Annotated in this window: 52 protein-coding genes and 1 tRNA gene (2 of these 53 only partly in view); 16 read left to right on the top strand and 37 right to left on the bottom strand. The window is 71.2% G+C overall.

The genetic code is table 11. From position 1 onward, the window contains the following. A protein-coding gene (locus tag ACIRB4_RS05430; RefSeq protein ID WP_403288572.1) for a MarR family winged helix-turn-helix transcriptional regulator crosses the window boundary here: on the top strand, positions 1-377 show its 3' portion. 100 nt of this gene lie to the left of the window's left edge; 377 of the gene's 477 nt are visible here — the last part of the coding sequence; its start codon lies off the left edge, out of view; the stop codon is at positions 375-377. A 63-nt stretch (positions 378-440) separates the two neighbouring features. On the opposite strand, the gene ACIRB4_RS05425 is transcribed toward ACIRB4_RS05430, so the two are convergent. Both ACIRB4_RS05425 and ACIRB4_RS05420 read right to left on the bottom strand, forming a co-directional pair. Continuing rightward, entirely contained in the window at positions 441-1,859 is a 1,419-nt protein-coding gene (locus tag ACIRB4_RS05425) for an ATP-binding protein (protein ID WP_403288571.1), read from the bottom strand. Further along, entirely contained in the window at positions 1,856-2,521 is a 666-nt protein-coding gene (locus ACIRB4_RS05420) for a response regulator transcription factor (RefSeq protein WP_403288570.1), read from the bottom strand. The genes ACIRB4_RS05425 and ACIRB4_RS05420 overlap by 4 nt, the downstream gene beginning before the upstream one ends. A 119-nt stretch (positions 2,522-2,640) precedes the next feature. Between ACIRB4_RS05420 and ACIRB4_RS05415 the strand changes: the two genes are divergently transcribed. After that, positions 2,641-3,177, top strand: a complete 537-nt coding sequence (locus ACIRB4_RS05415) for a PepSY domain-containing protein (RefSeq protein ID WP_403288569.1) — start codon at positions 2,641-2,643, stop codon at positions 3,175-3,177. Positions 3,178-3,252: 75 nt separating this feature from the next. Here the strand turns inward: ACIRB4_RS05415 and meaB are convergent, their stop codons facing one another. Together meaB and ACIRB4_RS05405 are read right to left on the bottom strand one after the other, a co-directional pair. Further along, positions 3,253-4,209, bottom strand: a complete 957-nt coding sequence (gene meaB / locus ACIRB4_RS05410; protein WP_403288567.1) for a methylmalonyl Co-A mutase-associated GTPase MeaB — start codon at positions 4,207-4,209, stop codon at positions 3,253-3,255. A gap of 25 nt (positions 4,210-4,234) precedes the next feature. Next, positions 4,235-5,443: an acetyl-CoA C-acetyltransferase gene (locus ACIRB4_RS05405; RefSeq protein WP_403288566.1), complete on the bottom strand. Its 1,209-nt coding sequence runs from the start codon at positions 5,441-5,443 to the stop codon at positions 4,235-4,237. Positions 5,444-5,580: 137 nt separating this feature from the next. Between ACIRB4_RS05405 and mce the strand changes: the two genes are divergently transcribed. The 7 genes from mce to ACIRB4_RS05370 all read left to right on the top strand — a co-directional run bounded on the left by mce (position 5,581) and on the right by ACIRB4_RS05370 (position 15,475). Then, positions 5,581-6,021, top strand: a complete 441-nt coding sequence (mce, locus tag ACIRB4_RS05400; protein ID WP_356891400.1) for a methylmalonyl-CoA epimerase — start codon at positions 5,581-5,583, stop codon at positions 6,019-6,021. 223 nt (positions 6,022-6,244) lie between these two features. After that, entirely contained in the window at positions 6,245-10,534 is a 4,290-nt protein-coding gene (gene scy, locus ACIRB4_RS05395) for a polarized growth protein Scy (RefSeq protein ID WP_403288564.1), read from the top strand. A 114-nt stretch (positions 10,535-10,648) separates the two neighbouring features. Next, positions 10,649-11,587, top strand: a complete 939-nt coding sequence (locus ACIRB4_RS05390) for a cellulose-binding protein (RefSeq protein WP_158990544.1) — start codon at positions 10,649-10,651, stop codon at positions 11,585-11,587. A 99-nt stretch (positions 11,588-11,686) separates the two neighbouring features. Continuing rightward, positions 11,687-12,652 carry an ABC transporter ATP-binding protein gene (locus tag ACIRB4_RS05385; protein ID WP_403288562.1) on the top strand — a complete coding sequence of 322 codons (966 nt, stop codon included), beginning with the start codon at positions 11,687-11,689 and terminating at the stop codon, positions 12,650-12,652. Between the two features lie 3 nt (positions 12,653-12,655). Further along, entirely contained in the window at positions 12,656-13,435 is a 780-nt protein-coding gene (locus ACIRB4_RS05380; RefSeq protein ID WP_403288561.1) for an ABC transporter permease, read from the top strand. 127 nt (positions 13,436-13,562) lie between these two features. Continuing rightward, positions 13,563-14,660 carry an ATP-binding cassette domain-containing protein gene (locus tag ACIRB4_RS05375; protein WP_403288559.1) on the top strand — a complete coding sequence of 366 codons (1,098 nt, stop codon included), beginning with the start codon at positions 13,563-13,565 and terminating at the stop codon, positions 14,658-14,660. Next, a complete protein-coding gene (locus tag ACIRB4_RS05370) occupies positions 14,657-15,475 on the top strand; it encodes an ABC transporter permease subunit (RefSeq protein ID WP_403288558.1) in 819 nt (272 codons plus the stop codon). The genes ACIRB4_RS05375 and ACIRB4_RS05370 overlap by 4 nt, the downstream gene beginning before the upstream one ends. Positions 15,476-15,524: 49 nt before the next feature. Here ACIRB4_RS05370 and ACIRB4_RS05365 read toward each other — a convergent pair whose 3' ends face one another. After that, complete coding sequence (locus ACIRB4_RS05365) at positions 15,525-15,851, bottom strand: ATP/GTP-binding protein (protein ID WP_403288557.1); 327 nt, start codon at positions 15,849-15,851, stop codon at positions 15,525-15,527. A 200-nt stretch (positions 15,852-16,051) separates the two neighbouring features. Between ACIRB4_RS05365 and ACIRB4_RS05360 the strand changes: the two genes are divergently transcribed. Continuing rightward, complete coding sequence (locus ACIRB4_RS05360; RefSeq protein ID WP_403288556.1) at positions 16,052-17,086, top strand: LLM class flavin-dependent oxidoreductase; 1,035 nt, start codon at positions 16,052-16,054, stop codon at positions 17,084-17,086. 141 nt (positions 17,087-17,227) lie between these two features. On the opposite strand, the gene ACIRB4_RS05355 is transcribed toward ACIRB4_RS05360, so the two are convergent. Then, positions 17,228-17,620: an SCO5389 family protein gene (locus ACIRB4_RS05355; protein ID WP_017236120.1), complete on the bottom strand. Its 393-nt coding sequence runs from the start codon at positions 17,618-17,620 to the stop codon at positions 17,228-17,230. Positions 17,621-17,849: 229 nt separating this feature from the next. Here ACIRB4_RS05355 and nucS point away from each other — a divergent pair, with 229 nt between their 5' ends. Continuing rightward, complete coding sequence (gene nucS, locus ACIRB4_RS05350) at positions 17,850-18,530, top strand: endonuclease NucS (protein WP_403288555.1); 681 nt, start codon at positions 17,850-17,852, stop codon at positions 18,528-18,530. Positions 18,531-18,606: 76 nt separating this feature from the next. Here the strand turns inward: nucS and ACIRB4_RS05345 are convergent, their stop codons facing one another. The 3 genes from ACIRB4_RS05345 to ACIRB4_RS05335 all read right to left on the bottom strand — a co-directional run bounded on the left by ACIRB4_RS05345 (position 18,607) and on the right by ACIRB4_RS05335 (position 22,769). Then, positions 18,607-21,186 (bottom strand): ATP-binding protein, encoded by a 2,580-nt coding sequence (locus tag ACIRB4_RS05345; RefSeq protein WP_403288554.1) that lies wholly within the window; start codon positions 21,184-21,186, stop codon positions 18,607-18,609. 272 nt (positions 21,187-21,458) lie between these two features. After that, a complete protein-coding gene (locus ACIRB4_RS05340) occupies positions 21,459-21,782 on the bottom strand; it encodes an STAS domain-containing protein (RefSeq protein ID WP_019889522.1) in 324 nt (107 codons plus the stop codon). Positions 21,783-21,920: 138 nt separating this feature from the next. Continuing rightward, complete coding sequence (locus tag ACIRB4_RS05335; protein ID WP_403288552.1) at positions 21,921-22,769, bottom strand: 3-hydroxyacyl-CoA dehydrogenase family protein; 849 nt, start codon at positions 22,767-22,769, stop codon at positions 21,921-21,923. Between the two features lie 190 nt (positions 22,770-22,959). Here ACIRB4_RS05335 and ACIRB4_RS05330 point away from each other — a divergent pair, with 190 nt between their 5' ends. After that, complete coding sequence (locus tag ACIRB4_RS05330) at positions 22,960-23,532, top strand: cob(I)yrinic acid a,c-diamide adenosyltransferase (RefSeq protein WP_403288551.1); 573 nt, start codon at positions 22,960-22,962, stop codon at positions 23,530-23,532. Here ACIRB4_RS05330 and ACIRB4_RS05325 read toward each other — a convergent pair. Continuing rightward, positions 23,452-24,084, bottom strand: coding sequence for a hypothetical protein (locus ACIRB4_RS05325; RefSeq protein ID WP_403288550.1), 633 nt, complete (start codon positions 24,082-24,084; stop codon positions 23,452-23,454). The two genes, ACIRB4_RS05330 and ACIRB4_RS05325, sit on opposite strands and share 81 nt — an antisense overlap. Positions 24,085-24,234: 150 nt before the next feature. Between ACIRB4_RS05325 and ACIRB4_RS05320 the strand changes: the two genes are divergently transcribed. From ACIRB4_RS05320 to ACIRB4_RS05310, 3 genes are all read left to right on the top strand, one after another. Further along, the gene (locus ACIRB4_RS05320) at positions 24,235-25,440 is read left to right on the top strand and encodes a sensor histidine kinase (protein ID WP_403288549.1); all 1,206 of its coding nucleotides are present in this window, start codon (positions 24,235-24,237) and stop codon (positions 25,438-25,440) included. Continuing rightward, on the top strand, positions 25,437-26,108 hold the full coding sequence (locus ACIRB4_RS05315; protein WP_403288548.1) for a response regulator: 672 nt from the start codon (positions 25,437-25,439) through the stop codon (positions 26,106-26,108). Before ACIRB4_RS05320 ends, ACIRB4_RS05315 begins: the two co-directional genes overlap by 4 nt. Positions 26,109-26,248: 140 nt before the next feature. Beyond that, positions 26,249-28,108, top strand: coding sequence for a glycosyl hydrolase family 18 protein (locus tag ACIRB4_RS05310; protein WP_403288546.1), 1,860 nt, complete (start codon positions 26,249-26,251; stop codon positions 28,106-28,108). Between the two features lie 229 nt (positions 28,109-28,337). Here ACIRB4_RS05310 and ACIRB4_RS05305 read toward each other — a convergent pair whose 3' ends face one another. The 25 genes from ACIRB4_RS05305 to ACIRB4_RS05185 form a co-directional block, all read right to left on the bottom strand. After that, positions 28,338-28,784, bottom strand: a complete 447-nt coding sequence (locus ACIRB4_RS05305; RefSeq protein WP_403288544.1) for a DUF2550 domain-containing protein — start codon at positions 28,782-28,784, stop codon at positions 28,338-28,340. A 127-nt stretch (positions 28,785-28,911) separates the two neighbouring features. Beyond that, positions 28,912-29,286 (bottom strand): F0F1 ATP synthase subunit epsilon, encoded by a 375-nt coding sequence (locus ACIRB4_RS05300; protein ID WP_356891436.1) that lies wholly within the window; start codon positions 29,284-29,286, stop codon positions 28,912-28,914. A 110-nt stretch (positions 29,287-29,396) separates the two neighbouring features. Next, a complete protein-coding gene (atpD, locus tag ACIRB4_RS05295; RefSeq protein WP_403288542.1) occupies positions 29,397-30,839 on the bottom strand; it encodes a F0F1 ATP synthase subunit beta in 1,443 nt (480 codons plus the stop codon). Further along, positions 30,839-31,756 carry a F0F1 ATP synthase subunit gamma gene (locus tag ACIRB4_RS05290; protein ID WP_403288540.1) on the bottom strand — a complete coding sequence of 306 codons (918 nt, stop codon included), beginning with the start codon at positions 31,754-31,756 and terminating at the stop codon, positions 30,839-30,841. Before ACIRB4_RS05290 ends, atpD begins: the two co-directional genes overlap by 1 nt. Before the next feature lie 20 nt (positions 31,757-31,776). Next, on the bottom strand, positions 31,777-33,375 hold the full coding sequence (atpA, locus tag ACIRB4_RS05285) for a F0F1 ATP synthase subunit alpha (protein WP_356891442.1): 1,599 nt from the start codon (positions 33,373-33,375) through the stop codon (positions 31,777-31,779). A 133-nt stretch (positions 33,376-33,508) separates the two neighbouring features. Then, positions 33,509-34,324 carry a F0F1 ATP synthase subunit delta gene (locus ACIRB4_RS05280; protein ID WP_403288538.1) on the bottom strand — a complete coding sequence of 272 codons (816 nt, stop codon included), beginning with the start codon at positions 34,322-34,324 and terminating at the stop codon, positions 33,509-33,511. After that, on the bottom strand, positions 34,321-34,863 hold the full coding sequence (locus tag ACIRB4_RS05275) for a F0F1 ATP synthase subunit B (protein ID WP_403288536.1): 543 nt from the start codon (positions 34,861-34,863) through the stop codon (positions 34,321-34,323). Before ACIRB4_RS05275 ends, ACIRB4_RS05280 begins: the two co-directional genes overlap by 4 nt. Before the next feature lie 42 nt (positions 34,864-34,905). Further along, complete coding sequence (gene atpE / locus ACIRB4_RS05270; protein ID WP_137993321.1) at positions 34,906-35,136, bottom strand: ATP synthase F0 subunit C; 231 nt, start codon at positions 35,134-35,136, stop codon at positions 34,906-34,908. Between the two features lie 89 nt (positions 35,137-35,225). After that, positions 35,226-36,035: a F0F1 ATP synthase subunit A gene (gene atpB, locus ACIRB4_RS05265; protein WP_403288533.1), complete on the bottom strand. Its 810-nt coding sequence runs from the start codon at positions 36,033-36,035 to the stop codon at positions 35,226-35,228. A 225-nt stretch (positions 36,036-36,260) separates the two neighbouring features. Then, positions 36,261-36,677 carry a hypothetical protein gene (locus tag ACIRB4_RS05260; protein ID WP_403288531.1) on the bottom strand — a complete coding sequence of 139 codons (417 nt, stop codon included), beginning with the start codon at positions 36,675-36,677 and terminating at the stop codon, positions 36,261-36,263. Positions 36,678-36,941: 264 nt separating this feature from the next. Continuing rightward, positions 36,942-38,270 carry an MraY family glycosyltransferase gene (locus tag ACIRB4_RS05255; protein ID WP_403288528.1) on the bottom strand — a complete coding sequence of 443 codons (1,329 nt, stop codon included), beginning with the start codon at positions 38,268-38,270 and terminating at the stop codon, positions 36,942-36,944. Between the two features lie 107 nt (positions 38,271-38,377). Beyond that, complete coding sequence (glyA, locus tag ACIRB4_RS05250; protein ID WP_403288526.1) at positions 38,378-39,625, bottom strand: serine hydroxymethyltransferase; 1,248 nt, start codon at positions 39,623-39,625, stop codon at positions 38,378-38,380. Between the two features lie 134 nt (positions 39,626-39,759). Beyond that, on the bottom strand, positions 39,760-40,404 hold the full coding sequence (locus tag ACIRB4_RS05245) for a protein-tyrosine-phosphatase (protein WP_403288524.1): 645 nt from the start codon (positions 40,402-40,404) through the stop codon (positions 39,760-39,762). Beyond that, positions 40,401-41,048: an L-threonylcarbamoyladenylate synthase gene (locus tag ACIRB4_RS05240; RefSeq protein WP_403288522.1), complete on the bottom strand. Its 648-nt coding sequence runs from the start codon at positions 41,046-41,048 to the stop codon at positions 40,401-40,403. Before ACIRB4_RS05240 ends, ACIRB4_RS05245 begins: the two co-directional genes overlap by 4 nt. Before the next feature lie 73 nt (positions 41,049-41,121). Further along, on the bottom strand, positions 41,122-41,967 hold the full coding sequence (gene prmC, locus ACIRB4_RS05235) for a peptide chain release factor N(5)-glutamine methyltransferase (RefSeq protein WP_403288519.1): 846 nt from the start codon (positions 41,965-41,967) through the stop codon (positions 41,122-41,124). 37 nt (positions 41,968-42,004) lie between these two features. Further along, positions 42,005-43,081, bottom strand: coding sequence for a peptide chain release factor 1 (prfA, locus tag ACIRB4_RS05230; RefSeq protein ID WP_403288517.1), 1,077 nt, complete (start codon positions 43,079-43,081; stop codon positions 42,005-42,007). A gap of 105 nt (positions 43,082-43,186) precedes the next feature. Then, positions 43,187-43,405, bottom strand: coding sequence for a 50S ribosomal protein L31 (rpmE, locus tag ACIRB4_RS05225; RefSeq protein WP_329115882.1), 219 nt, complete (start codon positions 43,403-43,405; stop codon positions 43,187-43,189). A gap of 174 nt (positions 43,406-43,579) precedes the next feature. Next, the gene (locus tag ACIRB4_RS05220) at positions 43,580-44,671 is read right to left on the bottom strand and encodes an LCP family protein (protein WP_403288515.1); all 1,092 of its coding nucleotides are present in this window, start codon (positions 44,669-44,671) and stop codon (positions 43,580-43,582) included. Positions 44,672-44,886: 215 nt separating this feature from the next. Then, positions 44,887-46,929 (bottom strand): transcription termination factor Rho, encoded by a 2,043-nt coding sequence (rho, locus tag ACIRB4_RS05215; protein WP_403288513.1) that lies wholly within the window; start codon positions 46,927-46,929, stop codon positions 44,887-44,889. A gap of 401 nt (positions 46,930-47,330) precedes the next feature. Then, positions 47,331-48,248: a homoserine kinase gene (gene thrB, locus ACIRB4_RS05210; RefSeq protein ID WP_403288512.1), complete on the bottom strand. Its 918-nt coding sequence runs from the start codon at positions 48,246-48,248 to the stop codon at positions 47,331-47,333. Between the two features lie 315 nt (positions 48,249-48,563). After that, positions 48,564-49,634, bottom strand: coding sequence for a threonine synthase (thrC, locus tag ACIRB4_RS05205; protein ID WP_403288511.1), 1,071 nt, complete (start codon positions 49,632-49,634; stop codon positions 48,564-48,566). A gap of 6 nt (positions 49,635-49,640) precedes the next feature. After that, a complete protein-coding gene (locus ACIRB4_RS05200; RefSeq protein ID WP_403288510.1) occupies positions 49,641-50,933 on the bottom strand; it encodes a homoserine dehydrogenase in 1,293 nt (430 codons plus the stop codon). Positions 50,934-51,037: 104 nt separating this feature from the next. Next, positions 51,038-52,429 carry a diaminopimelate decarboxylase gene (lysA, locus tag ACIRB4_RS05195; RefSeq protein ID WP_403288509.1) on the bottom strand — a complete coding sequence of 464 codons (1,392 nt, stop codon included), beginning with the start codon at positions 52,427-52,429 and terminating at the stop codon, positions 51,038-51,040. Between the two features lie 11 nt (positions 52,430-52,440). Continuing rightward, the gene (nrtL, locus tag ACIRB4_RS05190; protein ID WP_403288508.1) at positions 52,441-53,535 is read right to left on the bottom strand and encodes an ArgS-related anticodon-binding protein NrtL; all 1,095 of its coding nucleotides are present in this window, start codon (positions 53,533-53,535) and stop codon (positions 52,441-52,443) included. Between the two features lie 169 nt (positions 53,536-53,704). Then, positions 53,705-54,247 (bottom strand): response regulator, encoded by a 543-nt coding sequence (locus ACIRB4_RS05185; RefSeq protein WP_403288507.1) that lies wholly within the window; start codon positions 54,245-54,247, stop codon positions 53,705-53,707. A gap of 111 nt (positions 54,248-54,358) precedes the next feature. Between ACIRB4_RS05185 and ACIRB4_RS05180 the strand changes: the two genes are divergently transcribed. After that, positions 54,359-54,430 (top strand) — tRNA-Arg (locus ACIRB4_RS05180). Between the two features lie 148 nt (positions 54,431-54,578). Here the strand turns inward: ACIRB4_RS05180 and ACIRB4_RS05175 are convergent. Together ACIRB4_RS05175 and ACIRB4_RS05170 are read right to left on the bottom strand one after the other, a co-directional pair. Next, positions 54,579-55,259, bottom strand: a complete 681-nt coding sequence (locus ACIRB4_RS05175; protein ID WP_403288505.1) for a hypothetical protein — start codon at positions 55,257-55,259, stop codon at positions 54,579-54,581. Between the two features lie 132 nt (positions 55,260-55,391). After that, positions 55,392-56,427, bottom strand: partial view of a tyrosine-type recombinase/integrase gene (locus ACIRB4_RS05170; RefSeq protein WP_403288503.1) — the 3' portion only. It continues 338 nt past the right edge of the window; 1,036 of the gene's 1,374 nt are visible here — the last part of the coding sequence; its start codon lies off the right edge, out of view — the gene reads right to left on this strand; its stop codon occupies positions 55,392-55,394.

The following is a 56,427-nucleotide window of genomic DNA, read 5'->3' as shown; positions in this document are numbered from 1 at the left end:
AGGACCTGCAGCCCTTCGGCCTGACCATCAACGACTACGAGATCCTGGTCAATCTCTCGGAGTCGGCCGAACGTCGGCTGCGGATGAGCGACCTCGCGGCGGCGACGCTGCAGTCCAAGAGCCGGCTCTCGCACCAGATCACCCGGATGGAGAACGCCGGCCTCGTCCGCCGGCAGAACTGCGAGTCGGACCGGCGCGGCCTGTACGCGGTCCTGACCGAGCAGGGCATGGACACGATGAAGAAGGTGGCGCCGCATCACGTCGAGTCGGTGCGCAAGCACTTCATCGACCAGCTGAGCCCCGAGGCGCTCGGCGACCTCCACGAGTCCCTGAAGCCGGTCGCCGACCAGCTCAGAGGCCGTCGGGGCAAGCCGTAGGCCCGAGGGTCGTTCGTTTGGGTCCGGCCTGATCCAGACGAGAAGCCCGAGGCCCGCCCGCGGTCACCCGGCGGTCGGCAGCCGCAGGGCGAAGCGCGCGCCCCCTGACGGCCCGGCGGTCACGGTCAGGTCCCCGCCGTGGCGGCGCGCCACGTCCCGGGCGATCGCCAGACCGAGGCCCGCACCGCCCTCGTCGCGCGTGCGGGCGTCGTCGAGACGGACGAACCGCTCGAAGACGCGCTCGCGTTCGGCGGCGGGAACCCCCTCGCCGTCGTCCGTGACCGCCACCACCGCCCACGCGCCCTCCTTGTGGACCGTCACCGTGATCCGGCGGCGGGCGTGGCGCTGGGCGTTGTCCAGGAGGTTGGCGAGCACCCGGGCCAGCTGCCCCCGCGACCCCGGCGCCTCGACACCCTCCTCGGCCTCCACCCGGACGGCGATCCGGTCCCCCGTACGCCGCGCCACCTCGGCCCGCACCAGCTCCCCGAGGTCCAGCCGCGTCAGCCCCGCCCGCTCCCCCGCGTCCAGACGGGCGAGCAGCAGCAGATCGGCGGCGAGCCGCTGGAGCCTGACCGTGTCCTCGACGGCGCCGGGGACGTCGAGGAGACCCGGATGCGCGGCGCCCACCTCCAACTGCGTACGCAGGCTGGCGATCGGGCTGCGCAGTTCGTGCGAGGCGTCCGCGACGAACCGGCGCTGCCGCTCCACGGACGCCTCCAGGGCGGACAGCGTCTCGTTCGTGGTCCGGGCGAGCCGGGCGACCTCGTCACCCGTCGGAGGTTCGGGCACGCGGCGGCTCAGGTCCTCCGAGGCCGTGATGGCGGCCATCTCGCGGCGGATGGCCTCGACGGGCCGCAGGGCGCGCCGGGTCACCAGCCAGGTCACGCCGCCCACCACGCCCAGCAGCACGGGCAGCCCGACCAGCATGGCGACGGACGCGGTACGCACCGCGTCCTGCTGCGCCGCAAGGGGCGCGCCCGCGTACACCCGGACCGTCTCGTCCCCGGCGTCCGCGACCTCCACCTCGGCGAACCGGTAGGCGGCGCTCCTGCCGTCCACGGTGGCCCGGCCCTCGCCGTGCCAGGTGACGGTGCCGGACTCACCGGCCCCGGGCCCGTCGTCGTCATCGTCGTCCTCCCGGCCTGCCCCTGGACTCGCCACCGGGCTGACACCGGGCACGCCGGTGCCGCTGATCGCCGTCAGGCCCTCGCTCACCGCGAGGACCCGGCCGTCCCGGTCGACGACCTGCACCGGATGGTCCTCCCCGTCCGGCAGGTCCAGGGCGGTGTACGGAGCGCCGGCCGCGATCTGCGCCGCCACCCGCCCGGCGGCACTGTCCGCCTCGGCGTCCGCCCGGCCGGCGAGGTTGGTGCGCAGCGACAGCAGTACGGCGATCCCGGCGGCGATCAGGGCCAGGGCGACCACCAGGGTCGCCCCGAGGGTGGCCCTCGCCCGTACCGAGGCGAACGGCCGGCCGCTCACCGCGCCTCCAGCCGGTATCCGGCGCCGCGCACCGTCCCGATCAGCGCGGCGCCGAGCTTGCGGCGGAGCGCGCTGACGTACACCTCGACGATGTTCGGGTCGCCGTCGTAGGCGAAGTCCCAGACGTGCTCCAGGATCTCGGCCTTGGACACCACCGTGCCGGGCCGCACCGCCAACTGCTCCAGGACCGCGAACTCCTTGGCTGTCAGGGGGATCTCCTCCTCGCCGCGGTGCACCCGGCGGGCGCCGGTGTCCACCCGCAGCTCGCCGAGGACCAGCACGGGCGAGACCCCGGCCCCGGAGCGCCGGCGCCGCAGCAGGGCCTTGATCCGGGCCACCAGGACCACGTACGAGAACGGCTTGGTCAGGTAGTCGTCGGCGCCCGTGTCCAGGCCCTCGGCCTCGTCGTACTCGCCGTCCTTGGCGGTCAGCATCAGGATCGGCACGTCGTGGCCGGCGGCGCGCAGCGCGGCGCAGACCCGGTAGCCGTTCATGCCGGGCAGCATGATGTCGAGCACGACCAGGTCGTACGCCGCCTCGCTCGCCCGGTGCAGGCCCTCCAGGCCGTCGTGGACGACGTCCACGACATAGCCCTCCGCCGTCAGGCCCCTGGCCAGGGACAGGGCGAGCCGCTTCTCGTCCTCCACGATCAACAACCGCATGCGCCCAGGTTCGCAAATCCCACCTGAAGACGGCTTCAGGTTGCTTCAGCGTGGCTTCAGGTCCGTGTCCGCACAGTGGTGTCCGTCGAAGCGAACAACCCCACCGTTCGGAGGACCTCATGAAGCGCAACATCGTCATCGCCACCGTCGCGGCGGCCGCCGTGGTCTGCGGCGGAACCGCCGCCGCCTTCGCGGCCGACGACGGCCGGCAGGAGCCGGCACCGACCCAGGTGCGGGCCGCCGGCGCGCAGCACGCGGACGACGACGAGCGCGCCGCGGCGCGTACCGCGAAGGTGACCGCCGCCCAGGCGATCGACGCCGCCCTGAAGGCGAAGCCCGGCACGGTCGTCTCCGTCGACCTCGACACCGATGACGACGGCGGGAAGGACCACCGCGGCTGGGAGGTCGACATCCTCGGCCAGGGCACCACCTCGTACACCGTCCACGTGGACCCGGCCACGGGCAAGGTCGTCGGCACCGAGACCGACGAGGACGACGCCGAGGAGGCCGACGCGGACGACGACGCCGAGGAGGCCACCGGTACCGGCACCGAGGCGCGTCAGGACGACGCCGCGGACGACACCGACGACGGGCAGGACGACGACGCCAAGGACGGCGCCGCCAAGGACGACACGGCCGACGGCGCCGACGACTGACACGCCGAGGGGCCCGGTGCGCGAGAAGCGCACCGGGCCCCTGTCCGTCGGCCCGTGTCCGGCCGTGCCGGGCCGTCAGTTGCCCGTCAGGCTCGCGATCAGTTCGTCGGACGCCGCGTACGGGTCCAGCTCGCCCGCCACGATGCGCTCCGCGAGCGCGTCCAGGCGCCGGTCGCCGTGCAGGTCCCCGATCCGCTCGCGCAGCGCCGTGACCGCGATCGTCTCGACCTCGCGGGCCGAGCGCGAGCGGCGGCGCTCCGCCAGGACCCCGTGCTCCTCCATCCAGGCGCGGTGCTTCTCCAGGGCCTCCACCACCTCGTTGACGCCCTCGCCCCGCGCCGCGACCGTCTTGACGATCGGCGGCCGCCAGTCGCCCGGACCGCGCGCCTCACCGAGGCCGAGCATGTGGTTCAGCTCGCGGGCCGTCGCATCAGCGCCGTCCCGGTCCGCCTTGTTCACCACGTACACGTCGCCGATCTCCAGGATGCCCGCCTTCGCGGCCTGGATCCCGTCGCCCATGCCGGGCGCGAGCAGCACCACCGAGGTGTCGGCCTGGGAGGCGATCTCCACCTCCGACTGGCCCACGCCCACCGTCTCGACGAGGATCACCTCGCAGCCGGCCGCGTCCAGGACGCGGATCGCCTGCGGCGCCGCCCAGGCGAGCCCGCCCAGGTGGCCCCGGGTCGCCATCGAGCGGATGTACACACCCGGGTCGGAGGCGTGCTCCGACATCCGGACCCGGTCGCCGAGCAGCGCTCCCCCGCTGAACGGGGACGAGGGGTCGACGGCCAGGACGCCGACCCGCTTCCCGGCCCGCCGGTAGGCGGCGACCAGGGCGGACGTCGACGTGGACTTGCCCACGCCCGGCGAGCCCGTCAGGCCCACCACGTACGCACCGCCGGTCAGCGGCGCGAGCGCCGCCATCACCTCGCGCAGCTGCGGGGACGCCCCCTCCACCAGTGAGATCAGCCGGGCCACGGCGCGCGGCCGGCCCTCCCGTGCCTGGGCGACGAGTTCGGGGACGTCCACCATGTGCCGATGCTCCTTAGGTACGGAACTACTTGCCGTTGCCGGGTACGCGAACGATCAGAGCGTCACCCTGACCGCCACCGCCGCACAGCGCCGCCGCGCCGACACCGCCGCCGCGCCGCTTGAGCTCCAGGGCGAGGTGCAGCACCACACGGGCGCCGGACATGCCGATGGGGTGGCCGAGGGCGATCGCGCCACCGTTGACGTTCACCTTTTCCGGGGTCACGCCCAGGTCCTTCATCGACTGGACGGCGACCGCCGCGAACGCCTCGTTGATCTCGATCAGGTCGAGGTCCTCGACGCCCAGGCCCTCCTTCTTCAGGGCGTGCCGGATGGCGTTGGACGGCTGCGACTGCAGCGAGTTGTCCGGGCCCGCCACGTTGCCGTGGGCGCCGATCTCGGCGATCCACTCCAGGCCCAGCTCCTGCGCCTTGGCCTTGCTCATCACGACCACGGCGGCGGCGCCGTCCGAGATCTGCGAGGAGGTGCCGGCCGTGATGGTGCCGTCCTTGGCGAAGGCCGGGCGCAGCTTGCCGAGCGACTCGACGGTCGTCTCGCCGCGGATGCCCTCGTCCTTGGCGAAGACGACCGGGTCGCCCTTGCGCTGCGGGATCTCGACCGGGGTGATCTCGGCCTCGAAGACGCCGTTCTTCTGCGCGGCGGCGGCGCGCTGGTGGGACAGGGCGGCGATCTCGTCCTGCTCCGGGCGGGCGATGCCGAGGCGCGTGTTGTGCTTCTCGGTGGACTCGCCCATGGCGATGTTCTCGAAGGCGTCGGTCAGGCCGTCGTAGGCCATGGCGTCGAGCATCTCGATCGCGCCGTACTTGTAGCCGTCGCGGGACTTCGGCAGCAGGTGCGGGGCGTTGGTCATCGACTCCTGGCCGCCTGCCACGACCACGTCGAACTCGCCGGCGCGGATCAGCTGGTCGGCGAGGGCGATGGCGTCGAGTCCGGAGAGACACACCTTGTTGACGGTGAGGGCGGGGACGTTCATCGGGATGCCGGCCTTGACGGCGGCCTGGCGGGCGGGGATCTGGCCGGCGCCCGCCTGGAGCACCTGCCCCATGATCACGTACTCGACCTGGTCGCCGCCGATGCCGGCCCGGTCGAGCGCGGCCTTGATGGCGAAGCCGCCCAGCTCCGCGCCGGAGAAGGACTTGAGGGAGCCGAGCAGCCGTCCCATGGGCGTGCGGGCGCCCGCGACGATCACTGAAGTGGTACCGGTCGTTCCAGACATGAGGCACAGCCCCTTGAGATGAGGAGTGAACGAGGGTTTACCGCCAATGTACTGAGCGGTACCGCTCAGGGTCACCGGGCAGCCGGTGTGACGGCGCGCACGTTGCGTAACCACCTCCCTGGCGTTGCACTGGGACCATGCTGACGCGAATCGACCACATCGGGATCGCCTGTTTCGACCTCGACAAGACTGTCGAGTTCTACCGTGCGACCTACGGTTTCGAGGTGTTCCACTCCGAGGTGAACGAGGAGCAGGGCGTCCGCGAGGCCATGCTCAAGATCAACGACACCTCCGACGGCGGCGCCTCCTACCTCCAGCTCCTGGAGCCCACCCGGGAGGACTCCGCGGTGGGCAAGTGGCTGGCGAAGAACGGCGAGGGGGTCCACCACATCGCCTTCGGGACCGCCGACGTCGACGGTGACGCCGCCGACATCCGTAGCAAGGGTGTCCGAGTCCTCTACGACGAGCCCCGGATCGGCTCCATGGGCTCCCGCATCACCTTCCTCCACCCCAAGGACTGCCACGGCGTGCTGACCGAACTGGTCACCTCCGCCGAGCCGTCGGCGGACCACTCCTGAGTCCGCTCCTCCGTCCACTCCCGCGTCCACTCCTCGGTGGAGCACTGACCTCCGGATTCCTGGCCCGGTAGAGTGGGCGGCTCCGGGCCGGGGCCGGTCGGTGCCGCATGCCATGCGGCGTCGAAGTCGGGGTATCCGATCTGTCACCATTCCCCGGGGGGCCCGTTCGCCGGGAACGGATCTCATTGGAGTGTTGCGACCAGGGGACGGATGGGACCGCGCAGTGCGGGGCTACGAACGCCAGGAGAGCCACCGAGCTGAAGACGACCATCTTTCGCGGTTCGAAGCCGAGATGGACCGGCTGAAGACCGAGCGGGAGAAGGCCGTCCAGCACGCCGAGGACCTCGGTTACCAGGTCGAGGTCTTGCGCGCCAAGCTCCACGAGGCGCGCCGCACGATCGCATCCCGGCCGGCCTACGACAGCGCGGACATCGGCTATCAGGCCGAGCAGTTGCTCCGTAACGCGCAGATCCAGGCCGACCAGCTGCGCCAGGACGCCGAGCGCGAGCTGCGCGAGGCCCGCGCCCAGACCCAGCGCATCCTCCAGGAGCACGCCGAGCACCAGGCGCGGCTCCAGGCCGAGCTGCACAACGAGGCGGTCCAGCGCCGTCAGCGTCTGGACCAGGAGCTGGCCGAGCGCCGCCAGACCGTCGAGGCGCACGTCAACGAGAACGTCGCCTGGGCGGAGCAGCTGCGCGCCCGTACGGAGTCCCAGGCCCGCCGTCTGATGGAGGAGTCCCGCGCCGAGGCCGAGCAGGCGCTCGCCGCCGCGCGGGCCGAGGCCACCCGGTTGGCCGAGGAGACCCGGCAGCGCGTCGGCTCGCAGGCGGAGGCCGCCCGCGCCGAGGCGGAAGCGATTCTGCTGCGCGCCCGCAAGGACGCCGAGCGGCTTCTGAACGCCGCCTCGACACAGGCGCAGGAAGCCACCAGCCATGCCGAGCAGCTCCGTTCGGCCACCACCGCCGAGACCGACCAGGCCCGCCGCCAGGCGACCGAGCTGTCCCGCGCCGCCGAGCAGCGGATTCAGGAGGCCGAGGACCGGCTCCGCGAGGCCCGCGCGGAGGCCGAGAAGGCGCTGGCGGAGGCCAAGGAGGCCGCCGCCAAGCAGCTGTCGTCGGCGGAGTCGGTCAACGAGCAGCGCACGCGTACGGCCAAGGCGGAGATCGCCCGGCTCGTCGGCGAGGCCACGAAGGAGGCCGAGGCGCTCAAGGCGGAGGCCGAGGAGAAGCTCCGCGAGGCGAGCGCCGAGGCCGAGAAGCTGGTCTCGGAGGCCGCCGAGAAGGCCCGTACGGTCGCGGCGGAGGACTCCGCCGCCGCCCTCGCCAAGGCCGCCCGTACGGCCGAGGAGGTGCTCACCAAGGCGTCCGAGGCCGCCCAGGAGACCACCCGTAAGGCGTCCGAGGAGGCGGAGCGGATCCGCCGCGAGGCCGAGGCCGAGGCCGACCGGCTGCGCACCCACGCCGAGGAGCAGGCCGACGAGCTGCTCGGCTCGGCGAAGGACGACACCAAGGAGTACCGCGCCAAGACGGTCGAGCTGCAGGAGGAGGCGCGCCGGCTGCGCGGCGAGGCCGAGCAGTTGCGCGCCGAGGCGATCGCCGAGGGCGAGCGCATCCGCGGCGAGGCCCGGCGCGAGGCCGTCCAGCAGATCGAGGAGGCGGCAAGGACCGCCGAGGAGCTGCTGACCAAGGCCCGTACGGACGCCGACGAGCTGCGCGCGAGCGCGGGCGCCGAGAGCGACCGGGTCCGCTCCGAGGCCATGGAACGCGCGCAGACGCTGCGGACGCAGGCCGAGGAGACCCTGGAGCGCACCCGGGCCGAGGCCGAGCGGATGCGGGCCGAGGCGGAGGAGCAGGCCGAGGCGGTCAAGGAGGCGGCCGAGCGGGCCGCGACCGCGCTGCGCGAGGAGGCCGAGCGGGCCGCCGCGGCACGGCAGGCCGAGGCCGCCGAGGAGCTGGCCCGGCTGCACGCCGAGGCCGAGTCGCGGGTCGAGAACGCCGGGCGCGAGCTGTCAGATGCCCGGGCCGAGAGCGAACGGATCCGGCGCGAGACCGCCGAGGAGACCGAGCGGCTGCGTACCGAGGCCGCCGAGCGGATCCGTACGCTCCAGGCGCAGGCCGAGCAGGAGGCGGAGCGGCTGCGCACGGAGGCCGCGTCGGACGCGTCCACCGCGCGCGCCGAGGGCGAGGCCGTGGCCGTACGGCTGCGCACGGAGGCGTCGACGGAGGCCGAGCGGCTGAAGTCGGAGGCGCAGGAGACCGCCGACCGGGTGCGGGCGGAGGCCGCGGCCGCCGCCGAGCGGGTCGCGGCCGAGGCCGCCGAGGCGCTGGCCGCCGCGCAGGAGGAGGCCAACCGGCGCCGCCGGGAGGCCGAGGAGACGCTGGAGTCGGCCCGTTCCGAGGCCGGCCGGGAGCGCGAGCACGCCCGCGAGCAGTCCGAGGAGCTGCTCGCCTCCGCCCGCAAGCGGGTGGAGGAGGCGCAGACCGAGGCGCAGCGGCTGGTCGAGGAGGCGGACCGCCGGGCCACGGAGATGGTGTCCGCCGCCGAGCAGACGGCCCGGGAGGTACGCGACTCCGTCGCCGGTCTGCAGGAGCAGGCCGAGGAGGAGATCGCCGGGCTGCGCAGCGCGGCCGAGCACGCGGCGGAGCGCACCAGGGCAGAGGCGCAGGAGGAGGCGGACCGGGTCCGCGCCGACGCGTACGAGGAGCGGGAGCGGGCCACCGAGGACGCGAACCGGGTGCGGACCCGCGCCCAGGAGGAGTCCGAGGCCGCGAAGGCGCTGGCCGAGCGGACGGTCACGGACGCGATCGCCGAGGCGGAGAAGCTGCGCGCGGACACCGCGGAGTACGCGCAGCGGGTACGGACCGAGGCGACGGACTCGCTGGCCTCGGCCGAGCAGGACGCGGCCCGCACCCGTGCGGACGCCCGGGAGGACGCCAACCGGATCCGTTCCGAGGCGGCGGCCCAGGCGTCGACGCTGGTCGGCGAGGCGACGTCGGAGGCGGAGCGGCTCACCGCCGAGGCCGAACGGCTGCGTGCCGAGGCCGAGCGGGTCAAGGCGGACGGCGAGGCGGAGGCCGAGGCCCTGCGGGCGGCCGCGCGCGCGGACGGCGAGCAGGTCCTGGACGAGGCCCGCAAGGCCGCCGACAAGCGGCGCGCCGACGCCGCCGCCCAGGCCGACCAGCTCATCGGCGAGGCCACGAGCGAGGCCGAGCGGATCACCGCCGAGGCGGCGGAGCTCCTGGAGACGACCGAGCGCGACGCGCTGCGGCTGCGGAGCGAGGCGGAGCAGGTCAAGAAGGACGGCGAGGCCCACGCGGAGGCGCTGCGGGCGGCCGCGCTGGCCGACAGCGAGCAGGTGCTCGACGAGGCGCGGAAGGCGGCCGACAAGCGCCGCTCGGACGCGGCCGAGCAGGCCGACCAGCTCATCGGCGAGGCGACGCGGGAGGCCGAGCGGATCACGGCGGAGGCCGGCGAGCTCGCGGAGTCGCTGACGTCCGACGCGACGCGGCAGGCCGAAGTCACCGTCTCCCGGGCGTCGGACGAGGCGGAGCGGATGCGGGCCGAGGCCGCCGAGACGGTCGGCGCGGCCCAGCAGGCCGCCGAGCGGATCCGGGCGGAGGCCGAACGGGTCCGCGCGGACGCCGAGTCGGCGGCGGAACAGATGCGTTCCGAGGCACGTGCGGAGGCGGACCGTACGCTCGACGAGGCGCGCGAGGCCGGCGCCAAGCGCCGTTCGGACGCGGCGGAGCAGGCGGACCAGCTCATGGCCAAGGCCCAGGAGGAGGCGCTGCGCGCCACCACCGAGGCCGAGTCGCAGGCGGACACGATGGTCGGCGCGGCCCGCAAGGAGGCCGAGCGGATCGTCGCCGAGGCGACCGTCGAGGGCAACTCGCTGGTGGAGAAGGCGCGTACGGACGCGGACGAGCTGCTGGTCGGGGCGCGCAGCGACGCGACGGCCATAAGGGAGCGGGCCGAGGAGCTCCGGGCGCGGATCGAGGGGGAGATCGAGGAGCTGCACGAGCGGGCGCGGCGCGAGACGGCCGAGCAGATGAAGACGGCCGGCGAGCGCGTCGACAAGCTGGTGAAGGCCGCCGAGGAGCAGCGGGCCGAGGCCGAGGAGAAGGCCAGGGAGCTGGTCTCCGAGGCGAACTCGGAGGCGAGCAAGGTCCGGATCGCCGCGGTGAAGAAGGCCGAGGCGCTCCTGAAGGAGGCCGAGCAGAAGAAGTCGTCCCTCGTCGCGGAGGCGGAGCGGATCAAGGCGGAGGCGGAGCGCGAGGCCGAGACGATGATCTCGGAGGGCCGGCGCGAGCTGGATGTGCTGGTGCGCCGTCGCGAGGACATCAATGCCGAGATCTCCCGTGTCCAGGACGTCCTGGAGGCGTTGGAGTCTTTCGAGGCCCCGTCCAACGGTACGAAGTCGGACGGGGCGAAGTCCGCTGGTACGAGGGACGGCGCCAAGGCGGGGGCCTCGGTGGGGGTTACACGTTCGAGTGGCAAGTCTTCCGGGGGCTAGCCACTCAAAAGGCTGGACATTCTCCAGATCAAACGGGCATACGCTCGATGACACGCCGCTTCGGCCCCTAGGATTCCCTCTAACACCTCACCGGTCTCATTCGACAGGAACCCCATGAGCGACACTTCCTCCCCCTTCGGCTTCGAGCTCGTGCGGCGTGGTTACGACCGCGGTCAGGTGGACGACCGCATTACCAAGCTCGTCGCCGACCGTGACAGTGCTCTGGCCCGAATCACCTCTCTGGAAAAGCGCATCGAGGAACTCCACCTCGAGACCCAGAACGCCCAGGCCCAGGTGACCGACGCCGAGCCGTCGTACGCCGGTCTCGGCGCTCGCGTCGAGAAGATCCTCCGCCTCGCCGAGGAGGAGGCGAAGGACCTGCGCGAGGAGGCCCGTCGCGCCGCCGAGCAGCACCGCGAGCTGGCCGAGTCGGCCGCCCAGCAGGTGCGCAACGACGCCGAGTCGTTCGCCGCGGAGCGCAAGGCGAAGGCCGAGGACGAGGGCGTTCGGATCGTCGAGAAGGCGCAGGGCGAGGCCAACTCGCTGCGTGCCGAGGCGCAGAAGGACGCGCAGTCCAAGCGCGAGGAGGCGGACGCCCTCTTCGAGGAGACCCGCGCCAAGGCCGCCCAGGCCGCCGCGGACTTCGAGACCAACCTGGCCAAGCGCCGGGAGCAGTCGGAGCGCGACCTGGCCTCGCGTCAGGCGAAGGCGGAGAAGCGTCTCGCCGAGATCGAGCACCGCGCGGAGCAGCTGCGGCTCGAGGCCGAGAAGCTGCGTACGGACGCGGAGCGCCGGGCGCGCCAGACGGTGGAGACGGCGCAGCGCCAGGCCGAGGACATCGTGGCCGACGCGAACGCCAAGGCCGACCGGATCCGCTCGGAATCGGAGCGCGAGCTGGCGGCGCTGACGAACCGCCGCGACTCGATCAACGCCCAGCTGACCAACGTCCGCGAGATGCTGGCCACGCTGACCGGTGCCGCGGTGGCGGCGGCCGGCTCCCCGATCGACGACGAGCCGGCCACCCGCGGCGTCCCGGCCCAGCAGACGAGGTAGCACGCGGGGGCGACCCCTCGGGCGACCGGAACGCAACTACTCACATGACCCTCCGCCATTCCAGTGGCGGGGGGTCATGTGCGCCCGTAGCGTGGTCGCATGATCGAGCTCGAGGGCCTCACGAAGCGATTCGGTACGAAGACGGCGGTCGACCATCTCTCCTTCCAGGTCCGGCCGGGTGTGGTGACCGGCTTCCTCGGGCCCAACGGAGCCGGCAAGTCGACGACCATGCGCATGATGCTCGATCTGGACAATCCGACCAGCGGTACGGTCCGGATCGACGGCAGGCACTACCGCGAGCTCCAGGAGCCGCTGAAGTACATCGGGGCGCTGCTCGACGCCAAGGCGATGCACGGCGGCCGGTCCGCGTACCACAACCTGCTCTGCCTCGCGCAGGCGAACCGCATCCCGGAGAGCCGGGTCGGCGAGGTCCTCGATCTGGTCGGGCTGACCCCGGTCGCGAGGAAGAAGTCGAAGGGCTTCTCCCTGGGCATGGGCCAGCGGCTGGGAATCGCCTCGGCGCTTCTGGGTGATCCAGAGATCCTGATGTTCGACGAACCCGTCAATGGTCTGGACCCCGAGGGAATTCACTGGATCCGCAATCTGATGAAGGCGCTGGCCGCCGAGGGCCGGACGATCTTCGTTTCGAGCCATCTGATGAGCGAAATGGCCCTGACGGCCGATCACCTCATCGTGATCGGACAGGGAAAGCTGCTGGCCGACACGTCGATGGCGGATTTCATCCAGGAGAATTCCCGGAGTTACGTACGGCTGCGCTCGCCGCAGCGTGAACGGCTCCTGGACGTCCTGCACTCCAGCGGTTTCACGCCGGTCCAGACGGACAGCGGCGCGCTGGAGGTGGACGGCGCCACCACCGAGAAGCTGGGTGAACTGGCCGCGGAGAACGGGCTCGTGCTGCACGAGCTGAGCGCGCAGCGCGCCTCCCTGGAGGAGGCGTTCATGCAGATGACGGCCGGTGCGGTGGAGTACCACGCGCACGGCACGGATGTTCACGGGGGCGGAGCGCCCGGCCCCCGATGGGGCGACACCACCAAGGGAGCCTGAACGATGGCAGCCGTATCCGCGGTCCTCCAGTCCGAGTGGACCAAGATCCGCACGGTCTCCTCGACCATCTGGACGCTGGCGAGCGCGCTCCTGGTCACGGTGGCGATGAGCGCGGCGCTCTGCGCGCTGCTGGCGACGACGTTCGACGATCTCTCCGCCGCCGAGCGGGCGACCTTCGACCCGACCTTCATCAGCTTCTCCGGGATGATGCTGGGCCAGCTGGCGATGGTCGTCTTCGGTGTCCTCGTGGTGGGCACGGAGTACAGCTCCGGGATGATCCGTACGTCCCTCGCGGCCGTTCCGCAGCGCGCCACCTTCCTCTTCTCCAAGATCGCGGTGGCGGGCGCCCTCGCGCTCGCCGTCGGTCTGGCGACCAGCTTCCTGTCGTTCTTCCTGGGGCAGGCGCTCCTCGGCGAGCACCGCACCACGCTCGGCGCGGAGAACGTACTGCGGGCGGTGATCGGCGGCGGGCTCTACATGGGCCTGATCGCGATCTTCTCGATGGGCGTGGCGGCGATGCTGCGGTCGTCGATGCTCTCGCTCGGCATCCTGGTGCCGTTCTTCTTCCTGATCTCGCAGATCCTGTCGGCGGTGCCGAAGGCCAAGGAAGTGGCCGTCTACTTCCCCGACCAGGCCGGATCCAAGATCATGCAGGTGGTGCCGGACGCGATGAACTCGGAGAAGGCCCCGTACGGCCCCTGGGGCGGGCTGGGCATCATGCTGATCTGGGTGGCGGCCGCGCTGATCGGCGGCTATCTGGTCATGAAGAAGCGGGACGCGTAACGCTCGCGTGACGCTTTCGGCTTCGCCGGAACCGTCAACGGCTCGATAAGCTCCTAGCTCATACGGGGGGCTCTCGGCCGCCGGCCACGGCCCCGACGACGACCTGACCTGTCGATGGGGCTGGAGAATGATCGAGGCAGTCGGCCTGACCAAGCGCTACGGCGCCAAGACGGCCGTGTACAACCTTTCCTTCCAGGTGCGGCCGGGTACCGTCACCGGCTTCCTGGGACCCAACGGCTCCGGCAAGTCGACCACGATGCGCATGATCCTCGGCCTGGACCGGCCGACGTCGGGCCATGTCACGATCGGCGGCCACCCCTTCCGGCAGCTGCCGAACGCGCCCCGCCAGGTCGGCGCGCTGCTCGACGCCAAGGCCGTGCACGGCGGCCGCAGCGCCCGCAGCCATCTGCTGTCGCTCGCCCAGCTCGCCGGCATCCCGGCCCAGCGGGTCGACGAGGTCCTCGGGGTCGTCGGCCTCCAGGACGTCGCCAAGCGCCGCTCCAACGGCTTCTCGCTGGGCATGGGGCAGCGTCTGGGCATCGCGGCGGCGCTGCTCGGCGACCCGCAGGTGCTGCTCTTCGACGAGCCGGTCAACGGCCTCGACCCGGAGGGCATCCTCTGGGTCCGCAACCTCATGAAGAAGCTGGCCGCCGAGGGCCGGACGGTCTTCGTCTCCAGCCACCTCATGAGCGAGATGGCGCTGACCGCCGACCATCTGATCGTGATCGGCCGCGGCCAGCTGCTCGCCGACATGAGCGTCAGGGACTTCATCTCGGCGAACTCCGCGGACTTCGCCCGGGTGCGGACCCCGCAGACGGAGCCGGAGCAGCGCGAGAAGCTGACCGCCGCGCTGATCGAGGCCGGCGGCCGGGTCATGTCCGAGCCCGACGGGGCGCTGCGGGTGACGGGCCTCGCCCTCCCCCGTATCAGCGATCTGGCCCACAGCGCCGGGGTACGGCTCTGGGAGCTGTCCCCGCACCAGGCGTCGCTGGAGGAGGCGTACATGCGGATGACGCAGAGCGCCGTGGACTACCGCTCCACCGAGGACCAGCTCGCCCACCTCCAGCCGCCGCAGGCGCCCCACCACCAGCAGCTGCCGCCCGATCCGTACGTGGTGCCGGAGGTGCCGCAGCAGGGCTGGTACGCCCCGCCGCCGCCCGGACAGAACCCGTACGCCGCCCCGCAGCACAGCGAGCCCGCCCAGAAGCCCGAGGACGCCCGATGACCGCCCCGACCCCGCCGTACTCGTACGTCTCCCCCATTCCCGTCCGCAGGGCGCACCTCGGTGACGCGCTCGCCTCGGAGTGGACCAAGATCCGGTCGGTGCGCTCCACGATGTGGACGCTCGGGGTCATGGTGGTGCTGATGCTGGGCATCGGTCTGGGGGTCGCCGCGATCGTGGCGGCGTCGAGCGAGCACCCGCAGAACGAGTCGGCGCTCGGTTTCGGCTTCTTCGGCGTGCTCCTCGGTTCGATCTGTGTGATCACGCTGGGCGTGCTGACGATCGCCTCCGAGTACGGCACGGGCATGATCCGCACCACGCTGACCGCTTGCCCGAGCCGGGCCCGGGTGCTGACGGCCAAGGCGATCGTCTTCTTCCTGCTCGTCTTCACCGTCACGACCGTGACCGCGACCGTGGTCGCGATGGCACAGGTGGCGATGGTGGACGCCGCCGAGCCGAGCGGGGCGGAGTGGCTGCGGGCCACGGTCGGCGCCGGTCTGTTCGTCGCGCTGCTCGGTCTGCTGGCGCTCGCCGTCGGCTCGATCGTCCGGCACTCGGCGGGCGCGATCACGATCATGATCGGGGTGCTGCTGCTGCCGCTGGTCGCGGCGATGTTCATGTTCTCGGAGTCGCTGGCCAAGGTGCAGGAGGCGCTGCTCACGTACGCGATCCCGAGCCAGCTGATCGCGCTGTACGCCGGCCGGTCGGCGGTGGGCCAGGGCGGCCCGTCGGGCTGGGACCCGGTGTGGATCCTGGCCGGCGTCGCGGCCGCCGCGATGGCAGGCGCGTACGCCCTGCTGAACAACCGGGACGTCTGACCGGGGCCCGCGCCGGTACCGGCACCGGCCGCGCCGGCCGGGAGCGGGCTCAGTACCTCGGCGCGTTACGGGACCGCTGCACCCGCGAGGTGCGGCGGTCCTTCGCGTTCCAGCACGCCTTGTGCCAGTGCCGCCGGTCCTCCACTCCCCCGTACTCGGGCCAGGCCACCACGTGCGGCGCGCCGCCGGGGATCTCCTGGTCGCAGCCGGGGCAGCGGTAGCGCTTGCCGGGCGCGCTCGCCCCGGCCACAGGGCGGACGAACCACTCCTCGCCCTGCCAGGACTCGCTGCGCTGCGCCCCGCCGTAACGGTCGGTCTCCGCGCCGCGACGGTCGGGCTTCTCGCCGCCATGGGGGCGGTTGCGACGCGGGGACACGAATCACCTCACGGAGGCCGGGTACACGGACGGTTCCGACAAGCCTACGGGCCGCGACACGGTCGCCCGGCCCACCCTCCAGGCCCAGTTAGCGGAAAATCGCAAGAACTTCGGGACGGGCCGTTGCCTTTGGCACGTGTCAGACGTTGTTGCCAGTACGAGGGGGGAGAACCGCGTCGGCCGCAAGGAGGCAGAAGGCGATGCGCGTGGGTACGTTTGTTCTGGCCGCCCAGTTCCCTGGGCAGGGCCAAGGCGAGGCACTGCACCGGGCGGTGCGGACGGCCGAGGTGGCCGAGGAGGCGGGGCTCGACTCCGTCTGGCTCGCCGAGCACCATTTCGTTCCGTACGGCGTCTGCCCGTCGGCCGTGACGCTCGCCGCGCTGCTGCTGGGCCGCACGCGCCGCCTCCGGGTCGGCACGGCGGTGAGCGTGCTGCCGACCGTCCACCCGGTCGCGCTGGGCGAGCAGGCCGCGCTGCTGCATCTCACCTCCGGCGGGCGGTTCACCCTCGGGGTGGGGCGCGGCGGGCCGTGGGTCGACCTGGAGGTGTTCGGCGCGGGCCTCGACGCGTACGAGCAGGGCTTCCCCGAATCGCTCGACCTGCTGCTGCGCTGGCTGACCGAGCCCCGGGTCGGGACCCAGGGCGAACGATTCGCCTTCCGGGAGGTCGCCGTCGTGCCGCGCCCCGGCGAGCTGATCGGCGGGGATGCCGCGCCCGAGGTGGTCGTCGCCTGCACCTCCCCGAAGAGCGTCCGGCTCGCCGCCGAACGCGGGCTTCCGATGCTGCTCGGGATGCACTGCGGCGACGAGGAGAAGGCCGAGATGGTGGCCGCCTGGGGCCGGAGCGCCCGGGAGGCGGGACGCACCCCGGACGAGATCGCCCGGATCGGCGCCGGCCATGTCTCGGCGGGCGTCGCCCAGCTCGCGGACCGCCGGGCGGACGCGGCCGAGGCGCTGGTCAAGGCGATGCCCGGCTGGCTGAAGCAAGGGCTCGACGCCCATGTCACGGTGGACGGCCGGCACCGCTCGATGCGGGACCCCGTCGCGTACACGGAGCTGCTGTGCTCGCTGCACCCGGTGGGCACGCCACGGCTCGCGGCGGACCGGCTCGCGGCGACCTCGGAGCGCACGGGCATCACCCGCTTCGCGCTGCTCGCCGAGGGCTCGGGCGACCTCGCGGCCACCGAGGAGAACGTACGGCGCCTGGGCGCCGAGGTGCTGCCGCTGCTGGTGTGAGGGGTGGTGGGTCATCTGGGTCGGCGAGGGACGCCGGGCCCGGCAGGAGCCGGGAGGCGGACCCTCGGGGCCGGATGCCGCCGCTCCGGCATCTGTCGCATCGTTCGGGTCTCCCCCGATGCGGAGCGGCAGCACCATGCCTCAGCAGTCGCGCAGTTCCGGCGACTGGTTGAGCAGCTGGCCGCGTACGGAGGTGAAGCGGGCGAGCCGCTCGTCCACCGCGGGGTCCAGCGGGAAGACCGCCACACGGTGGCAGTTCTGGAAGGCCAGACGCACACCGAAGTGGCGCTGCAGCGCACCCCGGATCGCATCACTCGCGAGTGCACGCAACAGCTGACCACGTGCCTGCTCGTTCGGCGGCGGCGTCTGGTTGTCGGCGAACTCTCCGCCGTCGACCTTCAGCTGAGCCACCAGAGAACTGATCATCTCCCATGCGTAGGGCAGGGAGGTCCGGACGCAGTCGACGAAGTCGGCTTCGTCGACCTCGCCTCGCTCGGCCTGTTCCAACAGAGCCGGTGAGACGTCGAGCGACATGGGTTCTCCTCTCGCGACCCCGCCGGGCGGGGTCTTACGGGCAGGGATGAAGGACCCTCCGCGCGACACGCTGTGTGCACGGACGGCGACCTCCTGCTTCCACGGTAAGCGCGCCGTCCGGAGCGCACCAGGAGAATGGGAGCACAACCGGCCAATAACCGACGGGTGTTGGGCGGGCGTTAAGAGCCGAATCGCGCGGAAGAGCGCTCGTCTTGTAGCGTTGCCGACCATGCGTCTCGTCATCGCCCGTTGTTCCGTGGACTACGCGGGCCGGCTCACCGCCCACCTGCCCTCCGCGCCCCGTCTGATCCTGGTCAAGGCAGACGGCAGCGTCTCCATCCACGCGGACGACCGGGCGTACAAACCGCTCAACTGGATGTCCCCGCCGTGCACGATCAAGGAGTGCGCCGACGGTGAGACCGGCGCGGCAGGCACCTGGACCGTGGTGAACAAAGCGGGCGAGAAACTGATCATCACGATGGAGGAGATCCTCCACGACTCCTCGCACGAGCTGGGTGTCGACCCGGGTCTCATCAAGGACGGCGTGGAAGCGCACCTCCAGGAGCTCCTCGCCGACCGCATCGAGACCCTCGGCGACGGCCACACGCTGATCCGCCGCGAGTACCCGACGGCGATCGGCCCGGTGGACATCCTGTGCCGGGACGCCGACGGGGCGACGGTCGCGGTGGAGATCAAGCGGCGCGGTGAGATCGACGGCGTGGAGCAGCTGACCCGCTATCTGGAGCTGCTGAACCGTGACCCGCACCTCGCGCCGGTGAAGGGCGTCTTCGCGGCGCAGGAGATCAAGCCGCAGGCGCGGGTGCTGGCGACGGACCGCGGCATCGAGTGCGTGGTGCTGGACTACGACGCGCTGCGGGGCATCGAGGACGACAAGCTGCGGCTGTTCTAGACGGTACGGGTACGGCGACGGCCCCGGGTGCGTGAACGCGCCCGGGGCCGTCGCCGTGCTGTCGCTCCTGGGCCCGTCAGGCGGGGGTTCCGGTGGAGGGGGTGCCGCCGTTCGGCGCGGAGGCGGTGTTGCTGGGGCCCTGCGTCTCCGTGCCGGTGGGGGTGGGAGACGGCGTTGTCGTGCCCGTTTCGGTCGCTGTCGGGGACGGCGTCGTCTTCGTGGGCGTGGGCGTCGGCTTGGTCGTCGGCGTCAGCGTCGGGCGCGGCTTGCCCGGTGCGGTCCTCGTGGGGGCGCCCGGCGTCGGGCTGGTGGCCGTCGAGCTGGCCGGGGAGGACGGGGTCCCCGCCGTGCCGGTCGCGCCCGGGACGCCCGGGGTGGCCGAGCCGGTGGCGCTCGGCGAGGGCGAGTCCGAGGGGCTGCCCGTCGTGTCCTCGGTCGGCTCCTCCGCGTCGAAACCGTCGTCGGCGCCGCCCTCCTCGCCGGTGGTGTGGTCGGAGGTGACCCGGTTGTTGGCCGGGTCGTCGCCGTCGCCGGAGGTGGCGCCGATGGTCACCACCGTGCCGAGCACGGCGGCAAGGAGCGCTCCGGTGCCGACGGCGACGAGGTTGCGGCGGGCGCCCGCGAGGATGCCCCAGCGGGCGCCGGGGCGCCGCTCGTCGCCGCTTGTGGGGCCGTCGGGGCGGCTGATGAGCGTAGGGCCGTCGGTCGCGAAGTCCGGGAACGCGGCGACGGGTGCGGGCGCCGGCGTGGGCGCGGCGGCGGGCTGGGGGGCCTGCTTGGCGAGGACGGCCGGGATGCCGCGGGGCGGCGAGAGGGGTTCCTCGCGCCGTACGACGGTCGGCTCGTCGCCCGCCGGTGCCCGGTCGCCGGGCAGCGGGCGGCCGGCGCGGTCGGCGACCAGGGCGAGGGCCCGGCGGCCGGCGACGGTGCCGCGCTTGTCGGCGAGGGCTCCGCGCAGGGCGATGGACGCCTCCAGTTCGGCGCGGGCCCGCTCCAGGTTTCCGGAGCAGAGCGCGAGGACGCCCAACTCGTGGTGGAAATAGGCTTCTTCGGCGACCTCTCCGGCGAGGCGGGCGGCCTCCTGGCCGCTGCGCAGGGCGCGCTCCCAGGCGCCCCAGTGCAGTCCGGCGGCGAAGGCGGGCGCGGCGCTGCGGGCGAGGAGGACGGCGGTGGCGGGGTGCTCGGGGCCCTTCCCGGGGACGAGCACCGACAGCGCGGCGAGCAGCGCGTCGGACTCGGCGACCGCGCGCCCGGGGGTGACGGAGGGGTGCCCGGCCCACCAGGCGTAGTGCTGGGCGACGGCGTGGGCGCGGTCGGCCGCGTCCGCTCCGTAGCCCTGGGCGGCGAGCTGGGTCAGGACGCCGGCGGCGAGGCGGTAGCGGCTGCCGACCGGGGAGAGCAGTCCGCAGCCCATGAGCTCGCCGAGGGCGGCGTCCGCGTGGGTGTCGCCGACGAGGGCGGGGAGGTGCGCCTGGTGCGGCATCTCGCCGCCGAGGGCGACGGCGTACCGCAGGGCTTCCTGGGCGGAGTGGCTGAGCCGCGAGGCGAGCAGGGCGGCGGGGGCGGCGCCCTCGCCGAGGCTGGGCAGCGGTATGTCGCGCACGTCGACATCGACGTCGGCGGCCTCGTCGGGGTCGGTCGCGGCGGGTGCTGCCGGGGTGCCGAAGGCGTCGGCGAGGGCGCCGAAGGCGTCGAACTCGGCCGGTTCCTCCGCCTGGGTGCCGAAGGCGTCGAACTCGGCCGGGGTGGCCCGGAGCCGGTCGCGCTGGCGGAGCAGCGCGCCGGCCTGGACGAACCGGAGCGGCAGGCCCTCGGACTCGAACCAGAGGTCCCCGGCCCAGTTGGCCTCGTCTTCGGTGAGGGTGCGGCCGACGACGTTCTCCAGGAGCTCCACGGCGGAGGCGCGGCCCAGGCCACTGAGGGAGACCTCTTCGAGGTGGGCGTCGGCGGAGGGGGCCGGCACGTCGGGGGTGGCGGCGAGCAGGAAGGCGCACTCGGGGGCGGCGGTCAGCAGCTCGTCGAGGGTGGCGCCGCCGAACTCCAGGTCGTCGACGACGACGACCGCGCCGATCTCGTGGACCAGTGCGAGCAGGGCGGGGCGGTCGGGCCGGTGGTCCGGTGTGTGCTGGACGGTGGCGACGAGCTCGTACAGCAGCTCGGTCGGGGTGCGGTGGTGGCCGGAGAGGCGTACGACACCGTCGGGTGCCAGGCCGGCGCAGTCGCCGGCGACGGCTTCGAGGAGCGCGGTGCGGCCGGAGCCCGCGGGGCCGGTGAGGCGGACGGAGCGGCCCCGGGCGAGGAGCTGGACGAGACGCTCGCGCTCCTCCTGCCGTTCGAGGAGCGGGAGCCGCGGCGCCGCGGGGCCCGGCGGTACGGGCGGGGCGGTGGCGCGCGCCGCTTCGGCGCGCTCCTCGGGGGTGCGGCGGCGGGACGGTGCGGGCTGCTCCCCGGGCGGGCAGGTCTCGATCTCGCTGCCGTCCACCGGGTTGACGGTGAGGAGCAGGTCGCCGGAGACGAGGCGGGCGGTGCGGGCGCGTGCGGGCGTCGCGGCCGGGCCGCGCTCGGGCGCGCCGCCGCGGGCGCCGTGGGCGTCGCCGCCCTCGTTGTCGTGCCCGTCCTGGCCGTACTCTTCCGGCCCCCGGTTCATCGGGTCCATGTTCAAAGCTCCCAAAAGCGGTGCGCGCCGAAGCCCCTCCCGGCCGATCTGCACGCTCGCTGTCGCTTCTGGTCCGGTGCCCGCCGGGTGGGTCCGTCAAAGGGCGGGCGACCGAACCCTAGACCTTCCGCGAGGATCCCGGGAAGGCCGGGGCCCCGGCCCGCCCAAGACGTCACGGTCTTGTGAGGATTGGGCCGTGACGCCGGGTTCACACAGCGGCTTCACAGCCGGTACGACGGCGCTTCATGCCGCGGCCCGGCCCCGCCGCGCGCTCACACGCGCGGGAGGGACTCCGCGGCGAGTCCGCCTTCGATGGCGAGGATGCGGTGCAGCCGGGTCGCGACGAGCAGGCGCTGCATCTGGGGCGGTACCCCGCGCAGCACGAGCCGGCGGCCGCAGCGGCCCGCCCGGCGGTGCGCTCCCATGATGACCCCGAGACCGGTGGCGTCCCAGGAGTCGAGACCGGTCAGGTCGAGCACCAGATCGCCGACTCCGTCGTCGACGGCCGAGTGCAGGACCGTACGGGCGTCCGCCGCGCTGCGGACGTCGAGGCGGCCCCCGACGACCAGCTCGGCATGGTCGCCCCTGATGTGCATATGCGCTCCCCGGGAGTGCTCCGTCTTTGCAACAACTGACTGCCGTCGGCGCAGAAGCGTTGCGCCTTGTAAGCGAACTGATACCGAATTCACCCCGTGGGGTGATGGCGGAACGACCGCCGGGACTCGGCGGGCGGTTCAGTGCTTGTAGAAGCCCTGCCCGCTCTTGCGACCGATGTCACCGGCGTCCACCATCCGGCGCATCAGCTCCGGCGGGGCGAACTTCTCGTCCTGCGACTCGGTGTAGATGTTTCCGGTGGCGTTCACCAGGATGTCGATGCCCGTCAGGTCGGCCGTGGCGAGCGGGCCCATGGCGTGGCCGAAGCCCAGCTTGCAGGCGGTGTCGATGTCCTCGGCGGTCGCCACACCGGATTCGTAGAGCTTGGCCGCCTCGACGACGAGCGCCGAGATGAGCCGGGTGGTGACGAAGCCGGCCACGTCGCGGTTGACGACGATGCAGGTCTTGCCGACGGACTCGGCGAACTCCCGTGCGGTGGCGAGGGTGGAGTCGGCCGTCTTGTAGCCGCGCACCAGCTCGCAGAGCCGCATCATCGGGACCGGGGAGAAGAAGTGGGTGCCGACGACGGACTCCGGTCGCTCCGTCGCGGCCGCGATCTTGGTGATCGGGATGGCGGAGGTGTTGGAGGCGAGGACGGCGCCGTCCTTGGCGATCTTGTCGAGCGCGCGGAAGATCTCGTGCTTCACCTCCAGCTTCTCGAAGACGGCCTCGACGACGATGTCGGCGTCGGCGACCGCGTCGAGCTCGGTGGTGGCGGTGATCCGGCCGAGGGCGGCCTCGGCGTCGGCGGCGTCCAGGGTGCCCTTGGCGACGAAGCGGTCGTACGACGCCTTGATGCCGTCGGTGCCACGCGTCAGGGCGGCGTCGGTGACGTCACGCAGGACGACGTCCCAGCCCGCCTGGGCGGAGACCTGCGCGATTCCGGACCCCATGAGTCCGGCCCCGATGACGGCGAGCTTCCTGGCCACGATGTCCCACCCCTTAACGCCTGTTCACTTCCGGCTCTTCGGCGGAGATTAGCGGGCGGGAGCCGCGATGTGACCGCTAAGTAATGCGCGTCACGCCAGGATTGACGGACGTCACACTCACGGCACGCCCGTGCCGTGACGGTCGGCACACGGGCGGCCCATGGGGGCGGGGCGTCACTACGCTGGTCTCATGGTCAATCTGACGCGCATCTACACCCGTACCGGCGACCAGGGCACCACCGCCCTCGGCGACATGAGCAGGACCGCCAAGACCGATCTGCGGATCTCGGCCTACGCCGACGCCAACGAGGCCAACGCCGTCATCGGCACGGCCATCGCCCTCGGGCGGCTCGACGAGGAGGTCGTGAAGGTCCTCGTCCGCGTCCAGAACGACCTCTTCGACGTCGGCGCGGACCTGTCCACCCCGGTGGTCGAGGACCCGAAGTATCCGCCGCTGCGGGTGGAGCAGTCCTACGTCGACAAGCTGGAAGCGGACTGCGACCGCTTCCTGGAGCAGCTGGAGAAGCTGCGCTCCTTCATCCTGCCGGGCGGCACGCCCGGTGCGGCGCTGCTGCACCAGGCGTGCACGGTGGTCCGGCGTGCGGAGCGCTCCACGTGGGCGGCGATCGAGGTGCACGGCGAGACGATGAACCCGCTGACCGCGACCTACCTCAACCGGCTGTCAGACCTGCTCTTCATCCTTGCGCGGGTGGCGAACAAGGAGGTCGGGGACGTGCTCTGGGTCCCGGGCGGGGAGCGCTGACGGCTGCTCCGGCTCGCCCTCCGGGGCCTTCTTCGGCCAGATCGCGTAGCTGAGCGCGATCAGGCCGTGGATGCCGGCGGCCCGCCAGGCGACGAAGATCCAGCTCTTCAGCGAGTCGGTGTTCCCGTCCGGGCCGACGTACCAGGCCGCGAGCAGCAGCAGTCCGCTCGCGACGGCCGCGGCGACCACCGAGCCCGACCAGACCTTGCCCTCGTGGCGGGCGCGCGCCATGCCGTACCGCGGCGGCTTCGCGGGCGGCGGCGCGCCGCCGAAGCGGTGGGCGGCGTGGCCGTCGAGCCACTTCACCGTGCGGTGGCCGTGGCCGACGGTGTAGCCGATGTAGACCGCGGCGAGGCCGTGCCGCCAGCTGGGGTCGGCGCCGTTCTTGAGGTCGATGGCGGTGACGACGAGCAGCAGGACCTCCAGGAGCGGTTCGCACAGCAGCAGGGCGAGACCCGTCCGGGGCATCCTCAGCAGATAGCGGGTGGCGAGGCCGGCGGCCAGCAGGACCCAGAAGCCGACTTCACAGATCACGATCAGCGTGACGATCACGGCACTCCCCTCTCGGTTCCCTCCCAGCCTCCCGTGGTGCCGGGCCCGATTCGTCGTCGGCGCTGACGAACCGCGTCTACATCCTTCGACGGAGGGCGCGTCAACCCGGACGGCGAGGTCCGGGCGCCGCGCACCGTGTTGGATGGACCCGTGACCCTCCCCCGCCCCCACCGCGACGACCTGCTCATCGCCGCCGGCGGCCTCCTCATCGGCCTGCTGATGTGGTCCTTCGGTCTGCACACCCAGGACGACCGGTTGATCGGGGAGCGCTGGGCGACGCTGGTCCCGCTCGTCGTCATGACCGCGATGGAGACCCTGCGCCGCTCCCTGCCGCAGACCGCCCTGACCATCGGCACGCTCGCTCTCGTGGCGGACCAGTTCACCTACGGCAGCCTCGTGACGGCGCTGATGTTCACGGACGTGGTCTACGCCGCCGTGGTCTACGGCTCCCCCGCGTCCGCCCGGCGGATCCCGTACACCACCGGCCTGATCACGATCGGCGTCACGATCGGCTTTCTCGTCTGGTGGCAGAACGCGATCGCCCTGGTGGTCGGTCTGATCACGGGCATGGTCTCCTTCCTCCCCGCCGTGACCGGCGCGATCGTGCGCAACCACCGGCAGGCCGCCGACGCGGCCCGGCTGCGCGCCGAACAGACCGCGCTGCTCGCCGAGATGGACCGTACGCAGGCGGTGGTCGCCGAGCGGGCGCGGATGGCCCGGGAGTTGCACGACATGGTCGCCAACCATCTGTCCGCGATCGCGATCCACTCCACGGCGGCGCTGTCGCTCGACGACCCGGGCACGACCCGGCAGGCGCTGACCGTGATCCGGGAGAACAGCGTGGAGGGCCTGGCGGAGATGCGCCGGCTGATCGGGCTGCTGCGGGAGAGCAGCGGCGACGCCGAGCCGGCCGCCGCGCCGACCCTGGACGGTCTGGAGGCGCTGCTCTCGCAGGCCAGGACGAACGGCACGTCGAGCGGGCTCGACCTGGTTCTCGACGACTCCCGGGAGGACGGCGGCGGGCGGCTGCCGGCGCCGGTCGAGCTCGCCGCGTACCGGATCGTGCAGGAGTCGTTGACCAACGCCCTCAAGCACGCGGCGCCCGGCGAGGTGCGCGTGACCCTCGACGGCCGGCCGGACGGGTCCCTCACGGTCTGCGTGACCAGCCCGCTGGCGGGGCAGCCCGCTCCGCGCGCGCCCGGCGCGGGAGCGGGGCTCGTCGGGATGCGGGAGCGGGTCGCCCTCCTCGGCGGGGAGTTCGAGGCCGGTCCGGTGCCGGACGGCGAGGGCGGCAAGCTGTGGCGGGTACGGGCGGTCCTGCCCGTGGGGACGAACGACAGGGGACCAGCGAGATGACGGACACGAGGCGGCCCCCGATCCGGGTGCTGGTCGCCGAGGACCAGAGCGCGGTACGGGCGGGGCTGGTGCTGATCCTTGGCAGCGCGCCGGACATCGAGGTGGTCGGGGAGGCGGCGGACGGCGAGCGGGCGGTGCAGCTGGCCCGCGCCCTCCGGCCGGATCTGGTCCTGATGGATGTGCAGATGCCCCGGATGGACGGGGTGACGGCGACCCGGCACGTCGTGGCCGAGGGCCTCGCCGACGTGCTGGTGCTGACCACCTTCGACCTGGACGAGTACGTCTTCGGGGCGTTGCGCGCGGGCGCGGCGGGCTTTCTGCTGAAGAACACCGAGGCGAAGGACCTGGTCGAGGCGGTACGGACGGTGGCGCGCGGCGAGGGGCTGATCGCGCCGGCGGTGACCCGGCGGCTGATCGCGGAGTTCGCGGCGCCGAGCCGTCCGGTGCGCGCCGCGGGCGCCGCGGATCCCTCCGTGCTGTCCGCACTGACCCCCCGGGAGCGGCAGGTGCTCTCGGCGCTCGGTGACGGTCTGTCGAACGCGGAGATCGCGGTACGGCTCGACATGGCGGAGGCGACCGTGAAGACCCACGTCAGCAAGGTGCTGGGCAAGCTGGATCTGCGCAGCAGGGTGCAAGCTGCGGTCCTCGCTCAGGAGTTGGGCGTGTGATCCGGGACTGACCCCAACTCTCACCGACGCTGGTCTGGACCTCTTGACGATTGGTCCAGACCTTCCTACGCTCGCGGGGCGCGCACGCAGTTCACGGACCACCACCCCCACCTTGTCCTTCCGCAACGTGAGGAGCACCGTTGAGCACTCAAGCACCGACGCGCAGAACAGGGTTCAGACACCGGGCCGCCGCCGGTCTGACCGCCCTGATCCTGCCCCTGGCCGCGATGGTCGGCCTCGCCGCACCCGCCGAGGCGGCCACGTCCGCCACCGCCACGTACACCAAGGTCTCCGACTGGGGCTCCGGCTTCGAGGGCAAGTGGACGGTGAAGAACACCGGAACCACGACGCTCTCCTCCTGGACCGTCGAGTGGGACTTCCCCACCGGCACGGCCGTCACCTCCGCCTGGGACGCCACCGTCACCAACTCCGGCACCCACTGGACCGCCAAGAACGTCGGCTGGAACGGGACGCTCGCACCCGGCGCCACGGCCACCTTCGGCTTCAACGGCTCCGGCTCCGGTGCCCCCAGCGGCTGTAAGATCAACGGCGCCTCCTGCGACGGCTCCACCCAGCCCGGTGACCAGGCGCCCTCCGCCCCGGGCACCCCGGTCGCCTCCGGCGTCACCGACACCTCCGTCAAGCTGACCTGGACGGCCGCCACCGACGACAAGGGCATCAAGAACTACGACGTCCTGCGCGGCGGCACGAGGGTCGCCACGGTCACCGGACTCACGTACACCGACACCGGACTGACCGCCGGCACCGACTACAGCTACACGGTCGTGGCCCGCGACACCGCCGACCGGACCGGCCCGGCCAGCGGCGCGGTGAAGGTGCGCACCACAGGCGGCGACCCCGGCCCCGGCCCGGGTCCCGGCCCGTCCTCCACCGTGAAGCTGGGCTACTTCACCAACTGGGGCGTCTACGGCCGCAACTACCACGTCAAGAACATCGTGACGTCCGGCTCCGCGTCCAAGATCACGCACATCAACTACGCCTTCGGCAACGTCCAGGGCGGCAAGTGCACCATAGGTGACGCCTACGCCGACTACGACAAGGCCTACACCGCCGACCAGTCCGTCGACGGCAAGGCCGATACGTGGGACCAGCCGCTGCGCGGCAACTTCAACCAGCTGCGCAAGCTGAAGGCCCAGTACCCGCACATCAAGGTGCTCTGGTCCTTCGGCGGCTGGACCTGGTCCGGCGGCTTCGGCCAGGCCGTGCAGAACCCGACCGCCTTCGCCCAGTCCTGCTACGACCTGGTGGAGGACCCGCGCTGGGCCGACGTCTTCGACGGCATCGACCTGGACTGGGAGTACCCGAACGCCTGCGGTCTGTCCTGCGACACCAGCGGCCCGGCCGCGTTCAAGAACATGATGCAGGCCATGCGCGCCAAGTTCGGTACGAACAACCTGGTCACCGCGGCCGTCACGGCCGACGCCTCGGCCGGCGGCAAGATCGACGCCGCCGACTACGGCGGCGCGGCGCCATACATCGACTGGTACAACGTGATGACGTACGACTTCTTCGGCGCCTGGGCGGCGAAGGGCCCGACGGCCCCGCACTCGCCGCTCACCTCGTACCCCGGCATCCCGCAGGCGGGCTTCAACTCCGCCGAGGCGATCGCCAAGTTCAAGGCGAAGGGCGTCCCGGCGAAGAAGCTGCTGCTGGGCATCGGCTTCTACGGCCGCGGCTGGACCGGCGTCACCCAGTCCGCCCCGGGCGGCACGGCGACCGGCCCGGCGGCCGGCACGTACGAGCAGGGCATCGAGGACTACAAGGTCCTCAGGAACTCCTGCCCGGCCAACGGAACCGTCGCGGGCACCGCCTACGCGCACTGCGGCACCAACTGGTGGAGCTACGACACCCCGGCGACGGTCACGTCCAAGATGGGCTGGGCCAAGAACCAGGGCCTGGGCGGCGCGTTCTTCTGGGAGTTCAGCGGCGACACCGGCAACGGCGAGCTCGTCGGCGCGATCAACAGCGGACTGAGCTAGCCGGGAAGCGGGCGGGGGCGGCGCAGCACGCCGTCCCCGTCGTGCCGGCGCCGGACGCCTCAACGTGGTACAGCCGCACCGGCGGGTGCGGCTGTACGCGTTCCCAAGGACAGCAGCTCCGCCGGATCTCCCCCCGAGCGCCTCGGCGAGCACCGTCCGCGGCAGCGCGTGCGCGATCAGCTACGACGCGCGCGGGGCGTCCGACGGGACGTCCGATGAGAAACCGAGGTCAGGCGACGTTGACCCGCTGCCCGGGGGGTGCCGCCTCCAGCCAGGCGAGGAAGCCGGTCAGCGCGTCCTCGCTCATCGCCAGCTCCAGCCGGGTCCCCCGGTGCATACAGCCCTGGATCACGGCGTCGGAGAGCAGCGCGAGCTCCTCCTCGCCCTCGGGCATCCGGCGGTCCAGGACCTCGATCGCCGAGCGCTCCAGGATCCTGCGCGGCCGGGGCGCGTACGAGAAGACACGGAACCAGGCGACCTGGTCACCGCTGTAGCGGGCCACGCCGTACACCCAGCCCTTGCCGGACGGGTCCGGCTCCTCGGGGACGTTCCACCGCAGCGAACAGTCGAAGGTGCCGCCGGCCCGCTGGATCAGTCTGCGTCGCAGGCCGAAGACGAAGAGCCCGATCACCAGCAGTGCGACGACCAGGCCGCCCACGAGCAGAGCGAGGAACATCTTCACCGACCTCCTCGCTGCGTCCCGTAACCGAATACACCTTGTATACGCATCGCCTCAGCCGCGACACGGTCTGGATGATTCCAGCCCGTGCCGCGGCTGAGGGCACAACTCTCGGCGCGGTCCGCTAGCGGACCGCTACCGCGCGCAGCCGGACATCGGCGCGACGCTCGGCGGCGGCGTCCGACTCCGACTTGGCGCGCTCCAGCGCACGCTCGGCGCGCTGGGCGTCGATCTCGTCCGCCAGCTCGGCGATCTCCGCGAGCAGAGACAGCTTGTCGTCGGCGAACGAGATGAATCCACCGTGCACGGCGGCGACGACAGTGCTGCCCTCGCTCGTACGGATGGTCACCGGGCCCGACTCCAGCACACCGAGCAGCGGCTGGTGGCCGGGCATGACGCCGATGTCGCCGGAGGTGGTACGCGCGATGACCAGGGTGGCCTCGCCGGACCAGACACTCCGGTCCGCGGCGACCAGCTCGACGTGCAGCTCAGCAGCCAAGGGTGGCTCCTCGGGTCACCACCCGGCGGTCGTGCCGGGTGTTGGGGTCAATTCTAAGGGGCGTGACGAGGGGGGCGGGCACACCCGCCCCCCTCGGGAGAGCACGGGGCTCAGGAGACGCCGAGCTCCTTGGCGTTGGCCTTGAGGTCCTCCAGGCCACCGCACATGAAGAACGCCTGCTCGGGGAAGTGGTCGTACTCACCGTCGCAGATCGCGTTGAACGCGGCGATCGACTCGTCGAGCGGAACGTCCGAACCGTCCACGCCGGTGAACTGCTTCGCCGCGTGGGTGTTCTGGGACAGGAAGCGCTCGACACGGCGGGCGCGGTGGACAACGAGCTTGTCCTCCTCGCTCAGCTCGTCGATACCGAGGATCGCGATGATGTCCTGGAGGTCCTTGTACTTCTGCAGGATCCCCTTGACGCGCGTGGCGGCGTCGTAGTGCTCCTGCGCGATGTAGCGCGGGTCCAGGATCCGGGACGTGGAGTCCAGCGGGTCCACGGCCGGGTAGATGCCCTTCTCGGAGATCGGACGGGAGAGAACCGTCGTCGCGTCGAGGTGGGCGAAGGTGGTGGCCGGGGCCGGGTCGGTCAGGTCGTCCGCGGGGACGTAGATCGCCTGCATCGAGGTGATCGAGTGACCGCGGGTCGAGGTGATGCGCTCCTGCAGGATGCCCATCTCGTCCGCGAGGTTCGGCTGGTAACCCACGGCGGAGGGCATACGGCCCAGCAGCGTGGAGACCTCGGAACCGGCCTGGGTGAAGCGGAAGATGTTGTCGATGAAGAACAGCACGTCCTGCTTCTGCACATCGCGGAAGTACTCCGCCATGGTCAGACCGGCCAGGGCGACGCGCAGACGGGTGCCCGGGGGCTCGTCCATCTGGCCGAAGACCAGCGCGGTCTTGTCCAGAACGCCGGACTCCTCCATCTCGGCGATGAGGTCGTTGCCCTCACGGGTGCGCTCGCCGACGCCGGCGAACACGGAAACGCCCTCGTGCAGCTTGGCCACACGCATGATCATTTCCTGGATGAGGACGGTCTTGCCGACACCGGCACCACCGAACAGACCGATCTTTCCACCCTTGACGTACGGGGTGAGAAGGTCGACGACCTTCAGGCCGGTCTCGAACATCTCGGTCTTCGACTCGAGCTGGTCGAACGCCGGGGCCTTGCGGTGGATGGGCCAGCGCTCGCTGACCTCCGCCTCGGCCTCGGGCTCGTTCAGGATCTGGCCCAGCGTGTTGAACACGCGACCCTTGGTGACGTCGCCGACCGGCACCATGATGCCGTTGCCGGTGTCGGTCACCGCGGCCTGGCGGACCAGACCGTCGGTGGGCTGCATCGAGATGGTGCGGACCAGGCCGTCACCGAGGTGCTGGGCGACCTCGAGGGTCAGCGTCTTCTTGGCGCCCTCCTCGGCCGGGTCCGGGACCTCGACGTGCAGGGCGTTGTAGATCTCCGGCATCGCGTCGACGGGGAACTCCACGTCGACGACCGGGCCGATGACCCGGGCGACGCGGCCCGTGGCGGCGGCCGTCTCAACAGTGGTCGTCATTACTTGTCACTCCCCGCGGTCGCGTCGGCGAGGGCTGCGGAGCCACCGACGATCTCGCTGATTTCCTGGGTGATTTCGGCCTGGCGGGCCGCGTTGGCAAGTCGGGAGAGGTTGTTGATCAAGTCTCCCGCGTTGTCGGTCGCCGACTTCATCGCGCGCCGCGTGGCGGCGTGCTTGGAGGCAGCCGACTGGAGCAGCGCGTTGTAGATCCGGCTCTCGACGTAGCGCGGCAGCAGGGCGTCGAGGACGTCCTCCGCCGACGGCTCGAAGTCGTACAGCGGACGGAGCGTGTCCGGCTCGCCCGCCTCCTTCGCCACCTCGTCGAGGCTGAGGGGCAGCAGCCGGGCCTCGACCGCCGTCTGCGTCATCATCGAGACGAACTCGGTGTAGACGATGTGGAGCTCGTCCACGCCGCCGTCCGCCGTGTCCTTCTCGATCGCCTCGATCAGCGGAGCCGCGATCTTCTTGGCGTCCGCGTACTCCGGCTGATCCGTGAAGCCGGTCCACGAGTCGGCCAGCTTCCGCTCACGGAAGTTGAAGTGCGAGATGCCACGGCGGCCGACGACATAGATGTCGACCTGGCGGCCCTCGCTCTCCAGCTTCCGCGTCAGCTGCTCCGCCGCCTTGATGGCGTTGGAGTTGAAGGCGCCGGCCAGACCGCGGTCGCTCGTGAGGAGCAGGACCGCGGCACGGGTCGGGTTCTCCGCCTCGGTGGTCAGCGGGTGCTTGTCGTTCGCACCCGTGGCCACCGCCGTGACCGCGCGCGTGAGCTCGGTCGCGTACGGCGTCGACGCCTGCACCTTGCGCTGCGCCTTGACGACACGCGAGGCGGCGATCATCTCCATCGCCTTGGTGATCTTCTTCGTCGCGGTGACGGATTTGATGCGACGCTTGTAGACCCGGAGCTGCGCTCCCATGAGTCAGGTCCCTTCCGTCGTCACTTCGAGACGTTGACGGCAGCGGAAGCGTCGTCGCCCAGCAGCTTCCCGTCAGAGGTCTCGAACTGCTTCTTGAACTCCGCGATGGCGTCACCGACGGACTGCAGGGTGTCGTCCGACAGCTTGCCGCCCTCGCGGATCGAGCTCATGAGACCCGCGTGGTTCTGACGCAGGTACGCGAGGAGCTCGGCCTCGAAGCGGCGGATGTCGGCGACCGGGACGTCGTCCATCTTGCCGGTGGTGCCGGCCCAGATGGAGACGACCTGGTTCTCGGTGGGCATCGGCTGGTACTGAGCCTGCTTGAGCAGCTCGACCATGCGCTGTCCACGCTCCAGCTGGGCCTTCGACGCGGCGTCCAGGTCGGAACCGAAGGCGGCGAACGCCTCCAGCTCACGGTACTGGGCGAGGTCCACGCGGAGGCGGCCGGAGATCTGCTTCATCGCCTTGTGCTGGGCGGAGCCACCGACACGCGAGACCGAGATACCGACGTTCAGGGCCGGGCGCTGGCCGGCGTTGAACAGGTCGGACTCCAGGAAGCACTGGCCGTCGGTGATGGAGATGACGTTGGTCGGGATGAACGCCGAGACGTCGTTGGCCTTGGTCTCGACGATCGGCAGACCGGTCATCGAGCCCGCGCCCAGCTCGTCCGACAGCTTCGCGCAGCGCTCCAGCAGACGGGAGTGCAGGTAGAAGACGTCACCCGGGTAGGCCTCACGGCCCGGCGGGCGGCGCAGCAGCAGCGACACGGCGCGGTAGGCGTCGGCCTGCTTCGACAGGTCGTCGAAGACGATCAGGACGTGCTTGCCCTGGTACATCCAGTGCTGGCCGATGGCGGAGCCGGTGTACGGCGCCAGGTACTTGAAGCCGGCCGGGTCGGACGCCGGGGCGGCGACGATCGTCGTGTACTCGAGCGCGCCGGCCTCCTCCAGGGCGCCGCGCACGGACGCGATGGTGGAGCCCTTCTGGCCGATGGCGACGTAGATGCAGCGGACCTGCTTGTTCACGTCGCCCGAGCGCCAGTTGTCGCGCTGGTTGATGATCGTGTCGACGGCCAGCGCGGTCTTGCCGGTCTGACGGTCACCGATGATCAGCTGACGCTGGCCGCGGCCGACCGGGGTCATGGCGTCGACGGCCTTGTAGCCGGTCTCCATCGGCTCGTGGACCGACTTACGGGCCATCACGCCGGGGGCCTGCAGCTCGAGGGCGCGGCGGCCCTCGGTCGCGATCTCGCCGAGGCCGTCGATCGGGTTGCCGAGCGGGTCGACGACGCGACCCAGGTATCCCTCGCCGACACCGACGGAGAGGACCTCACCGGTGCGCTGCACCGGCTGTCCCTCCTCTACGCCGCTGAACTCGCCGAGGACGATCGCACCGATCTCGCGCTCCTCGAGGTTGAGGGCGAGACCGAGGGTGCCGTCCTCGAACTTCAGCAGCTCGTTCGCCATGGCCGAGGGCAGACCCTCGATCTTGGCAATGCCGTCGCCGGCCAGGCTGACCGTTCCGACCTCCTCGCGCGAGGCCGCGTCCGGCTGGTACGACTGGACAAAGTTCTCCAGCGCGTCCCGGATCTCCTCCGGCCGGATCGTGAGCTCCGCCATCTGGGTTCCCTGCTCTCCTTGTTGGGCCCGAAGTTTCTTAGGGGGTCTGGGGGCCGACCCCCAGGAATCTTCCGCAATCTCTGCACGGCCCAACCGGGCCGCAGGTGATGCTGTGTTCAGTTGGTGGCTGACGTCAGCCGGCCAGTCGCCGGGTCGCCTCTTCGAGGCGCTCCGCGATGGTCCCGTTGATGACCTCGTCGCCGACCTGCACCGAGATCCCGCCGAGGACCGTGGGGTCCACGTCGAGGTTCAGGTGCATCTGGCGGCCGTACAGCTTGGCCAGGACGGCACCGAGGCGCTGCTTCTGCTGGTCGGTCAGCGGCACCGCGGAGGTGACGACCGCGACCATCCGGTCCCGGCGCGCCGCGGCGAGCTTGGACAGGGACTCGAGTCCCGCTTCCAGGCTACGTCCCCGGGGCTGGGTCACGAGACGGACGATCAGGCGCTCGGTGACCGCCTGGGCCTTGCCGCCGAGCAGGCTGCGCAGCAGCTCACCCTTGGCGGACGCCGTGGCGGCCTTGTCCGTCAGCGCCGAGCGGAGCTCGGTGCTGGAGGAGACGATCCGGCCGAACCGGAACAGCTCGTCCTCGACGTCGTCCAGCGCGCCGGCCTGCTGCGCCGCGGTGAGGTCGGCGATGTTCGCCAGCTCCTCGACCGAGTCCACCAGGTCACGCGACTGCGACCAGCGGGAACGCACCATGCCGGAGACCAGGTCGGCGGTCTCGCCGCCCACCTGACCGCTGAGCAGTCGCCCGGCGAGCTCGGCCTTGGCCTCGCCCGCCTGCGCCGGGTCGGTCAGGACCCGACGCAGCGACACCTCGCGGTCGAGCAGCGCGGTGACGGCGGCCAGCTCACCCGCGAGCTTCGCCGCGTCGACAGACGTGTTGTCGGTCAGCGCGTCGAGGGACTCACGTGCGGTGGCCAGTGCCTCGCGGCTCGCTCCGTTCATCGGACGGCCTCGGCCTTCTCCTCGAGCTCATCGAGGAAGCGGTCGATCGTGCGGCTCTGGCGGGCGTGGTCCTCGAGGGACTCGCCGACCAGCTTGCCGGCCAGGTCGGTGGCGAGCTTGCCCACGTCCTGGCGCAGCGAGGTCGCCGCGGCCTTGCGGTCGGCCTCGATCTGCGCGTGGCCGGCCGCGATGATCTCCTCGCGCTGGCGCTGGCCTTCCGCCTTCATCTCCTGGATGATCGCGGTGCCCTGCTCCGTCGCCTCCTGGCGAAGTCGCGCGGCCTCGTGGCGGGCCTCGGCGAGCTGGGCCTTGTACTGCTCCAGCACACTCTGGGCCTCGATCTGGGCCGACTCGGCCTTCTCGATGCCGCCCTCGATGGCCTCGCGGCGCTGCTCCAGAACCTTGTTGATGTTCGGGAGGAGCTTCTTGGCGAGGAAGCCGAAGACGATGACGAAGGCGATCAGGCCGATGACGAGCTCGTCGAGATGCGGGACGAGAGGAGGCTGTTCCTCCGCCGCCGCAAGAAGCAGAGCGTTCACATCAGTGCCTTCCGTGAAAATGGGGCTGTCGTCGAATCAGGCTTAGTAAACGAAGCCCATGACGATGCCGATGAGGGCGAGCGCCTCACAGAAGGCGAAACCCATGATCTGGTTGGTGCGGATCAGGCCGGCAGCCTCGGGCTGGCGGGCGAGGGCCTGGGTGCCGTTACCGAAGATGATGCCGACGCCGACGCCGGGGCCGATCGCGGCGAGACCGTAACCGATGGAGGCGACGTTACCTTCGACGGCGGCAAGGGTCTGGAGAGCGGACATGCCGGTTCTTCCTTCTCTTTCAAGGACCCGGTGGGGGTTGGCCACCGGACGATTGTTGGATTGGGGGTGGAGCTGGATGCCGGACTGGCTCAGTGGTGCTCGGAGAGCGCGCCCTGGACGTAGCTGCAGGCCAGGAGGACGAAGACGTACGCCTGGACAGCCTGGATGAAGAGCTCGAAGGCGGTCATCACGAGAACCATGACGAACGAGGTGGCGGCGTAGACGATGCCGATCTCGTTCAGCAGGTACCAGCTCGCGAGGGAGAACATCACGATCAGCAGGTGACCGGCGAACATGTTCGCGAACAGTCGGACCGCGTGGGTGAAGGGCCTGATCAGCAGGTTCGAGAAGAACTCGAGGACGACGACGAGCGGCAGGATCGGGCCGAGCGACTTGTCGTAGCCGGTGATGTTCTTCCAGCCGCCGACGAAGCCGTGCTTCTTGAAGGTCAGGCTGACCCACAGCACGTACACGATCAGGGCCAGCGCCGCCGGGAAGGCGATCAGCGAGGTGACCGGGAACTGCGCGAGCGGGATGATGGACCAGAGGTTCATGATCCAGACGAAGAAGAACAGCGACACCATGAAGGGGACGTACTTCTCGCCCTGCTTCTTGCCGATGATCTCGTAGACGATGCCGCGACGCACGAAGTCGTAACCGGCCTCGCCGACCATCTGCATCTTGCCCGGGATCAGCTTGGGCTTGGCGAACGCCGCCCAGAAGAACCCGACGACCACGAGCGAGCTGATCAGCGCGAGCAGCATGGGCTTCGTGAACTCGAAGCCGCCCCACGTGGCGATCGGCTCGTACATGAACGTGTGCAGGCCCGGCGCCGGAAAGCCACAGCCAGTGAAGATCTGGCAATCCGGGTCGAAGGCAAGCGTCTGGTCAGCACTCACCGCGGGCTCCTTCAGCGTGGCGCATAGGTACGGCAACCTCGTTGTGTCGGCGCGGCACGCAGCCGCGGGTCGGCACTGGACTGGTCTTACGGATAAGGGGGCGGCGGTTCGGCATCGTGCCTCGCGCTGGGACAGGCGTCAGCTCGGATGCCCGCGCCCGCAGTGCCGCAGTTGGCACCGGACGATAGCAGGAAGCCGAAAGCGCCTTTATCCCGGCCCTACCCCTCACGTCGACGACCCCGGCTTCTCGGAGTCGTCGATGTACATGATCTTGGCCTTCATGTACGCGCGCGCCTGCGCGGCGATCCAGACGATGGTCACCGCGAGCAGGGTGAAGGCGAAGGCCTTGAAGTCGAAGAACGTGGCGTTCTTGAGCAAGGCCATCACGATGAAGAGGAGCAGCAGCTGGGCCGTGTAGAGCATCAGCCCCATGGCCTGGAACAGATGCGGGAACGACTTCGCGGTCCGCTGGAGCACCACGAGCCCGATCCCCATGAAGGCGATGACCACTACGGTGCCGAGGACGGCGCCGAGCGCGCCCTTGCCGCCGGCGACCACACCGCTGATGACCGCGGCGATGGCGCCGGTGGCAGCAGCGGGAATGGCGGCTGACAGAAGGATGCGTGCGTCGTTGGACGGCATGGCGGTGTCTCCGCTGTTGCTGGTGGGGGCAGTGGTGTCGTCAGGGACGAGCGTAGGCCCGGTCCGAGGTGTGTCTCGGGGCCAAGGGACCGTCGCACTACGGTCCTTCGGCTCTGTCGCCGGGTCTCGTGAACGGTATCACAAACTATTTGAGTAGTTCTTTACCCGTGCGGTGTGCGGACTGTCACACATGAGAGTTACCGCGCGCGTGTGTGCACGTCATGACGGCGACTTGTCTGGTATTGGACGCCGTTACGGCATTCGTCAACTCGGCGTTCCGGCCTTCCGCCGGTCGGTGAAGCGCGAACGGTTGCCGATCGCCGTGGCGCCGTTGACGCCCGCGGGGACCGGGACGCGCTCCTCCGGCTGGGCCTCGACCGGGTGCGCCGAGACCGGAGCGACAGCTTCCATCCGCGGGACGGGCCGGCGCCGGTAGCGCGGCGGGACGAAGGACTCCGCCCAGCGCGGGGCGCGCGGGGTGAAACGCGGCAGCAGCAGCAGGACCAGACCGACCGCGCTCAGCAGCACGACCCCGAGGACGATCCACATCGACGTCGAGTGCACCGAGTACGCCAGCGTCCCGAAGGCGATCAGCGCCGACCAGAAGTACATGATCAGGACGGCCCGGCTGTGCGAGTGCCCGATCTCCAGGAGCCGGTGGTGCAGGTGCCCCCGGTCGGCCGCGAACGGCGACTGGCCGTTCCAGGTCCGCCGGACGATCGCGAGCACCAGGTCCGCCATCGGGATCGCGATGATCGTCAGCGGCAGGAGGAGCGGGATGAAGACCGGCAGGGCGGCGTGGGTGGCCTCACGCGTCGAGCCCTCGAAGAAGATCTTCAGGATGTCCGGGTCGACCTGACCGGTGATGGAGATCGCCGACGCGGCCAGGATCAGACCGATCAGCATCGAGCCCGAGTCCCCCATGAAGATCCGGGCCGGATGCATGTTGTGCGGCAGGAAGCCCAGGCACATGCCCATGAGGATGGCTGCGAAGAGCGTCGCGGGGGCGGCGGCCTCGATCGTGTAGCCGTACCAGAGCCGGTACGCGTACAGGAAGAAGGCCGCGGCGGCGATGCAGACCATGCCGGCGGCCAGACCGTCGAGGCCGTCGACGAAGTTCACGGCGTTGATGGTGAGCACCACCAGGGCGACCGTGAGCAGCGTGCCCTGTCCGCGGGTGAGCGCCACCGTGCCGACGCCCGGGATCGGCAGCCACAGGATCGTCAGACCCTGGATCACCATCACACCGGCGGAGATCATCTGCGCGCCCAGCTTGATCAGGGCGTCCAGCTCGAACTTGTCGTCCAGGACACCGATCAGCCAGATCAGGGCCGCGCCGGAGAGCAGCGCCCGTGGCTCGTTGGACAGCTCGAAGACGCTGTTGAGGTTCTGCAGGTGGTCGGCGACCAGCAGTCCCGCGCACAGCCCGAAAAACATGGCGATGCCACCGAGCCGCGGAGTCGGTTCTCGGTGTACGTCGCGGGCGCGGATCTCCGGCATCGCCCCGGTCGCGATGGCGAACTTCCGCACCGGACCGGTGAGCAGGTAGGTCACCGCAGCCGTGACACAGAGCGTCAGCAGGTAATCACGCACGGGCTGCCCCACAGGAATCGCTGGCCATCTCAGCCCCACACCCTAGCCGTGCTGTCCATGTGCTTGAGGACATACGGTCCCGCTGGATGGTTGCGCTCCGCCCTCCGTCACCTGCCGTACGGGGGAAATCGCCCGGCCAGATCGCGTACTTCGGCGCGTACCCGGGCCGTCTCCTCCGCGTCGTCCCGTAGCGCGATCGTGAAGAACTCGGCGATCCTCGCCATCTCCGCGGTGCCCATTCCCTGGGTGGTCACGGCGGCGGTGCCGAGGCGGATGCCGCGGCCGTCGCCGTAGGGCAGGGCGCAGGTGTCGAGGACCATGCCCGCGGCGGCGAGCCGTGTCCGGGCGGTGCGGCCGTCGAGGCCGAGGGGGGCGGGGTCGGCGGTGATGAGATGGGTGTCGGTGCCGCCGGTGGTGACGGCGAAGCCCTCGGCGGCGAGCGCCCCCGCGAGGGCGCGGGCGTGCGCCACCACCCGATGGGCGTAGGCGGCGAAGGCCGGTGCCGCCGCCTCGCCGAAGGCGACGGCCTTGGCGGCGATGGTGTGCATCTGGGCCCCGCCCTGGGTGAACGGGAACACGGCCCGGTCGACGCGGCCGGCGAGGTCGGCGCCGCAGAGGATCAGCCCGCCGCGCGGGCCGCGCAGCACCTTGTGGGTGGTGGCGCAGACGACGTCGGCGTACGGCACGGGGCTGGGGGCCGCTCCCCCGGCGACGAGACCGATGGGGTGGGCGGCGTCGGCGATGAGATAGGCGCCCACCTCGTCGGCGATGTCCCGGAAGAGCGCGTAGTCGAGATGGCGCGGGTAGGAGATCGAGCCGCAGACGATCGCCTTGGGGCGGTGGTGCCGGGCGAGCGCGGCGACCTGTTCGTAGTCGACGAGCCCGGTCTCGGCGTCGACGCCGTACGGAACGAAGTCGAACCAGCGGCCGGAGAAGTTGGCGGGCGAGCCGTGGGTGAGATGGCCGCCGTGCGCCAGGCCCATGGCGAGGACGGTGTCCCCCGGCCGCAGCAGGGCGGCGTACGCGGCGAGGACGGCGGACGAGCCGGAGTGCGCCTGGACGTTGGCGTGTTCGGCGCCGAAGAGGGCCTTGGCCCGGTCGACGGCGATCCGCTCGGCGGCGTCGGCGAACTCGCAGCCGCCGTGGTAGCGGGAGCCGGGATAGCCCTCGGCGTACTTGTTGGCGAGCGGGGAGCCGAGCGCGGCGAGGACGGCGGGCGAGGTGAAGTTCTCGGCGGCGATCAGCTGCAGGCTGTCGGACTGCCGGCGCACCTCGCCGAGCAGTACGTCGGCGATCTCGGGGTCCTGCCGGCGCAGGACGTCGAGATCCTCTTCGGGGGGAGCGGTGACCGGCATCTGTGGCTCCAGGCGCGGGGGCTGGGCTTCAGCTCCAATGTAGGCGCGTCGGGGCTGCTCCGCCCGGTGTCCGCCCGGCCCCTGAGCCGTCCGGCCGAACCGGGCGCCCGCACCGCGCCCGCGTACGACGGTTCTCAGCGCCGCGCCGGGACACCCGTCAGAGCCGTCACCACGGGATCCAGGGCCGTGTTGATCTCGTCGCCGATCGACCGGAAGAACGTGATCGGGGCGCCGTACGGGTCGTTGACCTCGTCCGCCTCGGCGTTCGGGGCCAGAAGCCACCCGCGTAGAGCCGCCGCCGCCCGGACCAGCGCACGCGCGCGCTCGACCATGCCGTCGTCGAGCGGGTCGGGCAGCGTGGCCGGATCTATCGCCCGGACGAGGCGGGTGAACTCCTTCAGGGTGAAGGTGCGAAGCCCCGCCGAGTGGCCCATCGAGATGACCTGCGCCCGGTGGTCCCGCGTCGCCGTCAGGACCAGGTCGGCGCGGATCACATGCTCGTCGAGGAGCTCGCGGCCCACGAAGCCGCTGGCGTCCGCGCCGAAGTCGGCGAGGACCAGCTCCGCGTTGGCCTCCATCGGGGCCCCCTCGTGGCCCCACGTGCCCGCGCTCTCCACGATCAGGCCGCCGCCCCGGGGGTCGCCCAGGCGGTCGGACAGGGCATGGCGAGTCAGCCGCTCGGTGATCGGCGAGCGGCAGACGTTGCCGGTGCTGACGTGGAGAATGCGGAAGGAAGTGCTCTCGTGCCCCGCTATGCCACGCCCCTCAGGGGCGGTCAATTGGCCACCTCGAGGTCGGGTACGACCTTCCGGAGCTCCTCCGGGGAGAGAGCGCCCTCGCGCAGCAGCAACGGCACCTTGCCCGTCACGTCGACGATCGACGACGGCACGATGCCGGGCGTCGGACCGCCGTCCAGATACACCGACACCGAGTCGCCGAGCATGGCCTGCGCCGCGTCGCAGTCCTCGGGCGAGGGGTGTCCCGTCAGGTTGGCCGAGGAGACCGCCATGGGGCCGACCTCGGTCAGCAGCTCGATCGCGACCGGGTGCAGCGGCATCCGGATCGCGACGGTGCCCCGGGTGTCCCCCAGGTCCCACTGGAGCGACGGCTGGTGCCGCGCGACCAGCGTCAGCGCGCCCGGCCAGAACGCGTCGACGAGCTCCCACGCCTGCTCGGAGAAGTCCGTGACGAGGCCGTGCAGCGTGTTGGGGGAGCCGATGAGCACGGGCGTGGGCATGTTCCGGCCACGGCCCTTCGCCGCGAGCAGGTCCGCGACGGCCTCCGCGCTGAAGGCGTCCGCGCCGATCCCGTACACGGTGTCGGTGGGAAGCACGACCAGCTCGCCGCGGCGGACGGCGGACGCGGCCTCGCGCAGCCCGGTGACTCGGTCGGTCGCCTCGTTGCAGTCGTATCGCCGAGCCATTACTCGCCCGCCTCCATCTTTCTGATCACTCGGTTCGCCTGAGCGGCGGCCGTCCTCGTCGTGTACAGGGACCTCATGGCATCGCCTTGCGAGCGGTCGCGAAGCGCGGCCGGTTGTTCAGGTCGGGGTGGTCGGCGGCGTCCGCCCAGCCGGCCTCCTCGTTGAAGATCCACGGAACCTGGCCGCCCTGGGTGTCCGCGTGCTCGATGACCACGAGACCGCCGGGCCGCAGCAGCCGGTGCGCGGTGCGCTCGATCCCCCGGATCGTGTCGAGGCCGTCCTCGCCGGAGAAGAGCGCCATCTCCGGGTCGTGGTCGCGTGCCTCGGGCGCCACGTACTCCCACTCGGTCAGCGGGATGTACGGCGGGTTGGAGATGACCAGGTCGACCTGGCCGTCGAGCTCGGGGAGCGCGCTGAGCGCGTCGCCCTGGTGGACGGTGACCCGGGTCCCCTCGGCGTTCTTACGGGTCCACACCAGCGCCTCGTCCGAGAGCTCCACGGCGTGCACGCGCGAACGCGGCACCTCCTGCGCCATGGCGAGCGCGATGGCGCCGGAGCCGGTGCACAGGTCGACGATCAGCGGCTCGACGACGTCCATCGCGCGTACGGCGTCTATCGCCCAGCCGACGACCGACTCGGTCTCGGGCCGGGGCACGAAGACCCCGGGGCCGACCTGGAGCTCCAGGTAGCGGAAGAACGCCCGGCCGGTGATGTGCTGGAGCGGCTCGCGGGCCTCGCGGCGGGCGACCGCCTCCCAGTAACGGGCGTCGAAGTCGGTGTCCTTGACGTTGTGCAGCTCCCCCCGCTTGACGCCGTGCACGAACGCGGCGAGCTCCTCCGCGTCGAAACGCGGCGAGGGCACGCCGGCGTCGGCCAGCCGCTGGGTGGCCTGGGCCACCTCGGCAAGCAGCAGGTTCACGCTGGTCCTCCGTGGTGCGGGGTGGGGCCTACGGACGTTACGCCGCGGCGAGCTTGGCAGCGGAATCGGCGTCGACGCAGGCCTGGATCATGGCGTCCAGGTCGCCGTCGAGCACCTGGTCCAAGTTGTACGCCTTGAAACCGACCCGGTGGTCCGAGATCCGGTTTTCCGGGTAGTTGTACGTCCGGATCTTCTCGGACCGGTCGACGGTACGGACCTGGCTGCGGCGGGCGTCCGCGGCCTCGGCCTCGGCCTTCTCCTGGGCAGCGGCGAGCAGCCGGGACCGGAGGATGCGCATGGCCTGCTCCTTGTTCTGGAGCTGGCTCTTCTCGTTCTGGCACGAGGCGACGATGCCGGTCGGCAGGTGCGTGATGCGGACCGCGGAGTCGGTGGTGTTGACGGACTGGCCACCGGGACCGGACGAGCGGTAGACGTCGATGCGCAGGTCGTTGGCGTGGATCTCGACGTCGACCTCCTCGGCCTCGGGGGTCACGAGGACACCGGCGGCGGAGGTGTGGATGCGGCCCTGCGACTCGGTGGCGGGCACGCGCTGGACGCGGTGCACCCCGCCCTCGTACTTCAGGCGCGCCCAGACGCCCTGGCCGGGCTCGGTCGCACCGTTGCCGCCCTTGGTCTTCACCGCGACCTGGACGTCCTTGTAGCCGCCGAGCTCGGACTCGGTGGCGTCGATGATCTCGGTCTTCCAGCCGACGCGCTCGGCGTAGCGCAGATACATCCGCAGGAGGTCGCCGGCGAAGAGGGCGGACTCGTCGCCGCCCGCGCCGGCCTTGATCTCGAGGATGACGTCCTTGTCGTCGCTGGGGTCGCGCGGGACGAGCAGCAGCCGCAGCCTGTCGGTCAGCTCCTCGCGCTGCTTCTCCAGCTCCTTCACCTCGGCGGCGAAGTCGGGGTCGTCGGCGGCCAGCTCCTTGGCCGTCTCGATGTCGTCCGCCGTCTGCTTCCACGCCTTGTACGCGCCGATGATCGGGGTCAGCTCCGCGTAACGCTTGTTGAGCTTGCGCGCGTTCGCCTGGTCGGAGTGGACCGAAGGGTCGGCGAGCTTCTTCTCGAGGTCGGCGTGCTCGCCGACCAGTTCCTCGACCGCTTCGAACATCGGTGCTCCTGGTTTCGATCGTGAAGGCGTGAAGGACTGCGGGGACGGCAAAGCGCCGGTCCGGTCCCCCCTGCGGGAGCGACCAAGGACCGGCGCAGTGACGTGCTACTTCGTGGCCGCAGCCTTGCCGAAGCGGGCCTCGAAGCGGGCGACGCGGCCGCCGGTGTCGAGGATCTTCTGCTTGCCCGTGTAGAACGGGTGGCACTCGGAGCAGACCTCGGCACGGATGGTGCCCTCGGTGAGGGTGCTACGGGTGGTGAACGACGCGCCACAGGTGCAGCTGACCTGGGTCTCGACGTACTGGGGGTGGATCTCGCGCTTCAAGGTGTCTCCTAGTTTCGGGAGGGCGCCGGGTCGCCGTGCGGGATGCACTGCGTGAACCGGGGCCGACGTACCAGTCTGCCAGGACCGGCCGTATCTCCCAAAACCGGGTCCGTGGTGAAACTATTCCGGGGGGGCGGCCCCGGCCGATGGGGCTACGTGACGAGACCCGCCGGGTTACGTGACGAGGCCCTCGGCCTTGCCGGTGGCCGCGTCCTCGGTCGCCGACGCGGGGATCGGCCGGTCGCCCTTGAGCGCCCGCCAGACCTGCTGGGACTGGGCTTCCAGGGGGATGACCCGGTTGGGATCGGCGGGGTCGTACTCCACCGGCATCGTGATCATGTGGACGTCCTCGGCGCCGAGGCCGCCGAGCCCCTTGGCGAAGCTCATCAGCTCGTTGACCGAGTCGAGCTCCGAGTCGGGCGTGATCGCCTTGGTGGCGGTGTCGGCGATGTCCAGGAGCTTCTTCGGGTGGGTGAGGACGCCGACGTTCTTGACCTGGTCGATGAAGGCCTTCATGAAGGCCTGTTGGAGCTGGATGCGGCCGAGGTCGCTGCCGTCGCCGACGCTCTTGCGGGTGCGGACCAGACCGAGGGACTGCTCGCCGTCGAGGGTGTGGGTGCCCGGGGTGAGATCGAGGTGGCTCTTGGTGTCCTGGATGGGCCGGGTCGTGGTGATCTCCACCCCGCCCAGCTTGTCTATCAGCTTCTTGAAGCCGGTGAAGTCGACCTCGACGTAGTGGTCCATCCGGATGCCGGACATCGACTCGACGGTCTTCACGGCGCAGGCCGGGCCGCCGACCTCGTACGCGGTGTTGAACATCGCCCGGCTCTCGCCGGCGACGGTCGCCCCCTGCCCGTCGGTGCACTCCGGGCGGTCGATCAGGGTGTCGCGCGGTATGGAGACGACGCTGGCCTTCCGGTGGCCTTCGTAGACGTGGACGACCATCGCGGTGTCGGAGCGGGCGCCGCCCTCGTCCGTGCCGTACGCGGCGTTGTCGCCGGAGCGCGAGTCGGAGCCGAGGACGAGGATGTCCATCGAGCCGTTGTCGAGGTTCTTGGGGCGGTCGGTGCCGAGCTGGGCGTTGATGTCGACGCCCTCGAGGTTGCCGTTGAGCTTGAGGTAGACGTAACCGAGGCCGGAGCCGCCGACGAGGACGAGCCCGGCCGCGCTCCAGGCGGCGACGGTCGCCGCGCGGCGGCCCTTGGCGGGCGGCTTGCGGCGCCGGCCGCTGCCCCGTATTCGGCCACCTGTGGTCTGCTCGGTCATCTGCTTCCTCGGGTCCTCGGTTCACTACGTGTGACGGCGAAACACCCGAAAGGGTTGCACGCGCAGCTGTGAGCTTCGGATGAGCGAGCCTCCGACGACCCCCGGAACGCACGGTGCCCACCGTGCGAGGCACGGTGGGCACAGTGGTCTTCACGCAGGTCACGGCGGTACTACGGGCCGGCGCCCGCACTACCGCCGTGTGACCAGGATCTCGACTAGTCGTTGCCGTTTCCGGCGCCCGGGGTCGTCTTCTGGATCTGCAGCAGGAACTCGCCGTTCGACTTCGTCTGCTTCATCTTGTCGAGCAGCAGCTCGATCGCCTGCTGCTGGTCGAGCGCGTGCAGCACGCGGCGCAGCTTCCAGGTGACGGCGAGCTCGTCGCTGCCGAGCAGGATCTCTTCCTTACGGGTGCCGGACGCGTCGACGTCCACCGCCGGGAAGATGCGCTTGTCGGCGAGCTTCCGGTCGAGCTTGAGCTCCATGTTGCCGGTGCCCTTGAACTCCTCGAAGATCACCTCGTCCATGCGCGAGCCGGTGTCGACCAGCGCGGTGGCCAGGATGGTCAGCGAGCCGCCGTCCTCGATGTTGCGCGCGGCACCGAAGAAGCGCTTCGGCGGGTAGAGCGCGGTCGAGTCGACACCACCGGACAGGATGCGGCCGGAGGCGGGCGCCGCGAGGTTGTACGCGCGGCCCAGACGGGTGATGGAGTCCAGCAGGACGACCACGTCGTGACCCAGCTCCACGAGGCGCTTGGCGCGCTCGATGGCCAGCTCGGCGACGGTGGTGTGGTCCTCGGCCGGACGGTCGAAGGTCGAGGAGATGACCTCGCCCTTGACCGACCGCTGCATGTCGGTGACCTCTTCCGGACGCTCGTCGACCAGGACGACCATCAGGTGGCACTCGGGGTTGTTGGTGGTGATCGCGTTGGCGATCGCCTGCATGATCATGGTCTTGCCGGTCTTCGGCGGGGCCACGATCAGGCCTCGCTGGCCCTTGCCGATCGGCGACACGAGGTCGATGATCCGGGTGGTCAGCACGCCCGGGTCGGTCTCCAGACGGAGCCGGTCCTGCGGGTAGAGCGGGGTCAGCTTGTTGAACTCCGGGCGGCCGCGGCCGGAGTCGGCGGCCATGCCGTTCGAGGAGTCCAGGCGGACCAGCGCGTTGAACTTCTCGCGGCGCTCGCCCTCCTTCGGCTGACGCACGGCGCCGGTGACGTGGTCACCCTTGCGCAGGCCGTTCTTGCGGACCTGGGCGAGGGAGACGTACACGTCGTTCGGGCCGGGGAGGTAGCCGGAGGTCCGGATGAACGCGTAGTTGTCGAGGATGTCCAGGATGCCCGCGACGGGGATCAGGACGTCGTCCTCGGACACCTGCGGCTCGCCGGCGGCGAACTCGTCGCGCCCGCGACGGCCACGGCGGTCGCGGTAGCGGCCACGACGGCCACGACGGCCGCCCTCGTCGTCGAAGTCGTCCTGCGGGCCGCCCTGCTGACCCTGCGGGCCACCCTGACGCTGCTGGCGCTGGCCGCCCTGGCCACCGCCCTGCTGCTCGTCGCCCTTGCCGCGGTCACGGCGGTCGCGCTGACGGTCGCCGCGGTCACGCTGGCGGTCACCCCGGTCGCCCCGCTCACCGCGGTCACGACGGCCACGGCCCTCGGCGGTGTCGACCCCGCCCTCGGCCTTGCCGTCGGAGGAGGCGTCGGTACGGGTGTCCGTACGGGTCTCCGTACGCGCCTCGACCTTGGTGTCGGTCTTCACGGCCTGGGCGGTCTCGCCCTTGGCCTCGTTCTCCGGGCTGCCGGCCGGGGCGGTGGCCCGGCGGCGGCGGCGCTCACCGACCGGCTGGTCGTCGGAGGCCGGCTGGCCGGGGATGTCGATCTGCTGCTGGGCGACGGCCTTCTCGGCCTTGTCGGCCTTCGGCTCGGCCTCGGCGGCGGAGTCACCGGCGCGGGCCTTGGAGGTGGCGCGGCGCTTCGGCTTGGTCTCGACGGCGTCGGCGGCCTTGGCGGGGGCGGCGGAGCCCCCACCACCCTGCGCCTCCTTGATGACCTCGATCAGCTGGCTCTTGCGCATACGCGCGGTGCCCCTGATGCCGAGGCCGGACGCGACCTGCTGCAGCTCGGCCAGGACCATGCCCTCGAGGCCGGTGCCGGAGCGGCGGCGCCGTGCGGTGGTGCCAGTGGCAGCACCTGCGGCGGGCGCGGCGGTGTCGACACTGTTGTCGGCAGTCACGCCCATCAGATCGGTGGTGTCGCTCACGAAGGGTCCTTCCCTGGAGCGGACGTCGGCCATCTGGCTCGGCGACCGGTTGTGCTGTCCGACGACGATCCTGCTTCTGGACCGGGTCGGGGCGGTGGTCCCGCCGGGTACGGCGGAGAGAGAAAACGTGCTGTGGGTCCGGCCCGAGGCCCCCTGCTCGGCCCTCAGCGAGGAAGAGCGAGGGGTGTCGTGCCGGTTCCGGAGCGTGCTCGAAACTGCTCAGGCAGGCTGCTCAGGCAGTTGGGGAGGCTCCCGGAAGAATGGGTGGTCCCTGATGGGGACACTCAGCACCGCGCCACAAAGACGTCGGGTGCAGACTTGAGGTTAACACTACCGGCTCCAACAAACATTCCCCCTCTCCATCACCGGCAATCCCGTGTCCGGACGTGTCGCGCTCGCGCCTAGGGCGCGAGCGGCAGAACACTCGCTCCGGACACATCGAGGTCGAGCCGGTTCGCGGCCCATCCCTCGCCCGCCAGTCGGGCGACCTTGTCGGCCGTCCCGTGTTCGGCCAGCGCGAGCACCGTGGGGCCCGCGCCGGAGATGACCGCGGGGACGCCGTCCGCCCGCAGCCGGTTCACAAGGGCGATGCTCTCCGGCATCGCGGGGGCCCGGTACTCCTGGTGGAGCCGGTCCTCGGTGGCCGCGAGCAGCAGCTCGGGGCGGCGGGTCAGCGCCTCCACCAGGAGCGCGGCGCGCCCCGCGTTGGCGGCGGCGTCGACGTGCGGGACGGTGCGCGGCAGCAGTCCGCGGGCGGTCTCGGTCAGTACGGGCTTCCCGGGGACGAAAACCACCGGAACGATGGAATCGGCGGGATCCATCCTGATCGCGCGGGCGGCGCCGGAGTCGGTCCAGGCGAGCGTGAAGCCGCCGAGGAGGCAGGCGGCGACGTTGTCGGGGTGCCCCTCGATCTCGGTGGCCAGCTCCAGCAGCGCGGTCTCGTCGAGACGGGCGTCCCCGCCTATGGTCACGGCGCGGGCGGCGACGATGCCGGCGCAGATGGCGGCGGAGGAGGAGCCGAGGCCGCGGCCGTGCGGGATGCGGTTGGCGCAGACGACCTCGAGGCCGCGCGGCTGACCGCCGAGCAGGTCGAAGGCCGTGCGCAGGGAACGTACGAGCAGGTGGCTCTCATCGCGCGGGAGCGTCTCGGCGCCCTCGCCCGCGATGTCGATGTGCAGCCCGGAGTCGGCGACTCGGACGACGACGTCGTCGTAGAGGCCCAGCGACAGGCCGAAGGCGTCGAAGCCCGGGCCGAGGTTGGCGCTGGTGGCGGGAACGCGCACCCGTACGGCGGCGGCGCGGAACGCGGGACCGGCCATCGCTCGATGACTCTCCTTGACTTGCGACTGCGGGGGTTTCACTGCGGGGTGATGCTGCGGCGGTGTGACTGCGGGGTGGGGCAAGAGAGGTACGCGGGACCCGGGGGCCGTCTCTGCCTCGGGGGGCGACAACGGCAACGACACCGCGCATATGCAACGGGGCGGGTTCGGTACAGCCTATCGAAGGAAGGTTCTGCGGCGACATAGGGCGCACAGGAGGCGCACGATGCGTGTCGCGAGCCTTCCTGTGCGCCTATGTACGTTCCTGATCGGGTTTGCCCCTCCGGGGTTCCCGGAGAGGCGCACACCCGAGGATCAGGCGAGGCCGAGGCGCTGGGCGGCGGCCGCGGCGTCGACCGGGACCGTGACGGGCTGCGGCGCTCCGGCGACCGCCCAGTCCGGGTCCTTGAGGCCGTTTCCGGTGACGGTGCAGACGATCCGCTGACCCGGGTCGACCTTGCCCTGCTCGGCCGCCTTCAGCAGACCGGCGACGGAGGCGGCGGAGGCGGGCTCGACGAAGACGCCCTCCTGAGAGGCCAACAGGCGGTAGGCGCGCAGGATCTCACGGTCCGTCACCTCGTCGATGAAGCCGCCCGACTCGTCCCGGGCCGCGATCGCGAAGTCCCAGGAGGCCGGGTTGCCGATCCGGATCGCGGTGGCGATGGTCGACGGGTCCTTGACGACCTCGCCGCGCACGAGCGGCGCGGAGCCGGAGGCCTGGAAGCCCCACATGCGCGGGGTGCGCGTGGAGAGGCCGTCCGCGGCGTACTCGCGGTACCCCTTCCAGTACGCCGTGATGTTGCCGGCGTTGCCGACGGGCAGCACATGGATGTCGGGCGCGTCGCCGAGCATGTCCACGATCTCGAACGCGGCGGTCTTCTGGCCCTCGATACGGACCGGGTTGACCGAATTGACCAGCGCCACCGGGTAGTTGTCGGAGAGGGCGCGGGCCAGGGTGAGGCAGTCGTCGAAGTTGCCGTCGACCTGGAGGATCTTCGCGCCGTGCACGAGGGCCTGGCCCATCTTGCCGAGCGCGATCTTGCCCTGCGGCACGAGGACGGCGGACACCATGCCGGCGCGGACCGCGTAAGCGGCCGCGGACGCCGAGGTGTTCCCGGTGGAGGCGCAGATGACCGCCTGCGCGCCCTCCTCCTTGGCCCGGGTGATGGCCATGGTCATGCCGCGGTCCTTGAAGGACCCGGTGGGGTTGGCGCCCTCGACCTTGAGGTGCACCTCGCAGCCCGTGCGCTCGGAGAGGACCTGAGCGGGGACGAGCGGCGTACCGCCCTCACGGAGCGTGACGACCGGCGTCGTGTCCGTGACCGGAAGGCGGTCCCGGTACTCCTCGATGATGCCGCGCCACTGGTGGGTGCCCTTGCTGGTCATGGGTCCTTACTCCCCTTCAACACGCATGATGCTGGCGACACCGCGCACGGTGTCGAGCTTGCGCAGCGCCTCGACGGTCCCGGAGAGGGCGGCGTCGGGCGCGCGGTGGGTGACGACGACGAGGGAGGCCTCGCCGTCCTTGCCGGTCTGGCGGACGGTGTCGATCGACACCCCGTGCTCGGCGAAGACCGTCGCCACCTGGGCGAGGACGCCCGGCTTGTCGGCCACGTCGAGGCTGATGTGGTACCGCGTCACCACGTCGCCCATGGGGCTCACGGGCAGCTGGGTGTACGCGGACTCGCCGGGGCCGGTGGCCTCGTTGAGCTTGTTGCGGCACACGGCGACCAGGTCGCCGAGGACGGCCGAGGCGGTCGGAGAGCCGCCGGCGCCGGGGCCGTAGAACATGAGCCGCCCGGCGGCCTCCGCCTCGACGAAGACCGCGTTGTAGGCCTCGCGGACGGAGGCGAGCGGGTGGCTGAGCGGGATCATCGCGGGGTGCACGCGCGCGGTGACGGACCCGCCGTCGGCGGAGCGCTCGCAGATGGCGAGCAGCTTGATGGTGCAGCCCATCCGCTTCGCGGAGGCGAAGTCGGCGGCGGTGACCTCGGTCATGCCCTCGCGGTAGACGTCGTCGAGACGCACGCGCGTGTGGAAGGCGATACCGGCGAGGATGGCGGCCTTGGCGGCGGCGTCGAACCCCTCCACGTCGGCGGTCGGGTCGGCTTCCGCGTACCCGAGGGCGGTGGCCTCGTCGAGGGCTTCGGAGTAGCCGGCGCCGTTGGTGTCCATCCGGTCGAGGATGAAGTTGGTGGTGCCGTTGACGATGCCCATGACCCGGTTGATCTTGTCGCCGGCGAGGGACTCGCGCAGCGGCCGGATGAGCGGGATGGCGCCCGCGACGGCGGCCTCGTAGTACAGGTCCTGCCCGTGCTCGTCGGCGGAGGCGTAGAGGCTCGCGCCGTCCTGGGCGAGGAGCGCCTTGTTGGCCGAGACGACGGAGGCGCCGTGCTCGAAGGCGGTGGTGATGAGGGTGCGGGCCGGCTCGACCCCGCCGATGACCTCGACGACGACGTCGATGTCGCCCCGTTTGACCAGGGCGGTGGCGTCGGTGGTGATCAGCTCGGCGGGGATGCCCTCGCGGACCTTGTCGGGGCGGCGGACCGCCACGCCGGCGAGCTCGACCGGGGCGCCGATGCGCGCGGCGAGGTCGTCGGCGTGCGTCGTCATGATGCGCGCCACCTCTGAGCCGACCACACCACAGCCCAGCAGCGCCACCTTCAGCGGACGCGTACGCATCATCCGACCTCGTTTCTCGTACTACTTCGTATCTCTACGGTGGGACCAGTCTCACTCACCGGACGGAGGTTTCTGCCCTCCGTCCGGATCCTGAGACGACTATTTCATCAGCCGACATCGAGACGCAGGAGATCTTCCTCCGTCTCGCGCCGGACGATCACCCGGGCCTCGCCGTCGCGGACGGCGACGACGGGCGGGCGAAGGGCGTGGTTGTAGTTGCTCGCCATGGAGCGGCAGTAGGCCCCGGTGGCGGGTACTGCGATCAGGTCGCCGGGGGCGATGTCGGCGGGCAGGAAGGCGTCCCTGACCACGATGTCACCGCTCTCGCAGTGCTTGCCGACGACACGGGAGAGCATGGGCTCGGCGTCGCTGGTCCGCGACACCAGGGCGACGCTGTACTCGGCGTCGTACAGCGCGGTGCGGATGTTGTCCGACATGCCGCCGTCGACGCTGACGTACGTCCGCAGCCCTTCGAGGGGCTTGACGGTGCCGACCTCGTAGAGGGTGAAGGCGGTGGGGCCGACGATGGCGCGCCCCGGCTCGACGGAGATGCGCGGCGTGCGCAGCCCGGCGGCCTCGCACTCGCGCGTCACGATCTCGTGGAGGGCCTTGGCGATGTGGTGCGGCTCACGGGGGTCGTCGTCGGCGGTGTAGGCGATGCCGAGGCCGCCGCCGAGGTCGATCTCGGGCAGCTCGACGCCGTGCTCGTCCCGTACCTCGGCGAGCAGCTGGACGACGCGCCGGGCGGAGACCTCGAAGCCCGCCATGTCGAAGATCTGGGACCCGATGTGGGAGTGGATGCCGATGAGTTCGAGCCCGTCGAGCTTGAGGGCCCGCCGGACGGCCTCGGCGGCCTGCCCGCCGGCGAGGGCGATGCCGAACTTCTGGTCCTCGTGCGCGGTGGCGATGAACTCGTGCGTGTGGGCTTCCACGCCCACCGTCACCCGGATCTGGACGCGCTGCCGCTTGCCGAGGGACTGGGCGATGTGCGCGACGCGCACGATCTCCTGGAAGGAGTCGAGGACGATGCGCCCCACGCCGGCCTCGACGGCGCGGTGGATCTCCTCGTGGGACTTGTTGTTGCCGTGGAAGGCGATGCGCTCGGCCGGCATGCCGGCGTCGAGGGCGGTGGTGAGCTCACCGCCGGAGCACACGTCGAGGTTCAGCCCCTCCTCCTTGAGCCACCGGACGACGGCGCGGGAGAGGAACGCCTTGCCGGCGTAGAACACGTCGGCGTGCGGGCCGAAGGCGTCGGCCCAGGCGCGGCAGCGGGCGCGGAAGTCGGACTCGTCGAGGAAGTAGGCGGGTGTACCGAAGCGCTCGCGGAGCTCGTCGACGCGTACACCTCCCACGGTCACCACGCCGTCGTCGGCACGGCCGACGGTCCTGGCCCACACCTTGGGGTCGAGGCGGTTGAGGTCGGCGGGCGGAGCGGTGTAGTGCCCCTCGGGGAGGACGTCGGCGTGGCGGGGCCCGGCGGGGTGGGCGGAACGGCTCATGTCTGCATCTTTCACATCTGGTCGGGGGCGCTGATGCCGAGCAGGGAGAGGCCACCGGCGAGCACCGTCCCGGCGGCTTCGGCGAGCGCGAGCCGGGAACGGTGGGCGGCCGAGGGTTTCTCGTCGCCGACGGGCAGGACGGTGTGCTGGAAGTCGAGCAGCGCGTCGGCGGCGGCTTCGAGATGCCGGGCGACCCGGTCGGGGGCGCGCAGACGGGCGGCGGAGGCGAGGACGAGGGGGTGGTCACCGAGGACGTCGGCGAGGACCCGCCCGTCCTCCACATGCTCCTCGGCCGCACTCCGGAACCCCAGCCGCTCGGCGTTGCGCACCAGGGCGCGGCTACGGGAGTGGGCGTACCGGACGCGGTAGAGGGGGTTGCCCTCGTGCTGGCGGAGAAGGTCGTCGCCGAGACGGGGTACGTCATGGGCGGCGGCGGAGAGGAGCCCCCAACGAGCGGCAGCGCCCCCGAGCTGCCGCACCAGTTCGCGGGTGGGGTGGGGGGCGGGGCGGGGGGCGATGAGGGCCGGGGGGTGGTGGGGGGCGGGGTCGGGCGTCGTGGTGCCGATGCCGGCGGGCGGGTGGCCGGGACCGCCCTCGGCCTCCATCCGTACGCCGAGTTCGGCCCAGGCGGGGTCGGCGGCGTCCTCGCAGCTGGTGCGGACGAGGAAGCCCTGCGAGAGGAGGATCCGCCGCAGCGCGTCGGCGGTGACGGCGGCGCGTACGTCGGCGCGGTGGCTGAGCCGGGCGAGCTGTCCGGTGGGCGCGCACCACCCGTACTGCGGCCCGCGCCGCAGGATCTCCCGTACGAGCCGCTGCTGGGCCCCGGTCGCGAGGGTGAGGTTGAGGAAGCCGGGTCCGGTGACGTCGACGGCGGCGATCCCGGGGCTCCGCTGGAGCCGCTCCTTGAGGATCTCGGCGACGTCGAGGGGCTTGCGCCCAGCGGCGCGGGCGAGCTTGAGCGCGACGCTGCTGACCCAGTCGCCGTGCCCACCGGGCCGGGGCCGCTCGACCGTGACGCGCTCGGGAACGGCGACGCGGAGCGCACCATCACCGACCGCGCGGCGCACGGCGTGCAGCACGGTGAGGGAGAGGTCCGCGGGGGTCACGGGACAAGCGTATGGGAGGAGGGGGGTCGTCACGCGAACCGGTTTCGCGATGCGGTCACTCGGGGGGCTTTGCGCTGGGAGTGCCTCACGGGCGCAAGGGCTCAAGGATTCATGTCTGCGACTGAAGGCTCCCGGCCCGCGGCCCAGGAGCACCGCTCATGGAAACTGCTCAGGAGAGCCGCTCCCGCTCCCCGGCCCGTCCGACCCCTTGTCGGCCACTGTCGAGGGCAGCAGACGGCCCCTCCTGTCCGCCGCCGCGGCACTCCCCGCGCCGGCCGCGTTCTCCCCGTTCGCGCCGCATGAGCTGCCGTACGACGCGAACGAGCTCGGTGGGCTCGAAGGGCTTGGCGAGGAACGCGTCGACGCCGGCCGCGACGCCACTCTCCAGCTCGGCCGCGGTACAGGCACTGACGATCGCGACCGGCACATGACTGGTCCGCGGATCGGACCGCAGCCGCTCGGCGGTTCGCAGCCCGTCCAGCCTGGGCATGACGACATCGAGGGTGACGACATCAGGACAGACCTGATGAACGACATCCAGACACTCGGCACCATCGGCCGCGGTCACGACCTCGAAGCCCTCAAGCTCGAGGTTGACCCTGATCAACTGCCGGATCACGCGGTTGTCATCGACAACAAGCACCCGGCCGGACACGCCTGACACACGACGAGAGTAGGTCGCCGGAAGAGGCTGCGTCCGGGTTTTGCCCACTTCCGACCCGTGCGGGGTAACGAGGGCCCGGTGACGCGACGGAAATACCTGTTCACAGCCACGTCCCAGATGCTGGTAGGGTTCTACCCGTCGCCGCCGAACGCGGCGGACGCCCCCGTAGCTCAGGGGATAGAGCAACGGCCTCCGGAGCCGTGTGCGCAGGTTCGAATCCTGCCGGGGGCACTTCGCAGGAAGTGCCTAAAGACCCCGCCACCAGCGTTGACGCTGAGGACGGGGTCTTGTCGTATGTGCAGCCGTGTGCCGCCCTGAGCGGCCGTATGTCGGGGGCCGTGGACTATTCGTGGACAAGGGCCAAGGCCGTTGTCGCCGGTCAGAGAGCAGACAGGTCGAGCCATCTGTCGAAGCGGTCCATACCGTCGAAGCGGTCGACGATCAGCTTGGCGAGCGCGTTCGACTCAACGACCGACGGCGCATCGATCACAAGGAACTCAGGACGCGACGGGTCGATGTGGAACCCGCACCCTGCCTCGTCCAGAAGGGGCTCCAACCACTCGGCTCGTTGCCTGTCCACGGCAGCGAACACCACGGGGTTCTCCGACCAGCGGTGCTCCGAGACATGACCGCGGCAGCTCGCGACCGGCACGGCGCCGATGTAGGAGAGCGCGTGCGCCAGGCCAGCTACCCCGACCTCCAGATCCCCCAGATCCGCATAGAAGTCTTCGGGTTCTCCCTCCGAGAAGCTCGGGATCCGCTGAAGGAGCTGACGGCGGATGGCCTCATCCCGGACCCCGTCCACCACGCCGGTGTCACAGGCGCGGGCGATCTCTTCGAACTGCGACTCCGAAGATGCCAGTTCCCCGAGCACGGCAATCTGCGCCGCCTCAGCAGAGACGATGGTTCGCGCTTCCTCCGATGTAACGCCCAAGATCATCCAGACGCCGCGAAAGTATCCGATCCCTTCATCGTCCGGGATGTCCTCCTCCGTCGGCATCCAGAACTCAGCTTCTTCGGGTATGCGGCTGGATACCGGGTACTCCGTGCGCGGAATCATGACCCTCCATGCGGGTGGGAGCGGTAGAAGTAGAGGTCATATTGTCTCGCTGCCGAAGGGCGGACAAGAGCACCTGAACAGCCAAAGGGCCCAGGTTAATCACAACCTGGGCCCAGATAAGAGTGCTACCGCCTATTCGTACTCGCTGAGCAAGTCCTCGATGCGCCGATTGGCTACTTCCTGACGGCCGTCAAGGCACTTCGCGTACCGACTCAACAGCACCTCCACACTGTTGCCGGCTCGCTCGGCAACCTCGGTGGCGTCCACCCCCGCGTTCAACCACGTCGAGAGAGCCGAGTGCCGGAGATCGTAGGGGCGCCGGGCAAGCGGTGAGGCGACGACGGCCGGCGGGAGCGCGAGCTCCCGAGCTTCCTGCCACGCCCGGTAGTACGTGGAGGAGGAGACCACTCCCCCGTTCTCGCTGAAGAACAGGCGCCCGTCCTCGGCCGTACCGAACGTCTCGATGTGCTCCCGGAAGACAGCCACGAGCTGGGGCGGGATGGGCACCCGGCGGACGTCCTCGGTCGGGCGGTTCTTCAGGCCGCGGTCGTCATGGCTCTCCCCCGTGTCGGTCCACTGCTTCCCGACGCTCGGGCGAGTCCGATGAAGCAGTGCGGAGCCCCACCCGGAGTCGGGCAGCGAGAGATCCGGCTCTGCCAGGCCCACGGCTTCGGCAGGTCGGAACCCTCCGAAGTACATGCCGGCGAACAGGCCGACCAGACGCCGACCTCGGGCTCGTCGGTAGCCGCCGATGTACGAGACCGCGTGGAGGAGGGACCGAGCCTGCTCAGGGTTGGCGACGACCCTCGGGTCCACCTCACTGGACACCTTGGGCTTCTGCCAGCGAACCGCAGCGAGCGGGTTCTCGGGGAACTCCCCCAGGTCTACGGCGTAGTGCACAGCGTTGACGAGGGTCCGGCGCTTACGCCGTACCGTCTCGGCAGCGGCCGCCGTGCCGTCCAGCTTGAGCTTGAGCGAGTCGAGGACCGCGCGCCCGATCACCGGGTCGGCGAGGTCGGAAAGCGGGCGGGAAGCCTTCGCCACCCAGTACAGCGCGTTGCCGATCTCGGTCGGCAACTCACGGCCGTCGGGCCCCGGAAGAACGAACGCCCAGTTCCTCAGCGCCCTACGGAGCAGCTCATCGGACGGGCGCCCTGGACGATCATCG

Source organism: Streptomyces sp. NPDC093600, assembly GCF_044764755.1.
Taxonomy (GTDB): Bacteria; Actinomycetota; Actinomycetes; order Streptomycetales; family Streptomycetaceae; genus Streptomyces.
Note: the sequence above shows the minus strand (reverse complement) of the source record. Positions and strands in the feature narration are given on the sequence as shown.

Excerpts from the sequence above, each read along its gene's own strand:
- ACIRB4_RS05375 (WP_403288559.1), top strand. The coding sequence starts at position 13,563 with ATGATCGAGGCAGTCGGCCTGACCAAGCGCTACGGCGCCAAGACGGCC.
- ACIRB4_RS05390 (WP_158990544.1), top strand. The coding sequence starts at position 10,649 with ATGAGCGACACTTCCTCCCCCTTCGGCTTCGAGCTCGTGCGGCGTGGT.
- ACIRB4_RS05340 (WP_019889522.1), bottom strand. The coding sequence starts at position 21,782 with ATGCACATCAGGGGCGACCATGCCGAGCTGGTCGTCGGGGGCCGCCTC.
- thrB (WP_403288512.1), bottom strand. The coding sequence starts at position 48,248 with ATGGCCGGTCCCGCGTTCCGCGCCGCCGCCGTACGGGTGCGCGTTCCC.
- ACIRB4_RS05345 (WP_403288554.1), bottom strand. The coding sequence starts at position 21,186 with ATGGACCCGATGAACCGGGGGCCGGAAGAGTACGGCCAGGACGGGCAC.
- ACIRB4_RS05330 (WP_403288551.1), top strand. The coding sequence starts at position 22,960 with ATGGTCAATCTGACGCGCATCTACACCCGTACCGGCGACCAGGGCACC.
- glyA (WP_403288526.1), bottom strand. The coding sequence starts at position 39,625 with ATGCCGGTCACCGCTCCCCCCGAAGAGGATCTCGACGTCCTGCGCCGG.
- nucS (WP_403288555.1), top strand. The coding sequence starts at position 17,850 with ATGCGTCTCGTCATCGCCCGTTGTTCCGTGGACTACGCGGGCCGGCTC.
- thrC (WP_403288511.1), bottom strand. The coding sequence starts at position 49,634 with ATGACCAGCAAGGGCACCCACCAGTGGCGCGGCATCATCGAGGAGTAC.
- ACIRB4_RS05315 (WP_403288548.1), top strand. The coding sequence starts at position 25,437 with ATGACGGACACGAGGCGGCCCCCGATCCGGGTGCTGGTCGCCGAGGAC.
- ACIRB4_RS05380 (WP_403288561.1), top strand. The coding sequence starts at position 12,656 with ATGGCAGCCGTATCCGCGGTCCTCCAGTCCGAGTGGACCAAGATCCGC.
- ACIRB4_RS05240 (WP_403288522.1), bottom strand. The coding sequence starts at position 41,048 with ATGGCTCGGCGATACGACTGCAACGAGGCGACCGACCGAGTCACCGGG.
- ACIRB4_RS05305 (WP_403288544.1), bottom strand. The coding sequence starts at position 28,784 with ATGTTCCTCGCTCTGCTCGTGGGCGGCCTGGTCGTCGCACTGCTGGTG.
- ACIRB4_RS05290 (WP_403288540.1), bottom strand. The coding sequence starts at position 31,756 with ATGGGAGCGCAGCTCCGGGTCTACAAGCGTCGCATCAAATCCGTCACC.
- meaB (WP_403288567.1), bottom strand. The coding sequence starts at position 4,209 with ATGGTGGACGTCCCCGAACTCGTCGCCCAGGCACGGGAGGGCCGGCCG.
- ACIRB4_RS05260 (WP_403288531.1), bottom strand. The coding sequence starts at position 36,677 with ATGCCGTCCAACGACGCACGCATCCTTCTGTCAGCCGCCATTCCCGCT.
- ACIRB4_RS05220 (WP_403288515.1), bottom strand. The coding sequence starts at position 44,671 with ATGACCGAGCAGACCACAGGTGGCCGAATACGGGGCAGCGGCCGGCGC.
- ACIRB4_RS05370 (WP_403288558.1), top strand. The coding sequence starts at position 14,657 with ATGACCGCCCCGACCCCGCCGTACTCGTACGTCTCCCCCATTCCCGTC.
- ACIRB4_RS05280 (WP_403288538.1), bottom strand. The coding sequence starts at position 34,324 with ATGAACGGAGCGAGCCGCGAGGCACTGGCCACCGCACGTGAGTCCCTC.
- atpD (WP_403288542.1), bottom strand. The coding sequence starts at position 30,839 with ATGACGACCACTGTTGAGACGGCCGCCGCCACGGGCCGCGTCGCCCGG.
- ACIRB4_RS05415 (WP_403288569.1), top strand. The coding sequence starts at position 2,641 with ATGAAGCGCAACATCGTCATCGCCACCGTCGCGGCGGCCGCCGTGGTC.
- ACIRB4_RS05420 (WP_403288570.1), bottom strand. The coding sequence starts at position 2,521 with ATGCGGTTGTTGATCGTGGAGGACGAGAAGCGGCTCGCCCTGTCCCTG.
- atpA (WP_356891442.1), bottom strand. The coding sequence starts at position 33,375 with ATGGCGGAGCTCACGATCCGGCCGGAGGAGATCCGGGACGCGCTGGAG.
- ACIRB4_RS05360 (WP_403288556.1), top strand. The coding sequence starts at position 16,052 with ATGCGCGTGGGTACGTTTGTTCTGGCCGCCCAGTTCCCTGGGCAGGGC.
- atpE (WP_137993321.1), bottom strand. The coding sequence starts at position 35,136 with ATGTCCGCTCTCCAGACCCTTGCCGCCGTCGAAGGTAACGTCGCCTCC.
- ACIRB4_RS05355 (WP_017236120.1), bottom strand. The coding sequence starts at position 17,620 with ATGTCGCTCGACGTCTCACCGGCTCTGTTGGAACAGGCCGAGCGAGGC.
- ACIRB4_RS05200 (WP_403288510.1), bottom strand. The coding sequence starts at position 50,933 with ATGATGCGTACGCGTCCGCTGAAGGTGGCGCTGCTGGGCTGTGGTGTG.
- mce (WP_356891400.1), top strand. The coding sequence starts at position 5,581 with ATGCTGACGCGAATCGACCACATCGGGATCGCCTGTTTCGACCTCGAC.
- lysA (WP_403288509.1), bottom strand. The coding sequence starts at position 52,429 with ATGAGCCGTTCCGCCCACCCCGCCGGGCCCCGCCACGCCGACGTCCTC.
- prfA (WP_403288517.1), bottom strand. The coding sequence starts at position 43,081 with ATGTTCGAAGCGGTCGAGGAACTGGTCGGCGAGCACGCCGACCTCGAG.
- ACIRB4_RS05405 (WP_403288566.1), bottom strand. The coding sequence starts at position 5,443 with ATGTCTGGAACGACCGGTACCACTTCAGTGATCGTCGCGGGCGCCCGC.
- ACIRB4_RS05175 (WP_403288505.1), bottom strand. The coding sequence starts at position 55,259 with ATGATTCCGCGCACGGAGTACCCGGTATCCAGCCGCATACCCGAAGAA.
- ACIRB4_RS05385 (WP_403288562.1), top strand. The coding sequence starts at position 11,687 with ATGATCGAGCTCGAGGGCCTCACGAAGCGATTCGGTACGAAGACGGCG.